Origin of the sequence: Neobacillus niacini (assembly GCF_000759675.1) — a bacterium.
Taxonomy (GTDB): Bacteria; Bacillota; Bacilli; order Bacillales; family Cytobacillaceae; genus Neobacillus; species Neobacillus niacini_A.
On sequence record NZ_BAWM01000152.1, the window covers coordinates 230,685 to 288,355 of the forward strand.

The 57,671-nt window shown below is 37.8% G+C and carries 58 protein-coding genes, 1 riboswitch and 1 other annotated feature (1 of these 60 only partly in view); of the genes, 20 read left to right on the forward strand and 38 right to left on the reverse strand.

Annotation, left to right across the window (positions count from 1 at the left end):
* A protein-coding gene (locus tag TR08_RS27495; RefSeq protein ID WP_045523721.1) for a PepSY domain-containing protein crosses the window boundary here: on the forward strand, window positions 1-213 show its 3' portion. It extends 114 nt beyond the left edge of the window; 213 of the gene's 327 nt are visible here — the last part of the coding sequence; its start codon lies beyond the left edge, outside the window; its stop codon occupies window positions 211-213.
* A 53-nt stretch (window positions 214-266) separates the two neighbouring features.
* Here TR08_RS27495 and TR08_RS27500 read toward each other — a convergent pair whose 3' ends face one another.
* Both TR08_RS27500 and trmB read right to left on the reverse strand, forming a co-directional pair.
* Window positions 267-1,106, reverse strand: a complete 840-nt coding sequence (locus TR08_RS27500; protein WP_045523723.1) for a YtnP family quorum-quenching lactonase — start codon at window positions 1,104-1,106, stop codon at window positions 267-269.
* A gap of 77 nt (window positions 1,107-1,183) precedes the next feature.
* On the reverse strand, window positions 1,184-1,825 hold the full coding sequence (trmB, locus tag TR08_RS27505) for a tRNA (guanosine(46)-N7)-methyltransferase TrmB (protein ID WP_045523725.1): 642 nt from the start codon (window positions 1,823-1,825) through the stop codon (window positions 1,184-1,186).
* A 133-nt stretch (window positions 1,826-1,958) separates the two neighbouring features.
* Between trmB and TR08_RS27510 the strand changes: the two genes are divergently transcribed.
* Window positions 1,959-2,237, forward strand: coding sequence for a YtzH-like family protein (locus TR08_RS27510; RefSeq protein WP_045523727.1), 279 nt, complete (start codon window positions 1,959-1,961; stop codon window positions 2,235-2,237).
* On the opposite strand, the gene TR08_RS27515 is transcribed toward TR08_RS27510, so the two are convergent.
* The 6 genes from TR08_RS27515 to pepV all read right to left on the reverse strand — a co-directional run bounded on the left by TR08_RS27515 (window position 2,238) and on the right by pepV (window position 9,777).
* Complete coding sequence (locus TR08_RS27515) at window positions 2,238-3,011, reverse strand: phosphotransferase family protein (RefSeq protein ID WP_045523729.1); 774 nt, start codon at window positions 3,009-3,011, stop codon at window positions 2,238-2,240.
* A 184-nt stretch (window positions 3,012-3,195) separates the two neighbouring features.
* Window positions 3,196-5,343 carry a type I pullulanase gene (gene pulA / locus TR08_RS27520; RefSeq protein ID WP_045523731.1) on the reverse strand — a complete coding sequence of 716 codons (2,148 nt, stop codon included), beginning with the start codon at window positions 5,341-5,343 and terminating at the stop codon, window positions 3,196-3,198.
* Window positions 5,344-5,380: 37 nt separating this feature from the next.
* Entirely contained in the window at window positions 5,381-6,313 is a 933-nt protein-coding gene (locus TR08_RS27525) for a diacylglycerol/lipid kinase family protein (protein WP_045524274.1), read from the reverse strand.
* Window positions 6,314-6,732: 419 nt separating this feature from the next.
* Window positions 6,733-7,299, reverse strand: coding sequence for an RNA 2',3'-cyclic phosphodiesterase (gene thpR, locus TR08_RS27530; RefSeq protein WP_045524282.1), 567 nt, complete (start codon window positions 7,297-7,299; stop codon window positions 6,733-6,735).
* Window positions 7,300-7,413: 114 nt separating this feature from the next.
* Window positions 7,414-8,283, reverse strand: coding sequence for a D-amino-acid transaminase (gene dat / locus TR08_RS27535; RefSeq protein ID WP_045523733.1), 870 nt, complete (start codon window positions 8,281-8,283; stop codon window positions 7,414-7,416).
* Window positions 8,284-8,361: 78 nt separating this feature from the next.
* Entirely contained in the window at window positions 8,362-9,777 is a 1,416-nt protein-coding gene (gene pepV / locus TR08_RS27540) for a dipeptidase PepV (RefSeq protein ID WP_152597542.1), read from the reverse strand.
* A gap of 431 nt (window positions 9,778-10,208) precedes the next feature.
* Between pepV and TR08_RS31580 the strand changes: the two genes are divergently transcribed.
* Window positions 10,209-10,430, forward strand: coding sequence for a DeoR family transcriptional regulator (locus TR08_RS31580; protein WP_081954676.1), 222 nt, complete (start codon window positions 10,209-10,211; stop codon window positions 10,428-10,430).
* Window positions 10,431-10,606: 176 nt separating this feature from the next.
* Window positions 10,607-11,941 (forward strand): amino acid permease, encoded by a 1,335-nt coding sequence (locus tag TR08_RS27545; RefSeq protein WP_045523737.1) that lies wholly within the window; start codon window positions 10,607-10,609, stop codon window positions 11,939-11,941.
* 44 nt (window positions 11,942-11,985) lie between these two features.
* Here the strand turns inward: TR08_RS27545 and TR08_RS27550 are convergent, their stop codons facing one another.
* Both TR08_RS27550 and speD read right to left on the reverse strand, forming a co-directional pair.
* On the reverse strand, window positions 11,986-12,711 hold the full coding sequence (locus tag TR08_RS27550; protein ID WP_045523739.1) for an AAA family ATPase: 726 nt from the start codon (window positions 12,709-12,711) through the stop codon (window positions 11,986-11,988).
* A gap of 147 nt (window positions 12,712-12,858) precedes the next feature.
* Window positions 12,859-13,668: an adenosylmethionine decarboxylase gene (speD, locus tag TR08_RS27555; RefSeq protein WP_045523741.1), complete on the reverse strand. Its 810-nt coding sequence runs from the start codon at window positions 13,666-13,668 to the stop codon at window positions 12,859-12,861.
* Window positions 13,669-13,813: 145 nt separating this feature from the next.
* Here speD and TR08_RS27560 point away from each other — a divergent pair, with 145 nt between their 5' ends.
* The 3 genes from TR08_RS27560 (at window position 13,814) to TR08_RS27570 (ending at window position 17,559) form a co-directional block, all read left to right on the forward strand.
* On the forward strand, window positions 13,814-15,064 hold the full coding sequence (locus TR08_RS27560; protein ID WP_045523743.1) for a TolB family protein: 1,251 nt from the start codon (window positions 13,814-13,816) through the stop codon (window positions 15,062-15,064).
* Window positions 15,065-15,173: 109 nt separating this feature from the next.
* On the forward strand, window positions 15,174-15,620 hold the full coding sequence (locus TR08_RS27565) for a Dps family protein (RefSeq protein WP_238579263.1): 447 nt from the start codon (window positions 15,174-15,176) through the stop codon (window positions 15,618-15,620).
* Between the two features lie 151 nt (window positions 15,621-15,771).
* A complete protein-coding gene (locus TR08_RS27570) occupies window positions 15,772-17,559 on the forward strand; it encodes a S9 family peptidase (RefSeq protein WP_045523745.1) in 1,788 nt (595 codons plus the stop codon).
* A 46-nt stretch (window positions 17,560-17,605) separates the two neighbouring features.
* Here TR08_RS27570 and TR08_RS27575 read toward each other — a convergent pair whose 3' ends face one another.
* Both TR08_RS27575 and TR08_RS27580 read right to left on the reverse strand, forming a co-directional pair.
* Window positions 17,606-18,325 (reverse strand): pseudouridine synthase, encoded by a 720-nt coding sequence (locus TR08_RS27575; protein ID WP_045523747.1) that lies wholly within the window; start codon window positions 18,323-18,325, stop codon window positions 17,606-17,608.
* 26 nt (window positions 18,326-18,351) lie between these two features.
* A complete protein-coding gene (locus TR08_RS27580) occupies window positions 18,352-19,974 on the reverse strand; it encodes a putative polysaccharide biosynthesis protein (RefSeq protein ID WP_045523749.1) in 1,623 nt (540 codons plus the stop codon).
* Between the two features lie 249 nt (window positions 19,975-20,223).
* Between TR08_RS27580 and TR08_RS27585 the strand changes: the two genes are divergently transcribed.
* Window positions 20,224-21,501, forward strand: a complete 1,278-nt coding sequence (locus TR08_RS27585; RefSeq protein WP_045523751.1) for an NAD(P)/FAD-dependent oxidoreductase — start codon at window positions 20,224-20,226, stop codon at window positions 21,499-21,501.
* Window positions 21,502-21,632: 131 nt separating this feature from the next.
* Here the strand turns inward: TR08_RS27585 and TR08_RS27590 are convergent, their stop codons facing one another.
* The 10 genes from TR08_RS27590 to TR08_RS27635 form a co-directional block, all read right to left on the reverse strand.
* Window positions 21,633-21,818: a sporulation protein Cse60 gene (locus TR08_RS27590; protein WP_045523752.1), complete on the reverse strand. Its 186-nt coding sequence runs from the start codon at window positions 21,816-21,818 to the stop codon at window positions 21,633-21,635.
* Window positions 21,819-21,915: 97 nt separating this feature from the next.
* Window positions 21,916-22,221 (reverse strand): rhodanese-like domain-containing protein, encoded by a 306-nt coding sequence (locus tag TR08_RS27595; protein WP_045523753.1) that lies wholly within the window; start codon window positions 22,219-22,221, stop codon window positions 21,916-21,918.
* A gap of 54 nt (window positions 22,222-22,275) precedes the next feature.
* Entirely contained in the window at window positions 22,276-24,693 is a 2,418-nt protein-coding gene (leuS, locus tag TR08_RS27600) for a leucine--tRNA ligase (RefSeq protein ID WP_045523756.1), read from the reverse strand.
* A gap of 43 nt (window positions 24,694-24,736) precedes the next feature.
* Window positions 24,737-24,962 (reverse strand) — a binding site (T-box leader).
* Window positions 24,963-25,094: 132 nt separating this feature from the next.
* On the reverse strand, window positions 25,095-26,288 hold the full coding sequence (locus tag TR08_RS27605) for an MDR family MFS transporter (RefSeq protein WP_045523758.1): 1,194 nt from the start codon (window positions 26,286-26,288) through the stop codon (window positions 25,095-25,097).
* 279 nt (window positions 26,289-26,567) lie between these two features.
* Window positions 26,568-26,789: a hypothetical protein gene (locus tag TR08_RS27610; protein ID WP_045523760.1), complete on the reverse strand. Its 222-nt coding sequence runs from the start codon at window positions 26,787-26,789 to the stop codon at window positions 26,568-26,570.
* Between the two features lie 231 nt (window positions 26,790-27,020).
* The gene (locus tag TR08_RS27615; protein ID WP_045523768.1) at window positions 27,021-28,481 is read right to left on the reverse strand and encodes an ammonia-forming cytochrome c nitrite reductase subunit c552; all 1,461 of its coding nucleotides are present in this window, start codon (window positions 28,479-28,481) and stop codon (window positions 27,021-27,023) included.
* A 2-nt stretch (window positions 28,482-28,483) separates the two neighbouring features.
* The gene (locus TR08_RS27620; RefSeq protein ID WP_045523774.1) at window positions 28,484-29,008 is read right to left on the reverse strand and encodes a cytochrome c3 family protein; all 525 of its coding nucleotides are present in this window, start codon (window positions 29,006-29,008) and stop codon (window positions 28,484-28,486) included.
* A 93-nt stretch (window positions 29,009-29,101) separates the two neighbouring features.
* Entirely contained in the window at window positions 29,102-29,932 is an 831-nt protein-coding gene (locus TR08_RS27625; RefSeq protein ID WP_045523775.1) for a hypothetical protein, read from the reverse strand.
* 257 nt (window positions 29,933-30,189) lie between these two features.
* Window positions 30,190-30,369 (reverse strand): hypothetical protein, encoded by a 180-nt coding sequence (locus TR08_RS27630; RefSeq protein ID WP_045523776.1) that lies wholly within the window; start codon window positions 30,367-30,369, stop codon window positions 30,190-30,192.
* A gap of 15 nt (window positions 30,370-30,384) precedes the next feature.
* Entirely contained in the window at window positions 30,385-30,648 is a 264-nt protein-coding gene (locus TR08_RS27635; RefSeq protein WP_045523778.1) for a YtzC family protein, read from the reverse strand.
* 467 nt (window positions 30,649-31,115) lie between these two features.
* Between TR08_RS27635 and TR08_RS27640 the strand changes: the two genes are divergently transcribed.
* Both TR08_RS27640 and TR08_RS27645 read left to right on the forward strand, forming a co-directional pair.
* Window positions 31,116-32,078, forward strand: a complete 963-nt coding sequence (locus TR08_RS27640) for a TIGR01212 family radical SAM protein (protein ID WP_045523779.1) — start codon at window positions 31,116-31,118, stop codon at window positions 32,076-32,078.
* A 2-nt stretch (window positions 32,079-32,080) separates the two neighbouring features.
* A complete protein-coding gene (locus tag TR08_RS27645; protein WP_045523781.1) occupies window positions 32,081-32,653 on the forward strand; it encodes a class I SAM-dependent methyltransferase in 573 nt (190 codons plus the stop codon).
* Between the two features lie 24 nt (window positions 32,654-32,677).
* Here the strand turns inward: TR08_RS27645 and TR08_RS27650 are convergent, their stop codons facing one another.
* Together TR08_RS27650 and TR08_RS27655 are read right to left on the reverse strand one after the other, a co-directional pair.
* Window positions 32,678-33,760 (reverse strand): tetraprenyl-beta-curcumene synthase family protein, encoded by a 1,083-nt coding sequence (locus TR08_RS27650; protein ID WP_045523783.1) that lies wholly within the window; start codon window positions 33,758-33,760, stop codon window positions 32,678-32,680.
* 208 nt (window positions 33,761-33,968) lie between these two features.
* Complete coding sequence (locus tag TR08_RS27655) at window positions 33,969-34,772, reverse strand: alpha/beta hydrolase (RefSeq protein WP_045523786.1); 804 nt, start codon at window positions 34,770-34,772, stop codon at window positions 33,969-33,971.
* A gap of 80 nt (window positions 34,773-34,852) precedes the next feature.
* Between TR08_RS27655 and TR08_RS27660 the strand changes: the two genes are divergently transcribed.
* Window positions 34,853-35,365 (forward strand): gamma carbonic anhydrase, encoded by a 513-nt coding sequence (locus TR08_RS27660; RefSeq protein WP_045523788.1) that lies wholly within the window; start codon window positions 34,853-34,855, stop codon window positions 35,363-35,365.
* A 160-nt stretch (window positions 35,366-35,525) separates the two neighbouring features.
* Here the strand turns inward: TR08_RS27660 and asnB are convergent, their stop codons facing one another.
* Window positions 35,526-37,415 (reverse strand): asparagine synthase (glutamine-hydrolyzing), encoded by a 1,890-nt coding sequence (gene asnB, locus TR08_RS27665; RefSeq protein WP_045523790.1) that lies wholly within the window; start codon window positions 37,413-37,415, stop codon window positions 35,526-35,528.
* Window positions 37,416-37,623: 208 nt separating this feature from the next.
* A complete protein-coding gene (gene metK / locus TR08_RS27670; protein WP_045523792.1) occupies window positions 37,624-38,823 on the reverse strand; it encodes a methionine adenosyltransferase in 1,200 nt (399 codons plus the stop codon).
* A gap of 204 nt (window positions 38,824-39,027) precedes the next feature.
* Window positions 39,028-39,168: riboswitch (SAM riboswitch) on the reverse strand.
* A gap of 217 nt (window positions 39,169-39,385) precedes the next feature.
* Here metK and pckA point away from each other — a divergent pair.
* On the forward strand, window positions 39,386-40,972 hold the full coding sequence (pckA, locus tag TR08_RS27675) for a phosphoenolpyruvate carboxykinase (ATP) (RefSeq protein WP_045523794.1): 1,587 nt from the start codon (window positions 39,386-39,388) through the stop codon (window positions 40,970-40,972).
* A gap of 130 nt (window positions 40,973-41,102) precedes the next feature.
* Here the strand turns inward: pckA and TR08_RS27680 are convergent, their stop codons facing one another.
* Window positions 41,103-41,345, reverse strand: coding sequence for a DUF2584 domain-containing protein (locus TR08_RS27680; RefSeq protein WP_045523795.1), 243 nt, complete (start codon window positions 41,343-41,345; stop codon window positions 41,103-41,105).
* A gap of 40 nt (window positions 41,346-41,385) precedes the next feature.
* Entirely contained in the window at window positions 41,386-42,177 is a 792-nt protein-coding gene (locus tag TR08_RS27685) for an alpha/beta hydrolase family protein (protein WP_045523797.1), read from the reverse strand.
* Window positions 42,178-42,307: 130 nt separating this feature from the next.
* Between TR08_RS27685 and TR08_RS27690 the strand changes: the two genes are divergently transcribed.
* Genes TR08_RS27690 through TR08_RS27700 form a run of 3 tightly spaced genes read left to right on the forward strand, consistent with a single transcriptional unit; the run spans window position 42,308 to window position 44,909 of the window.
* The gene (locus TR08_RS27690; RefSeq protein WP_045523799.1) at window positions 42,308-43,324 is read left to right on the forward strand and encodes an ABC transporter substrate-binding protein; all 1,017 of its coding nucleotides are present in this window, start codon (window positions 42,308-42,310) and stop codon (window positions 43,322-43,324) included.
* Between the two features lie 21 nt (window positions 43,325-43,345).
* Window positions 43,346-44,122, forward strand: coding sequence for an ABC transporter ATP-binding protein (locus TR08_RS27695; RefSeq protein WP_045523801.1), 777 nt, complete (start codon window positions 43,346-43,348; stop codon window positions 44,120-44,122).
* Window positions 44,103-44,909 carry an ABC transporter permease gene (locus TR08_RS27700; protein ID WP_045523803.1) on the forward strand — a complete coding sequence of 269 codons (807 nt, stop codon included), beginning with the start codon at window positions 44,103-44,105 and terminating at the stop codon, window positions 44,907-44,909. Before TR08_RS27695 ends, TR08_RS27700 begins: the two co-directional genes overlap by 20 nt.
* A gap of 20 nt (window positions 44,910-44,929) precedes the next feature.
* Here the strand turns inward: TR08_RS27700 and ytkD are convergent, their stop codons facing one another.
* Both ytkD and TR08_RS27710 read right to left on the reverse strand, forming a co-directional pair.
* Window positions 44,930-45,409, reverse strand: a complete 480-nt coding sequence (ytkD, locus tag TR08_RS27705) for an RNA deprotection pyrophosphohydrolase (RefSeq protein WP_045523805.1) — start codon at window positions 45,407-45,409, stop codon at window positions 44,930-44,932.
* A gap of 84 nt (window positions 45,410-45,493) precedes the next feature.
* The gene (locus tag TR08_RS27710) at window positions 45,494-45,817 is read right to left on the reverse strand and encodes a hypothetical protein (RefSeq protein WP_045523807.1); all 324 of its coding nucleotides are present in this window, start codon (window positions 45,815-45,817) and stop codon (window positions 45,494-45,496) included.
* Window positions 45,818-46,054: 237 nt separating this feature from the next.
* Between TR08_RS27710 and TR08_RS27715 the strand changes: the two genes are divergently transcribed.
* Window positions 46,055-46,312, forward strand: a complete 258-nt coding sequence (locus tag TR08_RS27715) for a DUF6154 family protein (RefSeq protein WP_045523809.1) — start codon at window positions 46,055-46,057, stop codon at window positions 46,310-46,312.
* 172 nt (window positions 46,313-46,484) lie between these two features.
* Window positions 46,485-46,649 (forward strand): YtzI protein, encoded by a 165-nt coding sequence (gene ytzI / locus TR08_RS31585; RefSeq protein WP_081954678.1) that lies wholly within the window; start codon window positions 46,485-46,487, stop codon window positions 46,647-46,649.
* Between the two features lie 165 nt (window positions 46,650-46,814).
* Here ytzI and TR08_RS27720 read toward each other — a convergent pair whose 3' ends face one another.
* The gene (locus TR08_RS27720) at window positions 46,815-47,288 is read right to left on the reverse strand and encodes an S-ribosylhomocysteine lyase (protein WP_045523811.1); all 474 of its coding nucleotides are present in this window, start codon (window positions 47,286-47,288) and stop codon (window positions 46,815-46,817) included.
* 332 nt (window positions 47,289-47,620) lie between these two features.
* On the opposite strand from TR08_RS27720, the gene yidD reads away from it, so the two are divergent.
* A complete protein-coding gene (yidD, locus tag TR08_RS27725) occupies window positions 47,621-47,848 on the forward strand; it encodes a membrane protein insertion efficiency factor YidD (RefSeq protein WP_045523813.1) in 228 nt (75 codons plus the stop codon).
* Here yidD and TR08_RS27730 read toward each other — a convergent pair.
* Window positions 47,845-48,417 (reverse strand): beta-class carbonic anhydrase, encoded by a 573-nt coding sequence (locus TR08_RS27730; protein ID WP_045523815.1) that lies wholly within the window; start codon window positions 48,415-48,417, stop codon window positions 47,845-47,847. The genes yidD and TR08_RS27730 overlap by 4 nt on opposite strands.
* Before the next feature lie 213 nt (window positions 48,418-48,630).
* On the opposite strand from TR08_RS27730, the gene TR08_RS27735 reads away from it, so the two are divergent.
* Together TR08_RS27735 and TR08_RS31590 are read left to right on the forward strand one after the other, a co-directional pair.
* The gene (locus tag TR08_RS27735) at window positions 48,631-49,572 is read left to right on the forward strand and encodes a metal ABC transporter solute-binding protein, Zn/Mn family (protein ID WP_045523823.1); all 942 of its coding nucleotides are present in this window, start codon (window positions 48,631-48,633) and stop codon (window positions 49,570-49,572) included.
* 83 nt (window positions 49,573-49,655) lie between these two features.
* Window positions 49,656-49,814, forward strand: coding sequence for a DUF1540 domain-containing protein (locus tag TR08_RS31590; protein ID WP_081954679.1), 159 nt, complete (start codon window positions 49,656-49,658; stop codon window positions 49,812-49,814).
* Between the two features lie 33 nt (window positions 49,815-49,847).
* Here the strand turns inward: TR08_RS31590 and menC are convergent, their stop codons facing one another.
* From menC to TR08_RS27765, 6 genes are all read right to left on the reverse strand, one after another.
* Window positions 49,848-50,963 (reverse strand): o-succinylbenzoate synthase, encoded by a 1,116-nt coding sequence (gene menC / locus TR08_RS27740; RefSeq protein WP_045523825.1) that lies wholly within the window; start codon window positions 50,961-50,963, stop codon window positions 49,848-49,850.
* Window positions 50,960-52,444, reverse strand: a complete 1,485-nt coding sequence (locus TR08_RS27745; RefSeq protein WP_045523827.1) for an o-succinylbenzoate--CoA ligase — start codon at window positions 52,442-52,444, stop codon at window positions 50,960-50,962. The genes menC and TR08_RS27745 overlap by 4 nt, the downstream gene beginning before the upstream one ends.
* Before the next feature lie 90 nt (window positions 52,445-52,534).
* Window positions 52,535-53,353, reverse strand: a complete 819-nt coding sequence (gene menB, locus TR08_RS27750) for a 1,4-dihydroxy-2-naphthoyl-CoA synthase (RefSeq protein ID WP_045523828.1) — start codon at window positions 53,351-53,353, stop codon at window positions 52,535-52,537.
* A gap of 13 nt (window positions 53,354-53,366) precedes the next feature.
* Window positions 53,367-54,179 (reverse strand): 2-succinyl-6-hydroxy-2,4-cyclohexadiene-1-carboxylate synthase, encoded by an 813-nt coding sequence (gene menH / locus TR08_RS27755; protein WP_045523830.1) that lies wholly within the window; start codon window positions 54,177-54,179, stop codon window positions 53,367-53,369.
* Window positions 54,163-55,926, reverse strand: coding sequence for a 2-succinyl-5-enolpyruvyl-6-hydroxy-3-cyclohexene-1-carboxylic-acid synthase (menD, locus tag TR08_RS27760; RefSeq protein WP_045523831.1), 1,764 nt, complete (start codon window positions 55,924-55,926; stop codon window positions 54,163-54,165). The genes menH and menD overlap by 17 nt, the downstream gene beginning before the upstream one ends.
* A gap of 1 nt (window position 55,927) precedes the next feature.
* Complete coding sequence (locus TR08_RS27765; protein WP_045523833.1) at window positions 55,928-57,328, reverse strand: isochorismate synthase; 1,401 nt, start codon at window positions 57,326-57,328, stop codon at window positions 55,928-55,930.
* Window positions 57,329-57,671 lie beyond the last annotated feature (343 nt).

Consider the following 57,671-nt stretch of genomic DNA (forward strand, 5'->3'; position numbering starts at 1 on the left):
GTAAAAAAACAATTTAACCAAAATGGACCAATTAATGGCTCTTGGATACATATGGTAACGGAGCCTTTTGAGAAGCACCAAATCAAGTATCAGGTGTATAAGGGCGGAATCTCAAAAAGTAAGAATGGTGTAAACGAACAATTTGAATTCATTGCAGATGCATCGACCGGAACCCTTTTAGACGTTCAAGCTTCGACTAAGTTAGCCCTTTAAAAGACAGTAGCCGTATCCATAAGGGTACGGCTACTGTCTTTTATATCGTGTTCTTATTTTACCCTCTTTATACTGTCTGTCATTTGACCATCAATACCCCATTTGACGGCTCGATAAAATGCATCATGATAAAATGTAAACCATGGATTTTTATCTAATGCAAATGCGCCCCATTTCTCTTTCGCGGCAATCGAGTCCATTGGATAATCGTCATATGCCATGACCCATAATGGGTTTCTATGAGCATGTGTTGGCATTAAGTCAGCCATATGAATGGCCAACTCCCCCTCATCCTCAATGATAAGAATAGAATGTCCATTGCTGTGACCACCAGTATGAAACATACTAATGGCTCCTAAACTCCATTTTTCATCAAAAGGAATAACTTGAGATTGTATTGCCTCCCAATTTTCTTTCCAGTATGTACTTTTTGAACGTATATTCGGATTCCTCATTTCATCCCATTCAATGGTTGAGGTAATAATCTTTGCTTTAGGAAAGGTTGATTTATAAATCCCATCTTCCAACTTTGTCAGACCGCCAACATGATCATTGTGCATATGAGTCATTAAAACATAATCAATATCCTCTGGATTTAACCCTAGCTTTTGTAAAGAGCCATCCACGTCAGATTCCGCTGTAACACCAAAATTCCTAAGTTGTTTTTCCGATAATTTCCCTTTTCCAAGGCCTGCTTCCACTAAAATATTCTTTCCATCCATTTGGATTAAGATTGGATCTGTAGGTAGTTCAATTTGATTTTTGTCATTAGGCGGATACCTTTTCGCCCATAACGGTTTGGGAACCACACCAAACATTGCGCCGCCATCTAAATTTGTCACACCACCGGATAACCAAGTAAGCTGAACTCTGCCAATTATTAAAGTCTCCATATGCTGCCCCCTTTGACCTTTTATTTATATTTTACCATACACAAAAAGGACAGTCTTTTGATTAGACTGTCCTAAGATTAGTTTTGATATTTTACTTCAGAACGGTAAATACGGTTTCCCATTTCAGAGAACTTTTGTTCATATTCTGTCATGATGTTACCTTCAAAATCACTTTTATGAAGGTCAAGGCTTAGGAAGGTTAATAATAATCCATATTCGGAAAAACTCTTCAATGAATATTCAAACAAGCCTTGATTATCGGTTTTAAAATGGATTTCACCGTTATCAACCAATATGTTTTCATAAAGCTTCAAGTAGTCTTTATAAGTTAGCCTTCTTTTTTCATGACGGGTCTTTGGCCATGGATCTGAAAAATTCAAGTAGACTCTGTCGACATCATTTTTTTCAAAATATTTATTTAAATCACTGGCATTGACATTAAGTAGTCTTAAGTTTGGTAAATCTGCTTCAATTAAGCGATCTAAAGCAGCAACGATAACTGAATCATAAATTTCTATCCCTATATAATTAATGTCAGGATGTGCCTTTGCCATTTCTGTAATAAAGCGGCCTTTTCCAGTCCCTACTTCGATATGAAGTGGCTGTTCATTATGAAAAACCTCATGCCACTTTCCTTTATATATTTCTGGATTAGCGACAATATATTGCGGATGGTTCTCTATCATTTCCTTTGCCCAAGGTTTATTCCTAAGTCTCATTTTGCCACTCCTATTAAAAATATTGTTTTTATTATTGGTAATAATGGGGGTTCCCATTAATGTATAAACAAAAAAAGAATTCACAACCTAACTGTGAATTCTTTTTTATTTTCACTTGAAAGGGTGTACCAACATGCCATTAAGTCATCAGGACCAAGTTTCATTACTAAAAGATATTTTAAATAATCATCAAACCGATTGCTGTGGGTCTGTTTCCGAATGTGAACAATTGGAACGATTAGTGAAATCTCTGATGGTTAACACACAGATTGATCAAAATGTTAAAAGCATTTTACAGGAAGTATATAATTACAGTCAGAATGGTGCCCAAACAGCAGACCTAGACGAGCATATTCTTTCTAATCAAGGAAATCTTTCCCAATGGGTGTCAAATATTGACTCCTATTCTTGATTACAAAAGTTCATCTAAAAAAGTAATCCATTTGCCCATTTCCTGAAGCCGGTCTTTGTTTTTGTAAAATTGAATTGAAGATAAGGTTTGAAGTGCCACATACCATTTCATTCTGAGCTTTAGATTTTCTGTTAACGGTTTTCCATACATGGCTAACCAGCTAATCCAATTATCTTCAGGAATATACCAATAAAGCAGCATACCGAGATCAATTGCCGGGTCTGCTATCATTGCACCATCCCAGTCAATTAAATACAACTGGTTGTCTTCCGTTAGCAGCCAGTTGTTGTGATTGACATCACCATGACAAACTACTTTCTCGTTACAGAAGACATTTGCTACCTCGTTTAATAGAAAACTCAGCGTTTTTTTTACAACAGGTAATGATAACACTTCTTCATCCAAATCCACGACAACTAACTGAAAAATCGTGTTCGGCTGTAAAGGCTGCTTTTCAAGCCTGCTTAACATGCCTACCATCGGTTCAGAGCGGTGAATCTTCCTTAGCATCCTAGCAACACGTTCATGATTCATGTCATGAGGCTTTAATTCACGTCCAGGCAGCCATTGCTGTGCTGTAATCACATCTCCGTTTTCCAATCGTTTTGTCCAAACAAGCTTTGGGACGATTCCTTCTGCAGATAGTACTGCTAGAAATGGAGAGGAATTGCGTTTTAGAAAAAGCCTTTGATCTTTATAGCTAGCATAAAAGGCTTCTCCCGTTGCGCCCCCCGCAGGGACAATCTCCCATTCTTGTCCTAATATATGTTCCAAAATTGTTCACCTTCAATGTATGCCGTTCTCAAATGGGTCAAAAACACCATTTAGTAGTTAAATAAGAAAAAATAGTACAATCTATTTAGAAAAATAAAAAAAGCTATTGGACAATAACACACAATAGCTATCTTACTAAATTTTATCTCCAATTAGCTTAGGTCGTCAAGTAAATCTGAACAAACTATTTTTTTGCTAATATGGTTAAACATACCGGATCCAGCACTAATTCTTTTCCAAAAATACTTTGTATGGAAGAAATTCCCGCTTTTTTATCATTGGCAAGTACCGTCCATTTGCCATCTGGAATGGAGACAGGTTGTTTACCCCTTAGTGGATTAATCAGTAAAAGCACCTCACTGTATTCATTCGTTTGACCCTGAAAGGACAAACCAATGAGTGGAACTGGAAGTGGTAAAATATGAGTATGGGCTCGTATCTCATCCTCACTTTTCATTCGGAAACAAGGTAACTCTTTTCGGATTTTAATCAAGCCTTTTATATAATTAACATTGTCTGCATAAAGGTGCTTTCGATCCCAATCGAGCTGGTTAATATGATTTGGTGATTTATAACTATTCCCGTCGCCTCGTTTTGTTCGGAAGAACTCCTGACCGCTGTGAAGAAAAGGAATCCCCTGTGATAATAAAACAAGCCCAGTTGCAAGCCGGTGATATTTACTATGAAGATCATGATCTAAATCCGGGAGGCAAGAAACCAGTTTATCCCACATGGTATGATTATCATGGCATTCAACATAATTCACCGATTGAGAAGGTTCAGTTAAAAGCCCGTCAGCTTCTTGATTTAATCCAATGCTGCCAGCAAGCACATCGATTGCTCCTTCAATATAATGCTCATTACCAAATACATAACCTTTATCATACAAATAAAAAGTATTACCCTTAATCGTATCGCGAAATTTATCATTAAATTGACCGATGTCAGGAAGCTTTGATTGATTCCGTATGATTGCTTTTTTATCAATGGGAAGTGGGGTATTCAGGTTCCAGCCCTCGCCAATAATCAGGGTTCCCTTTTGAATGCTGTCACAAGTCTTCCTAACTTCCCTCATGGTTTCAATATCTAAAATCCCCATTAAATCAAAACGAAAACCATCAATATGATATTCTTCCATCCAAAAACGTATGGAATCTAGAATGAATTTTTTCACCATTTTCCTCTCGGAGGCAATGTCATTTCCAACTCCCGTTCCATTCGATGGAAAACCAAGCTCATTATGGCGAAAGTAATAACCCGGAACGACTTTTTCAAACGAAGAAGTTTCCCGAATATATACATGATTGTAAACTACATCCATGATGACTCTTATTCCTTGACGTTGAATCGTATCAATTAATTGCTTCAATTCAATGATTCTTGCATAAGGATCAGATGGATTTGTCGAATAGGAGCCCTCAGGAACATTAAAGTGAATGGGGTTATATCCCCAGTTATAATCTTTACTCGGCTCTAATTCATCTACTCCTGCGAAATCATTGAACGGCAGGAATTCAATATGTGTAATACCTAAATCTTTTACATAGGATAGTCCCGTGGGTTCACCGTCTTTGCCTATTGTATTTAGCTCACCAGCACCTAAATAGAGTCCCTTATGTTTCACACCACTATTAGGATGGATGGTGAAATCCCTCATATGTGTTTCATAAATGATCGCGTCCACTGGATTTTCAATAGGAGGTAATAAAGATTTTTCCATCCGCGTTTTCTCAAGCTTTACAATTACACCCAGCTCTCCATTCGCAGTGACTGCAACGGCATAAGGATCAACCGATTCTCTCCATTCCTGGTTTACAAGCACTAAGAAAGTATATTGATAAAGTTCCAAATCAGAATTAACAACAATTGACCAAACACCTTTTTCCTCGCGTCTCATCTTGATAATTTCAGAAAAAGAACTGTTTGAGTTCCGTAATTTTACTTTTACTTGTGCAGCTGTTGGTGCCCAGAGTTTAAAGTGCGTTTGGTTGTCCTTACATCTTACTCCCAGGTCATTTCCATCATAGAAAAAACGTTCATCAAATGTATCTGTTCGAATAACTGCACCAATTTGAAGATCTGTTCTTCCACCATGGTCATCCATAATCCAATAGGGATGACCAAAAGAAATTCCCTCAGAAAGCCGACAAATATATTTATTATAATTTTCAATTTGCTGCTTTTTGATAATTTTTAGTGGTTTAACTCTGTGAGATTCATCAGTAATCGAGAAAGTGGAAGACAATCCGTGATGATAGGAAAGTGGAAGAAGAATCGTAATGATATCCATCTCATCTAAATAGGCTTGGAAAATACGTTCATTGGAGTTCATTCGAGTCCCTCTCTTTCAGAACAGTTTCTCGCATACTTCACACCCTCGTTAATACGTTTAGTGCTTTTGTTTGAACATGGATATTTAAAGGAGTAAATCCTATATCCTCGCCATCTGCATGGACATATAAGGAGGATGAGGATTGAATGGAAATCATTCGTCCTTTAAAGGTCTTTACCTCTTTAAAACGGACATGCTTACCCCAAAATACGCTAATAAAAACCAATAATAGCTTTAACCTTGATAATCTATGAACCACTGTAATATCTAAGAGACCATCATCTGGCACGGCATCAGGCGCAATCATCATTCCTCCCCCGTAATAGGGTTGATTGGAAACAGTTACAAACCATGTTTGTTCAAGTATATGCCTTCTGTCGTCAATTGATAAATCAATTGTTGAGCATTTATAAGAAAACAGTTTATTCAGTAAAAAATACACATAAACCAACCGGCCTAAAGATAGTTTATTTAGCCAAGCTTTCACTTTTGAATGGTTCACTTCATAGGAAATTAATGCATCGAACCCTGCACCCATATTATTAATAAAGTAATGCTCCGAATCATCCTTCATGGTGACCTTTCCAATATCAATTAAAGGTGCTTCCTCTTTTATCAGACGAAGGATGACCTTTAATGCTTCTTCTGGATTTGCAGGGATTTGGAAGCCTCTCGAAAAGTCATTTCCAGAACCTCCAGGCACGAAACCAAGAGTTATATTGTTATATTCTACAATTCCATTCACGACTTCACTTATTGTTCCGTCACCGCCAACAGCAATAATGACTTTTTGTTCATTATTCCTTTCAGCAATTTGTTCTGCTAGTTTGATTGCATGACCATGGTATTTTGTAAAGAATGCCAAGTAAGGGATCTTATCATCCATTAGTTTTGCTTCAACCTTTTTCCAGACGTTTAAACAGTAGCCATTTCTCGCTTTTAGATTGATAATAAAATAGATTTGTTTCATACAACCAACCTTTGCCACGTTAAATTTCATTAGAGATTTGTCTTTAAGGTCCGTTCTTAAGGACAAATCTCCTAGTTCTCTTTAGAGATTTGTCCTTCATACCCCTTCTTAAGGACAAATCTTCTAGTTCTCTTTAGAGATTTGTCCTTCATACCCCTTCTTAAGGACAAATCTTCTAGTTCTCTTTGGAGATTCGTCTTTCATACCCCATCTTAAGGACAAATCTTCTAGTTCTCTTTGGAGATTTGTCTTTCATACCCCTTCTTAAGGACAAATCTTCTAGTTCTCATTAGAGATTTGTCCTTCATACCCCTTCTTAAGGACAAATCTTCTAGTTCTCTTTGGAGATTTGTCCTTCATACCCCTTCTTAAGGACAAATCTTCTTTTCCTCTTTAGAGATTTGTCCTTAATCCCCTTTTTATTTTAATTGGTATATTTTTTTTACCTCGTATTTCGGTGTTTTATCTAAATGTGTTTGGTATAAAGCTACCTCGTTCACTTTAAATATTAGTGGATCTGGCTGTAGGTCATTCCAAACCTCAAGGAGTTTTTTATCAAAATGTTGATCTCCTGCCCACTTTCGGGCAAGGGTAATATGAGATTTAAAAGGTCTAGTTTCAAGTTGAAAACCAGCTTCTACGCATGCTGTGAATACTTTATTCCTGACGGCCTCTAACTCCATACTTTCCTTCGTATCCACCCAAAATATACGGGGTGATTCCACTTTTCCGAAGATTCCAAGCTTGTTCAATTCTAATAGAAATCCCTTTGTTTCGCGTAATGCCTCGTGAACATTGTCCACAGCATTGGATAGATTTTCATAAGGTGCATTGCCAAGAAAAGCTAGTGTAATATGCAAATCTTCATGGTGAATCCAGCGGTTAAATGGAAGAATTTCTTTTAACCTCTCACAATTCTTTTTCATCATGAGCTTTGTTTCTTCTGGAATTTTGATAGCAAAGAAAAAATGTGTTTGCTGATTCATTTTTATCATTCCTTTTTTCATTTTAGACTATTTTTTACCACTTGTATGTATTTTAAAGCTTAATACAAAAGAAAACGTGCACCAGATATTATTATCTGCTGCACGCTCCCTTTACTAAATGACTTTATCTACAAGTAAACCACATTGTTTTTCAACTTCTTTTTCAAATAAATTTTGCAGTTTTTGAGTGATCGGTCCAGAGACTCCTGCACTGATCTTCTTTCCGTTAATTTCAATTACTGGCATAACTTCAGCTGTGGTACTAGATAAGAATACTTCTTCTGCTTCATCAAGTTCTGCCAAAGAAAAAGTCCGTTCCTGCACTGGGATATCATTATTGTTACAAAGATCCAAAATAACATCTTTGGTAATCCCTTTTAATATTAAGTGGTTTGATTCATGGGTTATTACCGTCCCATTTTTCACAATAAAGATATTAGAAGAACTTCCTTCTGTGACATCCTGTCCGCGATGCTGAATGGCTTCGAAGCAGCCCTGCTCACTGGCTTTTTGTTTAGCTAATAGATTACCAAGTAAATTTAAGCTTTTAATATCACAACGAAGCCAGCGAATATCCTCCGTCAGGATTGCCTTTACTCCTGATTTCAGGTTTTCAAGCGGCCTTACTACCTTTATCGTATAGGCTACAAGTGTTGGTGCGACATCACCAGTTGGAAATACATGATTTCGAGGTGCAGTACCTCTAGTAACCTGCATATAAATATTGCCGGTTTGCAAATTGTTTTTTATTCGTAGTTCTTCTAACATTTCTGTAAGTTGTAGTGTCGTAAATGGTAATGTAATTCCTATACCTTCAGCACTTTTAACGAATCTTTTTAAATGTTCAGCTACCGTAAACATTTTTCCATTATATATACGAATAACTTCATAAACACCATCACCAAACTGATAACCACGGTCTTCCACATCCACCTTGGCTTCCGAACGCTTAATAATGGATCCATTAAGTAAAGCAAATTCCATGCTCTCATTCCCCTTTTTCATTTGGCTATTATGTTAAAGCGTCTGTTGATTTGCGCTCCAATCATCATAGTTTATTTTTTACTGAGCCAATTCATAAATTGCCTGTGCATAAATAGCGGTTGCTTTCAATAAGTCATCGATTTCAATATATTCATCTTTTTGGTGGGCAATGTCTGGTCTTCCTGGAAATAAAGGACCAAACGCCACTCCTGATTTTAATGAACGTGCGTACGTTCCTCCACCAATCGCTATTAAATATGCCTTGTCTCCTGTTTGTTCTTCATATACTTTTTTTAAGGTTTGAATTAAAAATTCATTTTCATCCACATGATGTGGCTTAGTATCTTTGAACTTTTCAATTGCGAAGCCTTTTTCCTCTAATAGTTCATCTAGCTTTTCTTTTGTCGCATCCATTTTATTTGTAACTGGGTATCTGCAGGTCAGTCCAATACTGCCACCTGTTTGACCGGAGTATGAAAGTTTCCCCGGATTGATTGTTAATTCACCTGAAATATCATCTGAATAAGCTACTCCAAGATTCACGCCTCTGGAATCATTAAAGAAATAGCGGGAAACGAATTTGAAATAATCTGAAGCCGTACGATTTAAAGCTAGCTTTGAAAGAAATTCTGCTAGAAATAACCCTGCATTAATTCCCTTTTTAGGCTCCATTCCATGTGCCGATACGCCTTTAACTTCAAGAATTAACTCTCCGTTTTCAACATGTGAATAATGTTCCATTTGATGTTGTTTCATGAAATCTGTGAACCTTTGCACCACATCCATTTGATTCTCGATGATGTTTAATGTCACCGTTGCATGATCAGGAACCATGTTGTACCGTTTTCCAGAAGTAAAGCTCTGAACCTCAATTTTTACACTTCCAGATTCTTCGACAGATAGTTTCTGAACCATATCAATATCGGCAATCCCTTTTTCAGCATTTATGATAGGAAAGTCTGCATCAGGTGCAAAGCCTAAGGAAGGCATTTCTTCATGTTCAAAGTAATGTTCTACACAGCGCCAGTCGCTTTCTTCATCGGTCCCGATAATCATCCTGACACGCTTCTTTAGAGGCAGCCCTAGTTCCTTTACGATTTTCATTGCGTAGTAGGCAGCCATTGTTGGTCCCTTATCATCAATAGCACCACGAGCAAATATTTTACCTTGGCGAATTTCAGCAGCAAAGGGATCGCTTGTCCAGCCATCACCTTCTGGGACTACATCAACATGACAGAGGATACCAAGCAGCTCCTCCCCTTCTCCAAATTCTAGGTGTCCCGCTAAATTTCCCACATTCTTTGGTACAAACCCATCCTTTTCACCGAGATTGAGCATGAAATCTAATGCTTCTTTCACACCTTTCCCAAGCGGTGCGTCTGGTAAAGGATTTTCTTCGTCTAACAGACTCTTAATATGTAATAAATTTTGTGTGTCTTTTAACAGAACATCTTTTCTCTTTTCTACTTCATCCATCCAATTAATCTTCGTCAATTGTCTATGCCTCCTATTTTCTAGCATTTGATATTTACTTCTCTGCAATTATCTTATCAATATTCCGTTTAAAACGAAATATTTTCCATTAGGTGATATACTCTTTGTACAATATAAATTTACAAAAAATTCAATTATTTTGTCATAAACTTAACATTTACACCCATAGACTATAGTAAGAATCAAGAAAGCGAGGAGAAAAAACCGAACAATTAATGTTAAGAAGAGATGATTTTTATGTAAAAATTTCGCTAATGGTGGAAATTTTCAGAAATTGTGGGTACAATATATGTAAGTCATCAGAGGTATCCACTGCAACTATCTATTTATAAAAGGAGTTGTCTGCGGAAAAGAAAATTACATACTAATCAAAGAGGCTGTCGGTAGCAGGATATTGCCATAGGTTTGAAAAAAGGATAGGGAGTGGTTCTTTGAAACCTTCGACTAACCGGATGTTAAACCGCATCAAATGCATCTACATGTTTATTCGTAATAAAGGCACAGTCACGACGCAAGAACTTGTAGAGGAATTTGGTATCACTCCTCGCACCATACAACGAGATTTAAATGTCTTAGCCTATAATGACTTGGTAATAAGCCCAAGCCGCGGAAAATGGACAATAACACAAAAGAAAGTAAAAATGTCTTCTTAAAATATGAATAAACAGCTTTAGCAAACAAGCACGCGATTATCTCGCGTGCTTGTTTGCTTTTATTTTTAAAATAAGGTTGAATATCTATTATATTATGATATATCAACATAACACTTTAGCACTCAAAAGCGTTTAAGCAAGAGAGTGATAACTTCATAAAAAAAGGTAGGAGCAACATGGAAAATAATCATCATGATTTAAAAAAAGGATTACTGCCAAGACATGTCCAGTTTATTGCATTAGCTGGCATGATTGGTACTGGAATTTTTAAAGGAAGTTCCGATGTGTTAAATATAGCTGGACCAAGTGTTATCTTTACCTATTTAATTGGCGGGCTATTATTATTCATCGTGATGGCAGCTTTAGGTGAGATGGCGATTGCTTTTCCTAATCACAATGTACAGTTGCTATTATATAAAGCATTTGGCTTTAAGCTGTCGTTTATTACTGGCTGGCTATATTGGATTAACTGGACCATTGTTATCACCGTTGAATTATTAGCTGCGGGAAGTTTTCTTCAATTTTGGTTTCCTTCGATTCCTTTATGGCTTCTTAGCCTGTTATGTGCAGCACTGATTATTGCGATTAATTTATTCCCAGTAAAATATTATGGAGAACTTGAGTTTTGGTTTGCAGGGATAAAAATTGTCGCACTAGTTGCTTTTATCGTATTGGGTGCCCTCATAATATTTGGTGTATTTCCAAGTAATATTGAGGAACCACTTGCAAATTATACCGCACATGGAGGTTTTTTCCCCCAAGGAGTGAGCGGTATGCTTAGTGCATTTTTAGTTGTTATGTTTTCATACGGTGGAGCTGAGTTAATTGGGGTTGCTGTCACAGAGACTAAAGATGCAGAGCGTGTTATGCCAAGTATCATTAAAGGTGCAGTATGGCGGGTTATTATTTTTTATATCTTCCCTATCTTAATTATTTGCGGTATTATGCCTTGGAATCAAGTAACTGGAAAAGACAGTCCATTCGTTCAAGTTTTTAACATCACAGGACTGCCAGGCGCAGCACATGTAATGAATTTCATCCTATTAACTGCTGTACTTTCAGCTGCAAATTCGGGAATATATGCAACATCTAGAACTCTATTTTCAATGGCAAAAAGCGGAGTGGCTCCTAAAGGATTAATGAAAACCTCAAAAAACGGAATTCCAATTATTGGGCTTATGATTACAACTCTCTTTCTATTAGTTGGTGTATTCCTAGCTTATATTAGTCCTAGTAATATTATTAGTTACCTAATGACCATCCCTGGTTTCACCATTATGTTAGTTTGGATAGGGATTTGTGCCGCCCAATTAAAGCTAAGATCACACTATAAGGTTAAACCTTCTTTTCAGGTTAAATGGTTTCCATTCACGACAATCATTGCGATTGTAGCGTTAAGTCTAATCTTTATTGGGTTTATTTTAAGTCCAAACAATTTAATTGGTTCAACCGTTTCTATTGTCATCGTGGGAATGCTCGTCATCCTATCATTTATAGCAAAAAAGAAGTGATATCCTTAGGGATATCGCTTCTTTTTTGCTATAAATGATACTATCTATTCATCTTCTTTAAAAAGTTCATAAAGAAATCTTTTTCTATTCTCCAAAAAATATTTTGTAATCGTGTAATGATCTGTATCTTCATAGTGAATCTTTGATATTTGTCCCTGATCGAAGCTATAGATGTCTGCTTCTGGGTAGCCCAATAGAATAGGGGAATGAGTGGCAATGATGAACTGCGCATCACCTGTTGTTTCAAGGTCATGGATGATTTTCAATAGGGTTAACTGTCTAGCAGGAGATAATGCAGCCTCGGGTTCATCTAGCAGATAAATAGCATGCCCATTAAATCGATTTAAAAATAAAGACAAAAAGGATTCTCCATGAGATTGTTTTAACAATGATTTCCCACCATAATCTCTATATCCATTCTCATCCACTTCATCAATATGAGTGGCAAAATGATAAAAAGATTCTGCACGTAAAAAGAAACCGTTCGTTATTTTTGGCATCCAGCTGAGTCTAATGTACTCACTGAGTTCTGATTCTGTTTCATAAACATTATAAGAATTATTTCTTCCGCCGCCTGCTGTATTAAAATCACATTTGTCCGCTATCGCTTCTAATAAAGTAGATTTTCCGGATCCATTTTCTCCTACAAAAAAGGTCACATTCCTTTCTAATTTAATCTCATCGAGACTCGCAATTGATGGGATGAAGAAGGGATAATGGATGAAGGTTGGAATCTTTTCTTTTAATAATGTAACTTTTTTTAAAAACATAATTTTCTCCTATTAAAATAGTATCATTTTCCTTTGAATTCCATTTTACACTATCGACGCAAAAAAGCAGCCTTACTTTTTAGTAAAGCTGCGATCTTTCTTTTTGGCTAACATTCGACATATGAAAGCGATAAGTAAAATAGTCATTTATTGCACAATGTTTTTGCCATAAAAAATTTCATCCATTTCAAGCTTTATTCTCTCGGTAATTTCAATTAACTCTTCTGGATGTAATGTCTCTTTTTTATAGCCAAATAAATAGTTGTTTAAATCAAACTCCCGAAGTTTACATTTTGTGTGGAAAATATTTTCTTGATACACATTAACATCAATCATGTCGAATAAGTCGCCAACATCTTCGGGAATATAATTTTGGATTGAGCTGATCTCATGATCAATAAATAATTTATATCCATCCTTGTCTCTTGTAAAACCACGGACACGATAATCAATTGTCATAACGTCTGTTTCAAACGAACGAATGAGGTAATGCAGTGCTTTAAGCGGTGATATTTCTCCGCAGGTCGATACATCGATGTCAGCCCTGAAGGTACTGATTCCTTCATCAGGATGATATTCAGGGTATGTATGAACAGTAATATGGCTCTTATCTAACTGTATGACTACTGATTCAGGAAGCGGTCCTGGTGACTCCTCAAAATGTTCTGACGGAGCATTTTCGACTGGTCCCTCTGAAACAAGCAGAGTTACACTTGCACCCGCTGGTTCAAAATCCTGACTCGCTACGTTTAAAACATGGGCACCAATAATTTCAGATACATGCGTTAATATCTTTTGTAATCTTTCGGCACTATATTGTTCATCAATATACTTTAAGTACGCCTCACGCTCTTCTCTTGATCGTGTATAGCAAATATCATACATATTAAAGCTTAATGATTTGGTCAAGTTATTAAAGCCATGTAATTCAATCGTCTCTTTGTGTGAAAGTTTCATGCTGCTTCCCCCTTTGGATTTTCACGGAACGCGGGACAGTGTAGTAAATATTTTTAGATTACCCATTTTTATAAATTGTTACTTACATATATAAATCTTCCCTATTAGGTGTAAATTAATTGAAGGATTTTAACGAGGTGAAGAGATGAAAAAACATGTAATACTGTTAATTATTTTTGTCATCATGTTACCAAATATTATGAAGGCTGAAACAACTAGTAGAAAGGTGAATATTGCCTTTATTAGAGATGGGTTTTTGTGGACGAAAATCAATGAAAAGGAAGAAAAGATTACAAAAGAAGCTCTAAAATTCAATTATGCACCACAATGGTCTTATGATGGGGAATGGATCCTCTATCAATTTGAGCCAAAGAAGAAAATAAATCCCAATTTAGATTTTCAGAATGAAATCTGGGTTTATCACTTGAAAACAAAGCAGCATAAGCGAATTACATACGAAGGAAGAAATCCAAAATGGTCCCCTGTTGAGAATATTATCGCCTTTCAAAGTGGTGGTGTACTGAATGTTTCGAACCTTGAAAAATTCTATAACATTGCACTCAGTGTTGACGATTATCAATGGTTCCCTGATGGGCAAGCATTTATTGCTTCTTCAAGTGCAACGCTTCAACCTACTGGTTGGACAAATCCGAAGCTTTATAAGATTACATTAGAAAAGGATTTAGAAAAAATAAGCAGCTTAACGGAAAATGTTAAGGAATTTTATGTTATTCCTAATGAATTAAAAAAGGGGGATGTTAGTGTAACCGCCATTACAGCAACAGATTTTCGTTTTTCTCCGGATGGGAAGTGGATTTCCTTTATCGTAAGTCCAACCGCTTCCTGGTCGATGGACAGTAATTTGGTAAGTGTTATTTCATCCGATGGACAAAGGTTTGAGGTAATTGACGAAATTATTCTCCATTTAGACAAACCTAAGTGGGCACCACAAAAGAACTTGTTAGGATATATCGCTGGAGGTGGCAGGATTGTATTAGGCTTTAAGAATAAGGATATGAAAATAACGGAGATTCCCGCTTTCAAATCAATGAACCTAACACCTGCCAATTTTGCAGAATTAGGGTTTACTTGGATTGATGACCAAACACTTATGGTTTCAAGAGTAAAAGAAAGTGATTGGTCCAATGATCCAAAAGATCGGCCAAATCCTTCACTTTTTATGATTAAGGTACAAGGACAAGAACAAATACAGATTACTCATCCACCAAAGGGCTATGGAGATTATCACCCTAATGCCTCTGCTAACAAACTGACTTGGATTAGAAAAAAAGATATTGCTGATTCAAAGGACGATTTATGGATAGCTGACAAAAATGGAAAAAATGCAAAAGTATGGATTAAAAATATCGACGGTTATGATTTATTTGAAAAATAGTCTTTCATATATTCTATTATTCCTTTTTTATAATAATTATAATTTAATATTTACTTTTAAATAGTATATGTTATAATAATAATAGTTAAGAAATTAGGAGGAATGGAAAATGACACAAACAATGACACTCGAACAAGTAATGAACCAACAAATCGCAAACTGGAATGTACTATACACAAAACTGCATCGTTTCCACTGGTATGTAAAAGGACCACATTTTTTTACCTTACATGCAAAATTTGAAGAGTTATATGAAGAGGCTGCGGGAACAATCGATGAATTGGCTGAACGATTACTAATTGCGGGTGGGAAGCCAATTTCAACATTAAAGGAATACATCCAATATGCGTCTATTGTAGAAACATCTGAAAATTTAACAGCTGAAGAAATGGTGCAAAACGTTGTTTGTGATTTCTCCCAGCTAATCTCGGAATTAATAGAAGGAAAGATTGCTGCAGAGCAAGTAAATGATGAGGTAACAAGTGATATCTTTACTGAATTAATTGAAAAACTAAGCAAGCATAATTGGATGTTAACCTCCTTCCTTCAAGCGTAGAACAAAACAGGACAAGGCCCTCTGCCTTGTCCTTTCCTTTTTATAAGGCACATACGAACTATAAAAAGTATTATTCAAGATTATTTAGCAGGAATTCAACTCTTTTTTCAGAATATACATTAGAGATACATAAAGAAATGGAGTTGGAATCATGCTTTCATTTAAAAAACCAGATGTCGAGCAATTTTTTCGTTCATATAATATTCACGATTTTGCCGTCAGTGACGATGAATCACAGCTTATTTTTAGTACAAATTTAAGTGGGAAATTTAACTTATGGGCAATGGATTTACCAAATGTTTTTCCTTATCCGCTTACCTTTATTGATCAAAGCAGCTATGGAATTGTAATTGATAAGCAAGGGCGTTTTGTTATTGCTGGCTTCGATAAAGACGGGGATGAGAATTCCCAGCTTTATGCCATCCCTCCCAAAGGAGGTGAATTAAAGCCCATTAGAGTGACAGAAGGACATCGTCATATGAATCCGTTTCTTTCCGAAGATGGGGCACGACTCTATTACACTTCTACAAAAGATGATCAGACCTTTTTAAAAAGCTATTGTTACAACCTGCAAACGGAAGAAGAAACCGTAGTAATCGAAGGGGAAGCTGCCGCTACGTACCTCTATGATACCAGCCCAGAAGAAAAGAGCTATCTTTACCTAAAACATTTTTCTAATACCTATACTCTTGCTTACGTAAAAAGGAATGGTGAGGAGATCTTATTAACTCCTGAATCTGATGAGCAGTATACAGTTTCTACAGCTGTTTTTGTTTCCGAAGATGAGCTTTATTTAATCACGAACTATAACGAAGATCTATCTTACTTAGCTAAATTTAATGTTATTACCAAGGAATTTACAAAGGTGCTTGCGAAAAAGGATGAAGATTTTAGTGAACTTAAATATGATAAGGATCGAAATGCCCTCTACATTGTCACTTCAAAGGGTGTTGAAGACCTTGTTTATCGTTACGACCTGAATCAAAACTGTTTAACTAAGATGGAAATACCCGCAAGCATTGTTGAAAAACTACACATTTCCAAAACAGGTAACCTATATCTTTTAACACGTTCCGCTACACGTCCAGCTAATATTTTTAAAAAGTCACACTCCGAATCTGATTGGATAGCTTTAACCAACTATGGTGTCCCTGGAGTTGCCCAGGAAGAACTAGTAGAACCTGAAGTATTAAAATATCCTTCCTTTGATGGACTTGAAATTGAGGCGTTATTTTTCAGAGCTAAAGAAAACGCCAATAACGGTCATGTCATCCTTTGGCCTCACGGGGGACCCCAAGCGGCTGAACGGAAACAATTCCGCTCTTTATTCCAATTTTTAGTAAATAGAGGCTATAGTATTTTCGCTCCAAACTTCCGTGGATCTTCAGGCTATGGTTTGAAGTTCATGAAGTTGGTAGAAGGTGATTGGGGACATGGTCCACGTTTAGATAATGTAGAAGGATTAGAATTTTTGATTAACAATGGTTATGCTGAGCGTGACAAACTTCTTCTAATGGGAGGCAGTTACGGCGGATACATGGCATTACTCCTTCATGGCCGCCATGCCGATTATTTCAAAGCTGTTGTTGATATTTTTGGACCATGTAATCTTTTCTCATTTATTGAATCTGTTCCAGAGCATTGGAAGCCGGTTATGAATCAGTGGGTAGGAGATCCGATAAAGGACCGTGAGAAACTAATTGAATACTCACCTATTACCTACCTTAAAGATATGGTTAAACCGATGCTTGTGATTCAAGGAGCAATGGACCCTCGTGTCATTAAGGCTGAATCAGATCAAATCGTTGAAGCTTTACAAAAAAATGGTGTCAAGGTTGAATACATGGTTTTCGAGGATGAAGGCCACGGATTCTCGAAAAAAGAAAACGAAATGAAAGTCTATCGAGCTGTCCTCGAATTCTTCGATCGATTTATTTAATAAAAAAATCGCCTGCGGTCATTAATCCGCAAGCGATTTTTCATTTTTATCCTACTTGGTACTCCTTGAGTAACTCTACTTCTTCATCCGTTAGTTCTCGATATTCTCCAAGCTCAAGGGTTTCATCTAATGGTAAGGGCCCCATGGAAATTCTCTTTAGGTAAACTACTCGTTTTCCAACGGCCTCGAACATTCTTTTCACTTGATGGAATTTTCCTTCCGTAATGGTCAGCTCAATGTCAGATCGAATGCCAGACTTTAAAATTTTCAACGCACCTGGTTTTGTTTCGTACCCGTCATCGAGGGTAACTCCCTCATCAAAAGCCTTTATGTCTTCATCGGTTACTTCCCCGTCTATTACGGCAAAATACGTCTTAGGCACATGCTTTTTTGGTGATAGCAGACGATGAGCTAATTGACCATCATTGGTAATCAGTAATAAACCTTCTGTATCCTTGTCCAATCTTCCCACCGGAAACGGTTCATAGACCTGGTCTCCGAGTTCCAATAAGTCGATTACCGTTTCACCCACGCTGTCCTCTGTTGCAGACAAGACTCCTTGTGGTTTGTTCATCATTAAATAGATAAATTCTCTGTATTCAATGACTTCCCCATTTAGCGTTACAATTTGTTTATTTGTGTCAACGTGCTGTTTCGCATCCTTCACGACAACATCATCAATTTTGACAGCACCATTTTTTAGAAGCTGTTTAACTTCTTTCCGGCTGCCGTAGCCAAGATTGGCTAGCATTTTATCAATTCTCAAGGTAATCCTCCTTCTTTTTTAGGAGTTTAATTCGTTAATCTTAATTTCCGCTTTATGCGGTCTACCCTATCACCAAATAGTCTGTTTACAAGTCCGGATTTTAATCCTAAGTAAAAATAGATAACAGCTCCTATGACTGCACAAATGAAAATAATTAAAAGCGACTGAAACTTAGACGCTGGAGTCAGAAATAACAGGAGCAGCTGATAAACGATTTCCGTTCCTGCCCACATAATTCCAGCAAAGATGACGATTAACAAGCTCCTTCTCCAAACAAATAAGAAAGGGTATTTTGCATAACTTTTAATAACAAGTAATTGAATCAATATAGCTCCGATATATCCAAGTGCCGTTGCGTAAACCGCACCTTTTGTTTCAAACATATTAATTAGAGAAATATTCAGCGTCAATTTAATCAGTAATCCAACTAACAAGCTTAACACTGTCCATCGTTGTTCATTGATTCCCTGTAGAATTGAACTAGTTACTAAAAATAAAGAAAAAAGTATTCCAACTGGTGCATAGACTCTCAGTACTTCGAATCCAAGCTCCTTATGCTCATAAAAAACAGTATAGATAGGCTCTGCTAGTAGTGAAAGCCCGATTGCAGCCGGCAGTGTTAAGAACAATAAGACTTGAAAGGTTTGGTTTAATTGCTGTTTTAAACCTTTTCGGTCATTTTCCACAAAAGCTTTCGTGACACTTGGAACAAGAGCCAACGAAAAACCTGTCGCAAGAGAAACAGGGATGATAACGATTTTATGTGACTCAAAATTAAGGACAGAGAATGCAGCTTCGGCCGCCTTATAACTGTGACCAATTTCCTCCATTGTCCGTGTAAAGGTAACTTGATCGATTGCTTGGAATAATGGGTTAGCAATCCCAACAAATACAAAGGGAGCAGCATATATGATGATTTCTTTATAAATTTCCGTTAACGATACCTGTGCTGTTCCTTTATCTTGCTCGAGAAGCTGGTCTAGATGTGGTTTCCGTTTATACCAGTACCAAAATAAAACCACCAGACTCCCAATTGCCCCAACAAACGCGGCAAAGGTAGCCACACTTACAGCTGTTACAATACTTCCATTTAAAAAGTTTATGACAATAAATGCCCCTCCAAGTGTGAAGGCAATCCGAACAATCTGTTCTACCACTTGGGAAACAGCGGAAGGTCCCATCGATTGATGTCCTTGAAAGAACCCTCTAATTAAACTCATAAACGGTATAACAATCAGTGCAAAACTTACTGCGCGGATAACGGTTGTGATATCCTTTACCCTTGATCCGACATCCTCTTTTTCTGTTATAATCATTTCAGCTATAAGCGGTGCTGACAAATATAGTATTAAAAATGCAGCAATACCGGTCAATAGCATCATGACTAGTCCAGTTTTAAACAATTTACGGCCAACAGCATATTCTTCGAGTGCATTATATTTTGAAATGAATTTTGAAACTGCAAGCGGCACCCCTGCTGTGGCAATACTAATAAAGATGGTGTAGGGTATGTAAGAATATTGATACAACGCTGTCCCTTCTGAACCTACGATTTGATAAAAGGGTATAACATAAAGTAAGCCAAGAACCTTGGATATAATGGTACCCAATGTTAAAATAAATGTTCCTCTTATGAGCTTAGACGACATAAAATTAAGATCCCTTCCCAGTGAAGAAAAGTTTGTGTGCATGTGAGCAAAGTTATTTTAAGCATTTTTTGCACACTATTAGTAGTTTACCTCTCTTTTAGCTGCGATGCTACTAACAGCTCAGCTAAATTTCGTAAAAATAGGTGGCTTTCCGTTTTCATTTTTATCAGAGTGTTTATAATGGAATAATGCGCAGGATTATAATATAGGTTATCCATTTAGACGAATATACATAAAGTTGGTGGAAGTATGAATTACGATGTTATTGTTATTGGAGGCGGTCCTTCGGGCTTAATGGCTGCGATTGCCGCGGGAGAAAAGGGAGCAAAAGTTTTGTTAATTGATAAAGGTGATAAACTGGGCAGGAAGCTGGCTATTTCAGGAGGGGGGCGCTGTAATGTCACCAATCGCCTCCCCGTCGAGGAAATCATAAAGCACTTACCTGGTAACGGGAAATTTTTATACAGTGCCTTTTCTATCTTTAGTAATGAGGATATTATTAAATTCTTTGAAAAGTTAGGTATTGCCTTAAAGGAGGAGGACCACGGTCGGATGTTCCCTGTATCCAATAAAGCACAATCTGTTGTGGAGGCTCTTTTAGACCAATTAGAGAAACTAAAAGTAAAAGTCTACACCAATAGTCCTGTTGCGGATATTGTTTATACGGACGATCATGTTTCTTCCGTGTTATTAAAAAATGGTACTGAAATTGAGGCAAAATCTGTTGTTATAGCGGTCGGAGGGAAATCTGTTCCCCATACTGGCTCTACGGGTGACGGCTACGCTTGGGCAGAAAAAGCTGGGCACACGATTACAGAACTGTTTCCAACTGAGGTGCCTGTCACCTCCAACGAACCCTTTATCAAAAATAAAGCGCTGCAAGGTTTGTCATTAAGGGATATTGAGCTAAGTGTATTGAATCCGAAAGGAAAACCGATTATTTCTCATCGAATGGATATGATATTTACTCATTTTGGTCTTAGTGGTCCAGCAGTCCTTCGCTGTAGTCAATTTGTGGTTAAAGCGATGAAAAAATGGAAGTTAAATGAGGTTACCATGAGTTTAGATGTGATTCCAGATAAAAAGGAAGAAGAGTTTTTCCAAGAAATTGTGAAGCTCGTAAAAAGCGAGCCGAAAAAAAGCATAAAAAACACATTAAAAGGACTAGTACCTGAACGATATCTTTTGTTTTTACTAGAACAGAATGAAATAGACCCCTTAGAACAGGGGGCGACGATTTCAAATGAAAAAATTCGTACCTTTGTGAAAAGCTGCAAACAATTCTTGATTAAAGTAAATGGTACTTTACCGCTGGAAAAAGCTTTCGTAACGGGCGGCGGCGTTTCTGTTAAAGAAATTGAACCGCAGACAATGGCATCGAAAATGGTGGGGGGCCTCTACTTTTGTGGTGAGATTCTTGATGTCCATGGCTATACCGGTGGGTATAATATCACTTCAGCTTTAGTAACAGGGCGACTCGCGGGTACCAATGCCGCACTGAGTGCTAAAAAACAATATCAGGCCTGATTATTGTCTAGCTCCAGCGCCTAGTGGCTCGGGGTCATAAGCCAATCCGTCAATAAGGTTAAAGAACAACCTTCTTGCCGGCTCGTCTTATGCCTGTCGCCCCTGGGCAAGGCGCTTCCGCTTTTCCTTTATCAGGCCCTGTAAATAATCATCGCTGAGAAACAATAGATTTGTTCTTCCTCTTCATCCTCTGTTATTGCAGCTACGTTATACTTTATATCCATTAATTTCTTTTCATCGAGCCCTTTTAGAAACCGGTTCATTTCCTTTTCTAAATCCTTTTCATGCTCACGATCAAACAACTTTACCTGAATCATATGGATCACCCTTCTTATTTTTACTTTCATTATTTCCACTTTTTCTGAAAATTAAAAATAAAGCGCATAAAAAAAACGATTCCACTACTGGAATCGTTTATTCTACATCTCCTGGCCATGCAAGCATTCCGCCAATCATATTACGAACTTTATAGCCTTGTTCTTGCAGGTAGTAGCATACATTCCCACTACGATGGCTCGAGCGGCAAATGAAGATGTATTCTTTTTCTTTATCAAAATAATCAAGGTTAGCAGGAATCTCGCCCATGCGGATATGCTTTGCACCAGGTATCATTCCTTGCTCTACTTCTTCGTATTCCCTAACATCAACCAGCTCAAGTTTTTCCCCCTGCTTAAGCTTTTTCTTTAATTCTTCCGGTGTAATAATCTGAATTTCTTCCATCTTTCCCACCCCTAAGAAAGGATACCCCCTTAGATAAAGGGGGCTCACTCATTATTAATTGGCCACGATGTTAACAAGCTTCCCAGGAACTGTGATGACTTTGCGAATCGTTTTACCTTCGATTTGTTCCTTCACTCGATCATCGTCCATCGCAATTCCTTCTAATGCTTCTTTGCTTGCGTCCGTTGGAACCATTAGCTTCGTCTTAACTTTCCCGTTAACCTGAATAACAATTTCAACTTCATCATCAACCAATTTAGCTTCATCATATGCAGGCCAGGTTTCGTATGAAATAGTACCGCTAAACCCGAGTTTTTCCCAAAGTTCTTCAGCAACATGCGGGGCAACTGGGGCAAGCATCTTTACGAAGCCTTCCATGAAGTGCTTTGGAAGAACAGTTGCTTTGTAGGCTTCATTAATAAACACCATCATTTGCGAAATCGCGGTATTAAATCTCAAGCCCTCATAATCTTCTGTTACTTTTTTCACTGTTTGGTGATAAACCTTTTCTAAGTTAGAAGCTTCTTCATTGTCTTGAATCTTTGGATTTAATTCTCCATTTTCCTCTACCATCAAACGCCAGATACGATCTAGGAAACGACGAGATCCATCAAGACCATTTGTTGACCAGGCAATAGAAGCATCAAGTGGTCCCATGAACATTTCATACAAGCGAAGTGTATCGGCTCCATGGCTGTCAACAATATCATCAGGATTAACAACGTTGCCTTTTGATTTACTCATTTTTTCATTGTTTTCACCTAAAATCATTCCTTGGTTAAAAAGCTTTTGGAATGGTTCTTTAGTTGACACAACCCCGATATCATAAAGGACTTTGTGCCAGAAACGAGCGTACAATAAGTGAAGTACAGCATGCTCTGCGCCACCAATATATACGTCAACTGGAAGCCAATGATCTAATTTTTCTTTTGAAGCAAGTGCTTGACCATTATTCGGATCAATATAACGTAAATAATACCAGCAGCTGCCTGCCCATTGTGGCATTGTATTTGTTTCACGACGACCCTTCTTACCTGTTTCTGGGTCAACTACATTTACCCAATCCTCAATCACAGCAAGTGGTGATTCTCCAGTTCCAGAAGGCTTGATATTGGTTGTTTTCGGTAAGGTTAATGGCAGCTGATCTTCAGGTACAGCAGTCATCGTGCCATCTTCCCAATGGATAATTGGAATCGGTTCACCCCAATAACGCTGACGGCTGAACAACCAATCACGTAAACGGAAGGTTACTTTTTTCGTACCAATTCCTTTCTCTTCCAGCCAAGAAATCATCTTAGTGATCGCTTCTTCTTTATTTAGGCCATTTAAGAAATCAGAATTGATATGTTCACCGTCACCTGTATAAGGCTCGATTTCAATGTCACCGCCTGCAACCACTGCTTTAATTGAAAGATTAAACTGTTTCGCAAACTCATAGTCGCGCTCATCATGTGCAGGTACAGCCATGATTGCACCAGTGCCGTAGCTCACTAATACATAATCGGCAATCCAAATTGGCATTTTCTCACCATTGGTTGGATTGATTGCATATGCTCCAGTAAAGACACCTGTTTTTTCTTTTGCAAGGTCGGTACGTTCAAGATCACTCTTTGTTTTAACTTTATCTAAATAAGCCTCAACAGCTGCTTGTTGGTCTGCCGTTGTAATCTTATTAACAAAAGAATGCTCAGGAGCAAGCACCGCGTACGTAGCACCAAATAATGTATCAGGACGAGTAGTAAATACGGTAAATGTTTCATCATGTCCTTCGATGTTAAAGGTTACTTCAGCACCTTCAGAACGTCCAATCCAGTTACGCTGCATTTCTTTTAAACTTTCAGGCCAATCTAATTCTTCAAGATCTTCTAACAAACGGTCACCGTAAGCCGTAATTTTTAACATCCATTGCTTCATTGGTCGACGTTCAACCGGATGCCCTCCGCGCTCACTCTTACCATCAATAACTTCCTCATTTGCTAACACGGTACCAAGTGCAGGGCACCAGTTTACAGCTACTTCATCAATATAAGCAAGACCCTTTTCCCATAGCTTTAAGAAAATCCATTGCGTCCATTTATAGTACTCTGGATCAGTTGTATTCACTTCGCGATCCCAGTCGTATGAAAAACCTAGTGACTTAATTTGTCTGCGGAAAGTGTTAATATTCTGCTCTGTGAACTCTGCAGGGTCGTTTCCAGTATCCAATGCATATTGCTCAGCAGGTAAACCGAATGCATCCCAGCCGATTGGATGTAAAACATTGTATCCCTGCATTCTCTTTAAGCGTGCAAGAATATCAGTAGCCGTATAACCTTCAGGGTGTCCAACATGCAATCCTGCCCCCGATGGATAAGGGAACATATCTAAAGCGTAGAATTTTCGTTTATCAAATTCTTCACTCGTTTTAAATGTCTTTTCTTCTTCCCATTTCTTTTGCCACTTTTTCTCGATATGCTGATGATTGAAACTCATTGTCAGTTCCTCCTATAAAAAAAATAAAAAACCCCTCATCCCAAAAAGGGACGAGAGGATTGTATATGTATCTTCCCGCGGTACCACCCACATTAGTGTTGTAAACACTCGCTTCATTCATCCTTAACGCGGAATACGGCAAACATTACTGTACGCTTTCATGTTTGCAACTCATAGGCGAGTTCATGATGTACCCGGTCAACTTCCACCAGCCGTCAACTCTCTTATTACGGGTATGAATCACTACTACTCCTAATCACTGTCATTAATTTTAAAAGTATTACGGTTATTGTATTAAATTTCTTAGCAGTATGCAAGTAACATTCTCGTAAAACAGTTTGACCTTAAAAATTATTTATTAAACATAAAAAAAACCGGCCTTATAGTAGTAAGCCGGTAAATTAGTGCTGCGAAATTTTTACTGTTAGTTTCTTTTCTGTTTTCAATATACGTTCATACGCTAAAGTCGTTATGACCGCAATTACGAATAAGGCAATTAAGACATAAAATAACGCGGACATACTATATAGGTCAACGAGGATTCCACCTAGTAATGGACCAATCATTCTTCCTCCGGTAGCGGTACTATTCACAATCCCTTGATAAAACCCTTCGCGCCCTTTTGGTGCTAAGTTAAAGGCTATCGTTGGCACTGCAGGCCAAATAAACATTTCACCTATTGTTAAAATTATCATCGCTACTAGAAATCCTGAAAATGCACTTGCATTTCCTGCTATAAGGAAAGAAACAATAAAAATAGCAATTCCGATGAGGATTTGTACCTTAAGTGTGGCAGCAAGACGCTTAAGCAAGCCATTTAATAATGGCTGACCAAGAACAATTAATGCACCGTTTATCGTCCATAATAGACTGTATTGGGATAATGATATATTAATTTCCTGAGTATAAGAAGCAATCGTTGTCATCCATTGAACGTAGCCAACCCAGCATAGCAAATAACCTGAACATAAAATCAATAAAGCATGGAGATTTTTTCGACCTTTTACAAGTGCTGCATCCTGAAGGCTATTAGCTTGTTTATCCGAACCAGTTGAAATCCCTTTATAGCCAAAAACAGCGATTAGTAAAAAGATAATATACATAACGGTGTTAGCAAGGAAGATTAATTCAAATGAGTAATCGGCTAGAATGCCGCCAAGTGCAGCTCCGACCGCTACCCCAAGATTTTGCGCAATATAAACGGCATTAAAGGCTTTACGTCCGCCTTCCTTCCAAACCATTCCAGCCATCGCATACATGGCTGGGAAAGTGACTCCACTACCAAATCCAATAATGGTAAGGAAAACAATATATTCCGGCCAGCCATGCCAAAACGTTAACCCAACTAGGGCTGAAAGAGATATACATATTCCTAGAAGAATAGATTTGTAGCCGCCGATTTTATCAAAAAGACTGCCGCCATAAAGATTTCCAATGACACTCGCTGCGGAGTTCAACATTAAAACAACCCCGGCCATCGATAAAGACTTACCTAAATGATCGTGAATATAGATTGTATTTAAAGGCCATAAAAAAGAATTGCCTGTTACATTCACTGCCATCCCAATAATTAAAAGCCATAAGGCACGTGGCATGAAAAACGCTCCTTTACAATAACGATAACAAGTTCCAAAAATCCATTTTAGACCTATTCAAGATTCCTGGCAATCTTTTTTCATAATGCGGTTTAAATATTAATCTTGTATTATTGGAAAATATTACATAAAACAAAAATTTAGTTTTTTTAAATAATATTAAGGTTCCTCATTCCCGGGCACCAGCCGCCTTTTCTGATTACCGCTAAACCTTTTTTCCTCCTTCTTGGGAATCAGATACAAATTTAAAAAGCCCTTTTTGAAAAAGGACTTTTGCTCTTATCTTTTTTTCTTTTTCGCTGGATCGGGTATAAGCTTATTTTTAACTACTACTTTTTGTATCGTAATCTGGACATGGACATGTTTATCATCAACATTATTAACACTCGTGACTGTCCCTTTACGACCTTTAATGGTAATCGTTTCACCGACGGCTGGAACACTTCCAAGAAGCTGAATTAATAGTTCTATTTTGTTTTCAAAAAAATGAACCACATACATTAGCTCTCACCTATTTCATATTGGATTTCCTTATAAAATATTTGGTTTCCTCCAATTTTAGACCAATACCAACTAAGTTTTATTGACAGCTAGACAGAAATTGCTCACAATAAAATTGGAAAACACTGTTCCTCAGATAGAAACAGTGTTTTTTCATCAATTATTTATGGACTCTTTCTTGAAATGACTTAATCCTTCTTGGCGGGACGGTTAAGTTTTATTCGAAAGGGTCTATTTTTTTACTGCTGGTACTACTGGCTGTTGCGCAGGGAAATAACTGTTAACGGCATGATCCTTCTTCTTCTCATTGACAGCTTCAGCTTGTACAGCTGTTTTTACTTTTTCAATTTCAGAATTAAGTTCTTCGATGCTGACGCCTTTTTTCACTAACTCTTCTGTTGCAAGAAGAATAGCATTGTTAGATTGTACAACTGACTCTCTTAATGAATCCATTGAACCTTGTGGATTGTGGAAGCCTGAAGAGTTTTCAGCGGCAACAATATCCCAGAACCATTGACCTTTACGTACAAATTCTTGAGCCTGCTTGATCTTGTCTTGGCTGACTCCAGAAGTAATCATCTTATTAATATAATAGTGAGCGGTGGTTGAAATATCCTGTGCTTCATGTAATGCACCTACGTTTGCATCTTGGATTTCAAGAACTCGGTCTTTTAATTTGTCTAAATCTCTATCACCATGGCACTGTCCGCAAGAAGTATCCATCGTTTTGAGCGGTGAAGTCCAATAGTGTGAAGTGATTTTTCTCTTTCCATCTACACGCTCATATGGCATATGACAGTCCGCACAGGATACATTAGCCTTACCATGTGTACCGCTAGCATGTGTTTCATATTCAGGGTGCTGTGATTTTAACATTGGAGCAGCTGAAATGTTATGAACCCAGTCTTTTTCAAAGCCATTTTCTTTTGCGATGGTATTATAGTATTCATACATCTCTTCAGGTTTAAAACCATTATCCCATGGGAAGGTTACTTCGCTGTTATCTGCCGCGAAGTGGTACTCCACATGGCACTGACCGCAAACATAGCTGCGCATATCGTTTTTCGTTGGATTGGAAGTATCAATTCCTTGGGCTTCTAAACCTTTGTAGAAGCTTGGACGTGTAACGCGTAAATCCATTGTTTCAGGATCATGGCAGTCAGAACATCCAATTGGCGAGTGTCCCATTGCTTCCCCTTTTGGCCAAATTTCTTGTCTGAAATTGGCACCCCAATAATCGTCGCCCATTTCTTCAATCATTTGAGGTACTGCTGTTGATTTACAAGTATAACAAGAACCAACTGATTTATCGTTAATCCTCTTTACATCCCGAATATCCTCAAGTGCATAAATGTGCCCACGGTCTTCGTTATATTCAAGAGCAAATCCATAGCCGTTAAAGAGAACTGGAAGTAAAGGTTCCTTATCAGGATCGTATTTACTGCGTTTTACAGAACCATTGTATTTTGTATCTTCCATTTTTTCATTCTTCTGATAGCTATTATATTGTAGTGGAAATAATTCTTTAAAGGCTTCATTGCTTATTTCGTCTTTAGAAAGGCCTGTTGTACCCTTCGCTTCCTTAGCACTTGCCGTTTTTTCACTTGCACCGTCACTGGAATTGCTGCAGCCAGTAATGATGAGAACAAATACTAGTAGAAGGAGGTATGCCCCATAACGGAACCTATTCATTCTTAAAATCCTCCCTTATTTTTTATTAGCTCACCAGACTTAGGCGGCTGATCGTAACTATCATCTTTAAAATCGCTTCCATGTGGTACAGTTTGGTGACATGACATACAGTTTTCTTTTGCGTCATGTGAGACATTATCAACTGTGCTCTTATGACACTCTGCACAATTTTTATTAATTACTCTTAATGTTCGCGTTGTCGCATAAATTCTATCTGGTATATCTTCAGTACCCAGGGTGTTGTAAAAAATATGTGTCATCCCAGCGCGACCTTTAAAAAATAATTTTCCTGCTTCACTCTCATGTGGTAAATGGCAGTCGTTACACTGCAATTCTGCATGAGTGGAATCCACAAATGAGGTATAAACAGATTTCATTGTATGACAATTTTGACAAAAACCAGGTGAATCAAGGTAAGCCATTGTTTTAACAGTGCCAAAGGAAAAGAGTACGCCAGCTAAAAGAGCACCTAATATTAATACTCTTTTATCAATTGCCAGTAATTTTTTTAACGATTTTTTTAACATCCTTTCACCTCCCATAATATTGATCTTTCTCTCTCTAATTTATTGAATAAAGTACTTTTGTACTTTATTACCACAAGGAATGGTCTTACTAAGCTATCTCTTTTCTCGTTTTCTTTTCATTAAGAAGGTAACTGCACCTGCTGCAATTAAACCAACTCCACTAACTGCTGCGATTGAAAAGATACCAGGATTTTTTTTATTAACCACAGTGTCAACCGGTTGTTTTTCTTGTTTCTCCATCAGCTCGATAGTAGGCGTCGTTTCATTTCGTTCATACGTAAGCGTGAAACTTTTCTCCTCTCCAGCCTTCATTCCTTGAAAGAAATAGGAGTATATTCCTTCTTCATCGGCATGGGTCTTTTTCTCTTCAGGTGCCGGATTAATCACTACCTTTTTTGCTTGTAGGGGCTGTATAAATGATACATTGAATAAGCCAATATCCGTAAAGCTCTTAAATTGATATGACATTGATTTCTTTTCTTTTTCAACAATTATGTTATCTGTATAAAATTCAACAACGAATTTATAAACATCATTTGGTTGAATTTCTTCACTTGTTGTCCAGGAAATGGTCCCTTTTTCTTGGTCGATTATGTACTCAATTTCATACACCTTAGATAAATCACTTGAATAATCAGCAACATAGCCAATTCGAAAGTTCTTTTCTTCCATAGGCAGCGGCAGTTCGATTTGCCCTTTTTGTGGAAGCCCTGAATGATTACGCATGGTTCCTTGATAGCCAATCAATAAAGGCGGTTGTTCTTTCTTTACATCATTAGGATGGTAAGCAAATTCTGGCATTACCTTTATTGAAAGTTCCTCCATAGTCAGGATGTTTTGATTTTCTTCTCCGGCAGTATTAGACGGGTTTAATAGAAGCAGTAAACAGATCAGAATATTTATATTCATCAGGAATTTTTTCATTGTTCTTACTTCCTTTCAAGTTGTGAATTTTTTGTGATTACATTCACAAGATTGATTATTTTTTTGCTAAAGAAGAGGAAATTCATACCTTATTTATCCCATGATGGCCTAACTCATTCTGTGACCAAAATCACAAAAACATATTGAGTTATTTCTATTTTGTGAACTGCAATTTTACTTTATTTTCACAGTGTTTTTAGGTTTTTTTGAAAAAGAAAGGCCTTCAACATTGTGTTGAAGGCCTTTAACACGCTTTATTAGGAAGATTGATCCTTTTCTTGATGAAACTTCGATTTTACCGGCTGACCACCTGATTTTTCATATTTCTTTTTTGATTGTTTAACAAGATCAAAATCCTGACCAAGCTCAAGATCTTGATTGTTAACACCATTTCGAGTTTTTTGTTCAGGATTTTGTTGTTTCGAGCGGTTTTTCAAACAGTATTCCTCCTCTTAGTGCCCTTGTAGAATCATGGTATTTTGAAGCTGCTGAATTTGCAGTCGCATCCGATGAAGCTGTTCCCGCTGCTGCGAGTTTGCACTATGGGCCATTTTTGCTATATCCTGATACGTTTGTTCTAACTCCATTAATGCTTTTGTGTAATCATCATTGTTATAATGCTCTTGTAGGCTGCTTTCTGCATATTGATCACTAGCATATCGAATAGCATCCTCACACTGCTGCATTAAAGAATCCATTGAATCACGAGTAGCCATTTATTGCCCCCCTTTATTTGGGCTTACCTCTTAATGTCTAGCGCAAGCAGCCTATGGGCTCGGGGTCATAAGCTTGTCTAGTTTCGGCTCCTTGGGACTCGAGTCATAAGCCACCCCCTGAAGAAGGCAAAGAGCGCCTTCTTGCAGGGTTCGTCTTATGCCTTCGTCCCAGGGCAGTCGTCTCCACATTTCATACAATCCGTCAAGAAGGTTAAAGAGCGACCTTCTCGTCGGCTCGTCTTATGCCTGTCGCCCCTGGGAAAAAATGAACTGCTTTTTTCCTTGAACAAGGCGCTTCCGCTTTTCTATGAAGCAAATTGCTTCATTTGTTATTTTGTTCTCTCTACCTTTTCCTATTACAACTGTTGATTGATAATTACTGCCAATACAATTATTACAAATGGATAAGACCCTTTTTTCATGTTAAAATAGAATTTATGTTTAAAAATAAAAAGGAGGTATCTGAATTGACTCAGACCAACCCTTTTCCATATGCAACTGATGATAAACGTTACCATACTTGGAATTACCATCTTCGTCAGCAATTTGGCCATAAAGTTTTTAAGGTTGCTTTAGATGGCGGCTTCGACTGTCCTAATCGTGATGGTACGGTCGCACACGGAGGATGTACTTTTTGCAGCGCTGCTGGTTCTGGTGATTTTGCTGGTGATCGAACAGATGATTTAGAGACACAATTCCTTGAAATTAAGGAAAAAATGCATACCAAATGGAAAGATGGCAAATACATGGCCTACTTTCAAGCCTATACAAATACACATGCACCTGTTGAGGTTCTACGCGAAAAATTCGAAAAGGTTCTAAACCAGGAGGGGGTAGTCGGATTATCAATTGCAACTCGTCCGGACTGCCTGCCAGACGATGTGGTTGAATATTTAGCTGAATTAAACAAGAGAACCTATCTATGGGTTGAGCTTGGATTACAAACTGTACATGAACGTACTGCATTATTAATCAATCGTGCCCATGATTTTCAATGTTATGTCGAAGGTGTAAATAAGCTTAGAAAACATGGAATCAGAATTTGCTCCCACATTATCAATGGATTACCACTTGAATCTTATGAAATGATGATGGAAACTGCAAGAGAAGTGGCTAAGCTCGATGTCCAAGGAATAAAAATTCATTTGCTTCACTTACTAAAAGGAACACCTATGGTTAAACAGTATGAAAAAGGAATGCTTGAATTTCTTTCTCAAGAGGATTATGTAAATTTAGTATGTGATCAATTAGAAATTTTACCGCCGGAAATGATTGTTCATCGGATTACGGGGGACGGACCGATTGACTTAATGGTAGGACCTATGTGGAGTGTAAACAAGTGGGAAGTGCTAAATTCCATTGACGCTGAGCTAAAAAGAAGAGATAGCTATCAGGGGAACTTTTATCAAGAGAGCACAGTGAGGAACTAACCGTGAAGTTGGATCGAATACTTCCCTATGCAAAGAAATTACTGGAAATGACTATTACCAGTGGTGATGTGGTTGTTGATGCAACATTAGGAAATGGTCATGATACTCTTTTTATCGCAAATCTTGTAGGTGAAAGTGGCAGAGTGTATGGATTTGATGTACAAGAGGACGCGATTCGAACAAGTATAGAAAGACTCAACCAACATGGTATGACTGACCGAGTAACCATCTTTCATTCAGGTCATGAACAGCTTTCCAAACTACTACCTGCGGAACATCATGGAAAGGTAAAAGCAGCGATTTTTAACTTAGGTTATTTGCCTGGTAGTGATAAATCCATTGTAACAAAGCCGGAGACCACCATTTCAGCAATCGAACAATTGCTAGAAATCATGATTCCAGAAGGAATTATCATCCTAGTCATATACCATGGGCATGCTGAGGGAGCTATTGAAAGGGATGCTTTATTAACATATTGTCAAGAAATTGACCAGAAGAAGGCTCATGTCCTCCAGTATCGATTTCTCAACCAACAAAATAATCCCCCTTTTATCGTTGCAATTGAGAAAAGATAAACCAGGCTGCTGCCTGGTTTTTCTTTATTTTAAGATAAGTTTAGTTACAAATGAGGGAATCCACTTTTGCACAGAGCGATAGGCGAGACCATTAATATAAAAGAAATAACTGATTGAACCACCAGTCTTAATGATTCCTTTTGCCAATTTCCGGACTTTTTTCTGCTTTCGTACCTTTCCATCTGATAAATAAATTCCTAACAAGCCCCGGTTAATGAGCTGGTGAAACTTTTTATGTGGCAGAAATTCTGTATGTCTGTCCGCTTCATGGACAAAGTGTTTTAAACGTTTGAAAAGCGTTTCTTGATTTTCATAATAAAAACAAAAATTCAAGTCGCCGCCTTCTCGATCTTCTTCTTGGTCGATAAAATAATCTAATAGTATATGAAGCCCTTGTATGTATGGGAAATATCCCTTACGAATATTATCTGCATCCTCCGCATGAAAATCTTCTCTCATCGCATATGAAATAAGACAAAATATCCCCAAGGTTGAGCCAGAGCAAGCCGAAAACTCGTACCATTTCATGTCTGGAAGTTTGTTTTGATGGACTTCAAACCATTTTTCCAATCGTGGTACTCGTTCTTCATGAATAACATGCTTGTGTATTTGCAAGTCACAGTAGTATTCGCAGAGCTCCAACAGGTAGTCCTTTATTAAAGGATAATGCTCCACTTCTTTTAAAACTGATCTGCATGTTTCGGCTAGATCATTTAAATAACCACCATCGTTCTGATCCTCACGGAACCGGTAATAATTTTTAGACTCGCTTTCTAGTGTCAGAGCATCATGCATGGATTCATGAAGGGCAGCAAAATCCTTGGGATCAAGTGAGGTACTCCTGTCACAGAGATTATCTAAGTAATCACTAATTGTTTGATAAGCTACAATAAATTTTACTGCTTTTTTATACTCATCAATCGCGGAAAGAGCAAGAATAGCTCCACCTTCACAGTGAAACGTTTTATGTTCAATACTAGCAAGAGCTTGCGTTCTAAGTTCCTGATTAGGGATACTTTCTGCTCGGGATCTCCAAAACCTTAGTTCTTGATGAACAGCTGGAATAATCCGACGATATACTTTCGACATGAGTCTGATTGGCATCATGGAGAATTTCTTCCCTTTCTTAGAGGCTCTTTTCTTATACTTTGTTACTTTTTGAAACAAAATTTATGATTATGCTAAAGTTTTAGCAGAAAATAGCATATTTTTTATAAGAAAAGAGCCTGCAAACTAAATTCAAAAGTGCAAAATAACTATTTCCACGTTAAAATCGGCTTTAAGATTTTAACAACAATCTTTGAAAACAGCCTACTTAAACAATATAACCTATTGCTTTTAATTGGCTGATGACAAAATCCTTTGCGTACTCAAATATATCTTCCCGTTCTGTTTCATTAAAAATTTCATGATAGAGCTTTGGCCATTCCTTAAATCTTTTTTCTGAAAGTGGTGCATGGTTAAACCAATCCTTAACGGGTATCTTATTAACAATCTTATCATCACCGGCTTGCATAACTAGCATTGGGACATCCTTTGTACCTTCGATATTAAGGAATGCCTCTTTCATCTCCTCTGCTAATTCACGGTACCACCTAACAGAGACTTTAGTGATGTAAAGGGTATCATCTCTATCTGCCTCAATTACATCTTGATTTCTAGTAGCCATATCAACAGTTATGCCAGAATTCATTCGTAAGGAAGGGAAAACAACATTAATGCCGTGTGATAGCAAATCTAAAATTTTTGAAGGTTTATGAATTAAACCAAGGCATGGTGATGAGAGAATAACCCCTGCCAAGTCAAATTTTTCTTCCTGCAGTAAACGAATAGCAATTAAGCCCCCCATACTATGCCCGAATAAAAAAACAGGCATTTCATAACGAAAGGCAGCTTTAATCCAGTCTTTTACTTCACTTAGGTACTCTTCAAAGGAATCTATATGCCCCCGTCGGGATCTCGTTGTCATGCCTTGACCAGGAAGATCACCCATGATCACATGAAATCCAGACCTGCGCCACATTTCAATGAGCCAGCCGTAACGCCGGTGATGTTCCATTGCACCATGAACCATCACGATAACAGCTTTCGCTTCCCCTTCTGCTTCCCACTTCCACATAGTTTTTCCCCCTAGAAAAATATTCTATTTAGTATAATATTAGAATGAATATGTATTCCAGTCAAAAAGGAGCGACCCAAATGATTTATCCATACAAAGGTAAGGTCCCAAAAATTGCGGAAACTGCATTCATTGCAGATTTTACCACCATTACAGGTGATGTTGAAATAGGTGAGAAATCAAGTGTTTGGTTTAATTCCGTCATTAGAGGAGATGTCGCGCCAACAGTCATCGGAAAAAGAGTGAATATTCAAGACAACTCCGTTCTGCACCAAAGTCCGAACAATCCATTGATTTTGGAGGATGAAGTAACTATTGGTCATCAGGTGATTCTCCACAGCTGTATTATTCGTAAAAAGGCATTAATCGGTATGGGCTCGATTATTCTCGATCAGGCTGAAATTGGAGAAGGTGCTTTTATCGGTGCAGGCAGCCTTGTACCGCAAGGCAAAAAAATTCCTCCTAATACATTAGCATTTGGCAGACCTGCTAAAGTTATTAGAGAATTAAATGAACATGACATAAAAGAAATGGACAGGATTTATACAGAATATGCTGAGAAAGCCCAGTATTATAAGTCCTTACAGAAATAAATCTGTTAAATTTATAGCGAATTTTATTTTTACTCGCGGAATTTGATGATTTACTTGCGAGTTTTAGCGATTTACTCGCCGAATATAGCATTTTACTCGCTAACTCCTCATTTAGGATACAAAAAGCACCCATAAATACTGTATGGGTGCTAAAAATTTATTATTTCATTGGCTGTAGTTCTTTTTGTCCTGAAAAGGAATATTTGCCCTCTACATACACCTGGTGCCAAACCATGAACATTAGTACGGTCCAGATTTTACGGCTGTTATCGGCCTTACCTTGACAATGGTCTTCAAGAAGGTTTAATACATAGGATTTATTGATTAAATGGTCACAGTTGCTTTCACGAATAATCGTTTTTGCCCATTCATTCATTTCATTCTTCAACCAGTGACGAATTGGAACAGGGAAGCCCAATTTCTTGCGGTTAAGCACATGTTCTGGAACAATTCCTTCAGCTGCTTTACGCAAAATATATTTGGTTGTACCATTAGCCGTTTTCAAACTGGTTGGTATTTTTGAGGCTGTTTCAAAAACTATTTTATCCAAAAATGGAACACGGAGCTCTAATGAATGAGCCATGGTCATTTTGTCAGCCTTCAATAGGATATCCCCGCGCATCCATGTATGAATATCAATGTATTGCATACGATCAACAGGGTCATAGCCTCTTGATTCTGCATAGAGCGTTTTTGTAATATCTGTATAATCTAGGCCTTCACGATACACTGTAAGAAGTTCTCGTTTTTCCGCTTCTGTAAACATTTTGGCATTACCGATATAACGTTCCTCCATAGGAGTAATTCCACGTTCAATAAAGCTCTTACCTTTCATACCCTCTGGCATGATATTAGCAATTCCTTTTAAAAGCACTTTACCGACTCTTGGAATTTTATTAAAAACTTCTAAGTCTTGAGGTTCCCGGTAAATGTTATAGCCACCAAATAATTCGTCTGCTCCTTCGCCAGAAAGAACGACTGTTACATGCTTTCTTGCTTCACGTGCAACAAAATAAAGCGGAACACATGCTGGATCTGCTAGTGGATCATCCATATGCCACATGATTTTCGGAATTTCATTCATATATTCCTGTGGAGTAATCACATAGCTGATGTTTTCTACACCTAGCTTATCTGCCGTTTCTTTTGCAACATCTATTTCACTGAAACCATTATGCTCAAAACCAACAGAAAACGTCTTAATAGCAGGATGAAATTGTTTTGCAATCGATGCAATAATGGAAGAATCAATCCCGCCTGAAAGGAAAGAACCAACGGGCACATCACTTCTCATATGCATTTTTACCGAATCAATTAAAACTTCTTGTATTTCTTTAATAAAATCAGATTCTGATTTAGCAACCGGATTAAAATGCGCCTTCCAATACCTTTTGATTTCCATTGGAAAACCAATCTTCTTTGTAAAATAATGACCTGGCTCTAACTTATGAATCCCTTTAGACAAGGTACTTGGCTCCGGAACAAATTGATACGTTAAATAATGCTGCAGGGAATCATAGTCAAGAACATCGTTTTCTAATGCCAGCAGGATACTTTTCTTCTCAGATGCCAAAAATGTTCTTTCGCCATCTTCAAAATAGAAATACGGCTTAATCCCAAAAGGGTCCCTAGCACCGAATAGAGTTTGTTCTTGTTTATCCCAAATGGTAAAGGCAAACATCCCGCGTAGTTTTTCAACAGCCTTTTCTTTCAAATGGCTGTAAAGAGCAATAATGACTTCTGTATCAGAGTTTGTCGCAAACTGTAAGCCATCTTTAAGCAATTCTTCACGAAGTTCTACGTAGTTATAAACCTCGCCGTTAAATATAATCCAATAACGCTCATTTTCGTACGTCAAAGGCTGATGACCACTTTCAATATCAATAATACTTAAGCGGCGAAAACCGAATTGAATATGTTCATCATAATAAAAGCCATCATCATCTGGTCCACGATGGGTTATTATATCGTTCATGTTTTTGAATTGTTGTTTTTGTTCATCACGATAGTTTTGTTCCTTGTCGTGTACACAACCAATAAAACCACACATTATGTACGTCACCTACTCCAATCTAAATATCCAAACTTAAAAACATACTCTCTTATCCTACCACTATTCATTCAAAAATGTCAGTGTGAAAGGTAGGAAAATTCAGGTACAAACAGTTTTTACATAATCACATTGCCCTAAACTTAGACGTCTAAATGAAAAAGAGAGTTACATGTAAAATGCAACTCCCTGTTTTTTTTCGTTCTGATTAAATATTCGCTTGCTGACGTAATGCGTCAGCTTTATCTGTACGCTCCCAAGGAAGGTCAACATCTGTCCGGCCAAAATGACCATATGCAGCTGTTTGTTTGTAAATTGGGCGACGAAGATTTAGCATGTTAATGATTCCAGCTGGACGAAGATCAAAGTTTGCACCAACAAGGTCAACTAATACATCTTCGCTCACTTTGCCAGTACCAAAAGTATCAACAGAAATTGAAACAGGCTTTGCTACCCCGATTGCATATGCAAGCTGAACTTCAACCTTATCAGCAAGTCCTGCTGCTACAATATTCTTGGCAACATAACGAGCTGCATATGCTGCAGAACGGTCAACTTTAGTAGGATCTTTACCAGAGAAAGCCCCACCGCCATGACGAGCATAACCGCCATACGTATCTACAATAATTTTACGTCCAGTTAAACCAGCATCCCCTTGTGGTCCACCGATAACGAAACGACCTGTTGGATTAATGAAATACTTTGTATTTTCGTCAATTAGTTCTTTTGGAACAACTGGATTAATGACATACTCTTTTACGTTACGTTGGATTTGCTCTAACGTAATTTCAGGATGGTGCTGTGTCGAAATGACAATTGTATCGATACGAACAGGTTTGTCATTCTCATCGTATTCTACCGTTACTTGTGTCTTTCCATCTGGACGCAGGTACGGAAGAATTTCCTCTTTACGAACCTCTGTTAAACGACGTGCAAGCTTGTGTGCTAAAGAAATTGGAAGAGGCATTAGTTCTTTTGTTTCATTACATGCAAAACCAAACATTAAACCTTGGTCACCAGCACCAATTGCTTCGATTTCTTCATCAGACATTTGACCTTCACGTGCTTCAAGTGCCTGATCGACCCCCATCGCAATGTCCGGAGACTGCTCACCAATAGAGGTGATAACACCACATGTCTCGGAGTCAAAGCCATATTTTGCACGATTGTAGCCAATACCTTTAATTGTTTCACGGACAATTTTTGGAATGTCTACATAAGTAGATGTGGTGATTTCGCCAGCAACTAACACGAGTCCAGTTGTTACTGATGTTTCAGCGGCAACTCGGGCATTAGCATCCTTCGCTAGAATAGCATCTAAAATCGAATCAGAAATTTGGTCACACATCTTATCAGGATGACCTTCCGTTACTGATTCAGAAGTGAACAAACGACGTTTTGTTGACATCTGATTTCCTCCTATATATTATGAGATAAATCAAGGTTCATATGAAGGTTACAGGAATACTTCTCGAACCACTGACATTGATACGGTACTCATTCCCTTAGTATGAAATAAACAAAGGATTTTTATTAGCAACTCTTTTGATAAAAGGTCTTATACAAAACAAAAAACCTTACCACATGAGGAAAGGTTGTTCCGGGCCTTTCACTCTTATCGTTCAAGGTCAAAGCCTTGCGTCAGATTAGCACCTTCGCACTTGAGAAAACGACAAAATATGTTGTCAATCTTCTCATAAAGCAGGTTGCTGGGTTTCATAGGGCCTGTCCCTCCACCAGCTCAGGATAAGAGAGTATCCGTTCAAATTAAAATCATACTTGAACATGTCGAACATTGTCAATGAAATTTTTAGTAATTTAAGGTTAAAAATATGAATTTTTCCCATTTCTAATTTACAGTAAATAATACAACCTAAATTCACTAATTAGTATAGACTATTTAGTTGAATGTGTTATACTTTTTGTAAATATATCGAATATAAAAACTTGAAAAGGAAGGGTTCCCTCTGATGAATTCACTTCATGTCTCAAATGAATTAAGCCAATTGCTGGAAGAAAGTAATGTGCACATTCAATTGTCTGTACCCCAGTTAGTGGAAAAAATCTTATCTAGGAACGAAGGAAAATTAACTTCTACTGGTGCCGTTAGTGTATCAACAGGAAAATATACCGGAAGATCTCCACAAGACAAATTTATTGTTATGGAAGAATCCATCAAGGATAAAATCGATTGGAGTAATTTAAATCAGCCAATTTCAGAAGATGTTTTTAATAACCTTTATCATAAAGTATTAGATTACTTAAAACAAAAAAATGAAATCTTTGTTTTTAAAGGTTTTGCAGGAGCAGATAAAAAGACTCAATTGCCGATTCAAATTGTGAACGAATTTGCCTGGCATAATTTATTTGCCCACCAATTGTTTATTCGTCCTAGTGAAGAAGAATTGCTGACACATAAAGCTGGTTTCACCGTGATTTCAGCTCCAAACTTCAAAGCAAATCCTAGTGTCGACGGTACAAAGTCTGAAACCTTTATTATCATCTCATTTGAACAACGAACCATATTAATTGGTGGAACAGAATACGCAGGTGAAATGAAAAAGTCTATCTTTTCGATCATGAACTACCTATTACCTGAGAATAATATTTTTTCCATGCATTGTTCTGCTAATATCGGTGTTGAAGGTGATGTTGCTCTATTCTTTGGTCTTTCAGGTACAGGTAAAACTACTCTATCTGCTGACCCAAATCGACGCTTAATTGGTGATGATGAACACGGTTGGTCATCAAATGGTGTTTTCAATATTGAAGGCGGCTGCTATGCAAAAACCATTAACCTATCTCGAGAAAAAGAGCCACAAATCTTTGATGCAATTCGTTTTGGTTCTGTACTTGAAAATGTAATGCTTAATCCTGAAACAAGAATTGCCGACTATGACGATGCTATTTTAACAGAAAATACTCGGGCTGCCTATCCGATTCAAGCCATTGAGAACATTGTTCAGCCGAGCATTGCTGGTCACCCGAATACTATCGTCTTTTTAACAGCTGATGCATTTGGTGTATTGCCTCCAATCTCAAAATTAACTAAAGAGCAAGCAATGTATCATTTCCTGAGTGGTTATACATCAAAGCTAGCAGGAACTGAACGGGGTGTTACCTCTCCAGAAGCAACCTTCTCAACCTGCTTTGGTGCACCATTCCTTCCGCTGCCTGCCACACGTTATGCGGATATGCTTGGAGAAAAAATTCTTGAACATAATGCTAAGGTCTTTTTAGTGAATACTGGCTGGACTGGCGGAGAATACGGAGTCGGCAGCCGCATGAAGTTATCCTATACAAGAGCGATGGTTCAGGCTGCACTTGAAGGGGAACTAAACAATGTTGAAACCGTTAAAGACGATATTTTTGGACTAAATATTCCGCTTCACATTGCAGGTGTTCCTGATGAGGTCCTCCAACCAGGCAAAACATGGTCAGACCCACAAGCTTATGAAAAGAAAGCGAAAGAATTAGCTGGAAAGTTCCGTGAAAACTTTAAGAAATTCACAAAAGTTAATTCAGAAATCGAAGAAAAAGGCGGACCTATTGCCTAAATTCCAGTAAAAAGGCCCTTATCAATTTGATAAGGGCTTTCTTACTTCAAATTCATTGGATTGGTTTAATATTGTGCAACAATCATTGCGAAAACAGCAAATAAAAAAAGCAGGTAAAAAATCAACCTGCTTAATTCGTAGAATTCAATGAAATTAATTGATACGTTATCGATGTACTGCTGTTTTGCCATTCTACTTTTTTAATAACTGCAGTTCCGCTTGTATCGCTTTCAATGGTTTTTCTAACATCAATTGGAATATCAATCGGATAAAGTCTATAGCCTTCTTTTTCTAATTGGAATAGATTTTCTTCCACTCTTTTTTCTCTGCCTTTTGTTACAATCATCGTATTTAGCTCAAAGGGCATACCCATCTGTACCCGCTCCTCTGTAATTGGACTTACTATTATTTTATCATCTTTTGATTTGACATTTCATCCACTTCGTTAAATCCTTCACTATTTTTCTATTTACAACAGGAGGAAAGTAATGGGTAAAATCATTAAAATACCAGAATTCCACCTGTTTATTTAGCATCTTAAGTCTTCTTTCCAGTCTATAGGCATGCTCGACCGATACATTCTGGTCATTTACTCCATGAATGATGAGAACAGGAGCTGCAAGCTTTTCAAGCTCATAAAGCGGCGTTCGCTCTTCATATCTTTCTGGATATTTTCCAGGTGTACCACCAATCACCCTTTTCATCATTTTACGCAAGTCTTTTCTTTCCTCATAGGTTAAAGACATGTCCGATACCCCGCCCCAGGTAACAATCGAGGCTGCCTCTGAAAATTGAAGTCCAGTCATCAATGCCATTACACCACCACGAGAAAAACCAAATACATGGATGAAACCTACCCTGGGTAATGATTTTAAAAGCTGAAATGCTGCAAAAGCGTCCTCCCTGTCCTCTCCCCCAAAATCCTCATTCCCCTCCCCACCTTGATTTCCTCGATAGTAGGGAGCAAATACGATGAATCCCTCAGAGGCAAACTGAGCAATTCTTGCTGGTCTAACCTTTCCAACGTTCTTAATGCCCCCGCGCAAATATAAAAAGCCGTCATAGTTTCCTTTTATTTTCGGTTCTGCAAGCATTCCTTTTACTCTCAATCCATTTGAAAAATAGGTAATCTCCCTTAATTCCACATTAGGATTGGGTGAAGGAAAACGATAAATCTCGATGATTTTTCCATTTTGTTTGTTCACTTACATTTCACCTTTCCGTTTTGAACAGTAAAAAATTTATGTGCACTAGGCATTCACACATTTATTTCTCTTTCATACGATATGTTAGGCCAACAGCCCAGATTTTTTATGGTAATAAGGAGGTTTTGGTATGAAAAAATGGTTGAAAATTAGTTTCTCTTCGCTTCTCATTGTGATGCTCATGATCTCAATAGCTGCATGTAACAATACTGACAAAATCGATTCAGAGAAAATAGAAAAGGTTCGATTGGTTGAAGTTACTCGTTCCATCTTCTATGCACCTGAATATGTCGCTATTGCTAAAGGCTTTTTCGAAGAAGAGGGCTTAGAAGTTGAACTGTCTACAGCCTTTGGCGGCGATAAAACTATGACTGCTCTGCTATCAGGTGGTGCCGACATTGCTCTTGTAGGCTCTGAGACATCTATTTATGTTTACGCCCAGGATTCGAATGATCCCGTTATTAACTTCGCACAATTAACTCAAACAGATGGTACCTTCCTTGTTTCAAGAGAAAAAATTGATAATTTCTCATGGGATCTATTAAAAGGGTCTACATTTTTAGGTCAACGCACTGGCGGAATGCCGCAGATGGTCGGAGAATTTGTTCTCAAGAAACACGGCATTGATCCTCATCAAGATTTAAATCTCATTCAAAATATTGATTTCGCTAATATCCCAAGTGCTTTTGCTTCTGGAACAGGTGATTTTGTTCAATTATTTGAACCACAGGCAAGTATCTTTGAACAAGAAGGGAAAGGACATATTATTGCTTCCTTTGGAAAAGAATCAGGGCATGTCCCTTATACAACCTTCATGACAAAAGATAGCTACATGAAAGAAAACCAAGATATCGTAGAAAAATTCACAAGAGCCGTTTACAAGGCACAGCAATGGGTTGAAACACATAGCTCTGACGAAGTTGCTGAGGCTATTCAATCCTATTTCCCTGATACAGACATTGAACTCATTAGCACGGTAGTAGACCGCTATAAAGAGCAAGGCTCCTTTGCGACTGACCCAATCCTCGATGAAGAAGAATGGAACAATCTCCAGAACATCATGGAGGAAGCTGGTGAACTTCCAGAAGAAGTTGATCACCAAACACTCGTGAATACAGAAATAGCCGAAAAGGTTAAAGAAGAATAAGAAGATAGGGAGGCCGCCCAAATGAGTTTCTTAGCCATTAAGGATGTTCATCACACTTATTTCACTAAAGTCTCTGCAACCACGGCCCTCTCTGAAATTACATTGCAAGTTGAGGAAGGAGAATTTGTTTCCTTCCTCGGCCCCAGCGGCTGTGGCAAATCAACATTACTTTCCATCATTGCCGGGCTTATAAAGCCTACACAAGGAAGCATTTTACTCGAAAACAAACCCCTATCTGGAGCAAAAAATCAAATCGGCTATATGCTTCAGCAGGACTACTTGTTCCCTTGGAAAACGATTGAAGAAAATATCCTCCTTGGGTTAAAACTATCTAAACAATTAAATGATGAAACCAAAAATGCAGCTTTAGACCTATTAAAGCAAATGGGTTTAAACGGTATTGAGAAGCAGCTGCCAAAGCAGCTATCAGGCGGCATGAGACAACGTGCAGCGCTTGTAAGGACTCTAGCAACCGAACCTAAGCTGCTTATGCTGGATGAACCTTTTTCAGCTTTAGATTATCAAACCAAGTTAAAATTAGAAGATTTAGTATCAAATACACTTGATGCATTTGGAAAAACAGCTATTCTTGTTACACATGATATTGGTGAAGCCATTGCAATGAGTGATCGAGTCATTCTCTTTTCTCCAAGTCCAGGCAGCATTCATAAAGTTTTTCCAATGCCAGATGAACTTAGAAGTTTGTCACCGTTTAAAGCTAGAAACCATGAGAGGTTCTCTAGTATCTTTCAAACGATATGGAAGGAGTTGGAGTCACTTGAGTCAGGGAAAGAATAACGTGAACCTTCTCCATAAATATTATTTACATTCACTAACGATTGAAAAAAGATGGGTTCGTTTTTATCAGGTGGTCATATTCTTAGTCTTTTTCACTGGTTGGGAATTTTCCAGCCAACAGCGATGGATAGACCCCCTTCTGTTTAGCTCCCCATCTAAGATTTGGAATTTATTTTTAGAAAAATTTCAAGATGGCTCTTTACTATCCAATCTCGGCGTCACCTTAACAGAAACGGTTTTTGGCTTTATATTAGGTACAGTGCTTGGAACAATTTTAGCTGCATTATTATGGTGGTCACCCATGCTTTCAAAAATTATTGACCCCTATCTCGTAATTTTAAATGCTATGCCAAAGGTTGCGTTAGGACCCATTCTAATAGTTGCTCTTGGACCTGGATATCCATCCATCATTGCAATGGGTGCGATTATCTCTGTTATCATTACCACCATTGTCGTCTATACTTCCTTTAAAGAAGTTGACCCAAATTATTTAAAAGTACTTCAAACCTTCGGCGCAAATCGATTTCAGTGTTTTAAAGAAGCAATTCTGCCTGCAAGCTTTCCTACGATTATTTCAACCTTGAAGGTGAATGTTGGATTATCATGGGTCGGCGTTATTGTTGGTGAATTCTTAGTTTCCTCTAGGGGACTGGGATACTTGATTATTTACGGCTTCCAAGTATTTAATTTTACACTCGTCTTTTTATCATTGCTGGTGATAGCCGTCGTTGCAACGATAATGTATCAGCTTGTGGAGCTATTGGAAAGAAAACTTATCAAGGAATAGCGGCTTATTTTAATTTGTCGCTATTCTTTTTCATTTTGAAGCTTATTAATATACTTCATACACTCTGGAATCACTTCATCCTGCATGATAAAACTGTACTCTTCGTCAAACCTTAATTGTAAAATATCTCCTTTTACTTCAACGGGTCCATTTGTTTCAAAATAGTTAGTGGTTTTATTAATAGTTTTTATTTTGCCCCAAAAAACAGCCTTCACAAATGAATCTTTTTCGTCAATTACTCTATATTCCGCTATCTGTAAAAGTTCGTCTAAAATGGCACCCGTTTCCTCATAAACCTCTCGGCAGGCGGCAGCTTGAAGTGACTCACCTTCTTCCACTTTTCCTCCTGGAAATTCTAGACCTCTAACTTTGTGATTTGTTAAATACCATGCATCTTCATACTGACAAATGACAAGCACATGCTTTGTAATTTGCTGAAATGCATTGGTCGAGAACGACAGCTCTACCTTATTCCCGAATTTATCTAAAAATTCTTTCATCCTTGCTCGCCCCTTGGTAGCATTGTTGCATTTATTATAATCGAAAAAAACGGAAAATCCCTATAAAAAGGATTTTCCGCTTTTTTAATCTTCTTTTGGTAAGATATTCATTGATTCTATATGACTTTTGGCTTCTTCATCACCCAGTTGATAAATCATCCCATAAACTTGCTGGGCGGTATTGTCATAGGCGTCGTTTTCACGGTCATAATGATATTGGACATATGGAACATGGGCCCTAAAGAAGTTTTGCCATTCAGTTGAATAGTTTTGATCAAATAGCTCTCTTAACTGCGTGATTTCCTCATCATTTGCTTGAATTTTAAAGCTCCAAGTAGAAGCTGTTGAACTTTGAGATATTTGTCCATGCCCAACGTCTATATAATAGGTCTTTTTTTGCTCATCCATTTTGTCATCCCCTTACTAATAGTATTTAAAATTTCCCACAATCAAATAAAATTTATTCTTTTTCAAATTTCGACTCATTTTTTAGAAATGAATAATGTATAATTGTCATAATATTAAGAAAATAGTTTTTCATCATTTTTTATTATCTTTTTCTTCAGCCATAGAGGATATTTTTCATCATTAAGGGAATTGAATAAGTAAGGAAAAAATTTTAAAAATTCTTTGGAGGTGAACAGAATGAGGTTAGTCGATGAATTATTTCAGATGTATCGAGACAAGCTGACAGGTGATGAAGAGGATATTGATATGTTAGCATTCGCCTTCTTAGAAGAAATGTCACATGAGGATCTTCTCCATTTAATTCAAGAGATGGATAAACAAGAATTATACGATTTAATGGGCCTTTATTTAATTGAGAGCTTAAAAGGAAAATTTGCGCAGGAAGAGTACGGACAGCAGCGAACCCATACTTATTATCCTAGGAATATCCACTAATCATTACATAGCAAAGACCAAAATGCGGAAGCGCCTTGACCAGTGGCTTATGCCCCCGAGCCCCTAGGCGCTGGAGCTGGATTCAGATGAAGGGACTGCAAAATGCAGTTTCTTTTTTTGTTAAAAAAGCATACAACCATGCTAAAATATAGGAAGAAAAGGGAGGAGAAAAATGTATACGATATTTGTGGTAAGCATTATTATCATTATCGTTGTTCTTTTGCTTGCAGTGATTACTACATCAAAAGCCTATTCATTTAAACATACAGTAGATCCACTCGACGATAATCCTTATTTAAATAACGAGAACAAAGAGGATGACGAAAAAAAGCTATAAAAAAATTCCTATTCATCACGAATAGGAATTTTGTTTTAATCTAGCTCCAGCGCCTAGGGGCTCGGGGTCATAAGCCAATCCGTCAAGAAGGTCAAAGAACAACCTTCTCGCCGGCTCGTCTTATGCCTGTCGCCCCTGTGCAAGGCGCTTCCGCTTTTTGGGTATTTATGCAAAAACTTGTTTTAGGTCTTCTTTACTTTGCTCAAGCCAAAAACGCATTAAGCGTTTTGCGCCTTCTAAGTCATGGAGCTTCGCTTGTCCGCATTGTCTTTCGTTTGCTGCTGGTATTTCAGCTATTTCAACTGCGTCCTTCATCGTATCTTCAAGAAGGTCAATGATTTCTTCAACGGTCGGCTCACCACTTACCACCAAATAGTATCCAGTTTGACAGCCCATAGGGGAGATATCGATAATATCGAAATGATCATATTTTTCTGCATGTGCCCGGAGATTAAAGGCAAGGAGATGTTCTAATGTATGAATGACATCAGGCTTCATCGCCTGTTTATTTGGCTGGCAAAAACGGATATCATATTTATTAACAATACCGTCACTTCCTACCTTATGGACACCGCAATGTCTAACATAAGGTGCTTTAACTGCATTATGATCTAAATCAAAGCTTTCTACTGAAGGCATTCTTCCCCACTCCTTTTTCACAACTGGGCTGTGTTAAACTTGTCTGTTGATCTCCGCTCCAGGCACTTCGCTTTCCGCGGGCGGTACGGGGAGCCTCCTCGGCGCTTAAGCGCCTGTGGGGTCTCCCCTGCCCCGTCCTCCCGCAGGAGTCTTCGTGCCTTCCGCTCCAATCAACAGGGTCAAGCAATAATTAGCTTTTTACACAGCCTTCATCTAAATAGTATCATACTATAAATTCCGAGTTTTTTCATCCACATTGTTACATTTAATAATTTAGACGTCTTTATCTATATATGATATCTTTTAAGTAACTTGTTGAAGGGAGTTTCCATATGTTTAAAAAAATTTTCATATCCATTATTCGATTTTACCAAGTGATGATTTCACCTATTAAACCGCCAAGCTGTCGTTTTTATCCCACCTGTTCACAATATGGGTTAGAAGCCGTTCAACGGTTTGGAGCCTTCAAGGGAGGCTGGCTTACGTTAAAGAGAATCCTTAAATGTCATCCCTTTCATCCAGGTGGAATAGATCCGGTGCCAGAAAAAAAGAAGTTTTAACTTTGATAGCCATCGACAACAAGGTCAAGTTTTCCTGTCTTTGGATCTATGACTAGTCCGTGTACCGGAACTCCTTTTGGCATTAATGGATGATTTCTAATAACATCCACACTGTGCTCCACGCTTTCTGTGACATTATCAAATCCACGAAGCCATTTTTTTATGTTAATACCTGAATAAGTAAGAGTATCAATGGTTTCAGCTGATACTCCGCGGCTCATCATACTTTCTATGACCGGTTCAGCCTTTAATCCACTCATCCCGCAATCGTAGTGAGCGATTACTAGGACTTCCTCTGCTTGCAGCTGGTGAACAGCGATAAGAATACTCCTCATAATACTTCCAAATGGATGAGATACCAATGCCCCAGCATTTTTAATCGTCTTGACATCCCCGTTACCTAAATTCATAGCCTTTGGCAATAATTCCAATAATCTTGTATCCATACAAGTTAGAATAACCATTCGTTTATTCGGAAATTTTGTTGTTTCATATTTCTCATATTCACGACTTTCAACAAATTTTTGATTATAATCCAGTATTTCATTTAATAATGTAGAGTCATTCACTTTTTATCCCACCTTATCTTTGTCTATACTAAGCATACTTAAATAATAACGGATGAATCAAATTTATGCTTGCAATTAACTCATATTTTTTGTAAGATACATAAGGAAATCGGAATCGTTCCGTATTATACATTTTTTATTAATTGAATTCTAAAAATTTTTCGAATATAAATCGTAATAACTCCGGTTTATAAACATATAAAGGAGCACCATATGAAAAAAATTATCTTTTTACCTTTTATTTTACTTATAATCTTAGTAATGACGGCTTGCAGTACGGAAAATGGTCAATCTCAAAAAAAGAAAGATCAGTTAACCATTTATTCCACCGTATTCCCTCTTCAATATTTTACGGAGCGCATTGGTGGAAAATTCGTTAATGTAAATACCATTTATCCCCCAGGAGCAGATGAGCATACATTTGAACCATCCCAAAAAGATATGATAAAACTGGCCGATTCAGACTTATTTTTCTATATTGGTTTAGGATTAGAAGGCTTTGTAGAAAAAGCAAATGAATCATTAAAAAATGAAAATGTCTCGCTGATTCCAACTGCAGAGAATCTGATTTTAGATCCAGTTGAGGAACATGAAGACCATGACCATGAACATGAGGATGATGGTCATGGAGATTTTAATCCTCATGTATGGCTCGACCCCATCTATTCGAAAGAAATGGCAGCTGTTATTCGAGATTCCTTAGTTGAAAAAATGCCCCAAAATAAAGAGACATTCGATCAAAATTATCAGCAGCTTGCGGATGAATTAGATCAATTAAATTCAGAATTTGAAAGTACCATTCAAAATGCAAAACATAAAAATATCCTCGTTACTCATGCTGCATTTAGTTATTGGGAGCAAAGATATGGCATTGAACAAATTAGTATTTCAGGTTTATCCACAACGAATGAGCCAACTCAAAGAGAATTGGAAGAGATTATCTCACTAGCTGATAAAGAAGGACTGCAATATATCCTTTTTGAACAAAACGTCCAATCCAAATTAGCAGAAATTGTTCAGAAAGAAATAGGGGCAAGGGCGTTACCAGTCCATAATTTAGGGACCTTAACAAAAGAAAATATCGAGGATAAGGAAACATATTTTACTCTAATGGAGCAGAACTTAGAATCATTAAAAACAGCATTAAACAATTAGTTCCCTTATACTTACAGGGATAAGTAGAGGTAAAAAATCAAAAGCTATTTTTGTATTACGAATGATCTAAAGGGGTGATACAAATGGCACAAGATGTATTATGTGAAGTTAATAACTGCTCTTTTTGGGCAAAAGGAAATAAATGCAGTGCTGAAAGCATTTATGTTGTCAGCCACAAAGGAAAAACAGCTGATAACAGTCAAGAAACCGATTGTAAAACATTTGAACCATCAGATATTTAGAAATAAAAATAAACCAGACATTTTTTGTCTGGTTTATTTGTTTTCGAATTTAAATAGCTTTTCTATCATTGTAGTTTCGTGCAGTCTTTTTTCATTGATACCGAACCCAATGCCTGGCGTATCAGGAACCGTTACAAATCCATTTTCAACACTTACCTCGGGTGTAATGATATCTTCCTCCCAAAATCGATTGGAAGCGGAAATATCACCTGGAATCGTAAAACCAGGAAGTGAAGCAAGCGCAATATTATGTGCACGGGATATCCCGAATTCAATCATTCCCCCACACCAAACTTCAATGTCCTTATCATGGCAATAATCATGAATTCTCTTGGCTTCATAAATTCCGCCAACTCTTCCTGCTTTAATATTAATAATCTTACAGCTTCCTAGTTCAATCGCGTTTCTGGCATCTTCAAAGCTCACAATACTTTCGTCTAAACATATAGGTGTATTTATTTCTTTTTGAAGCAGTGAGTGTTCAATTATATCGTCACAGGCAAGCGGTTGTTCAATCATTAATAGATTAAAGTCATCTAGTGCTTTCAATCTGTCAAGATCTCTTAAGGTATAAGATGAATTGGCATCTGCCATAATGGGAAGCTCTGGATAATAGCGACGTATTCCCTCTAGAAATGCATAATCCTGACTAGGATTAATCTTAATCTTAAATCTCCGATATCCTTCTTCCAAATATTTTTCAATTTGATTGAGAGAACTGATGAGTGAATCAGCTGCCACCACTACACCAGAAGCAATTTCCCCTCTAGTCCCACCTAAGACGGCAGACAGAGATTTAGAATTCCTTTTTGCATACAAATCCCAAACCGCCATCTCTAACCCAGCCTTGGCCATATGGTTTCTTCTAATTGACTGAAATAAAATAGCTGTGTCCTCAGGTTGATTAATCGGCTTCTTCTTGAGCAAAGGGATTAATACATCACTCATAATATGTAAGCTAGTCTTCACAGTCTCTTCTGTGTACCATGGAGTGGAAAAAGCTACACCCTCCCCATACCCGGAAATCCCATTAGAATCGATTACCTCTACAATGATCCCTTCCCTTTCTGTAACCGTACCTAAGTGTGTGTGAAAGGGGGACTTCAATGGCATGCTTATCACTTTAAGTTTAATTTGAGCAATTCTCATCTATGACTCCTGCCCTCATGAACCAATTCAGATAGCTTCCTTCGCATAAGCTTTTTAGCAGCGTTCCTCGGAAGTTTTTCCGTAAAATGGAACGTTTTTGGTACTTTGTATTTAGCTAAGTTTTCTAAACAAAACTGTTTAAGTTCTTCCGCCGTAACATTTGCATTTTTTTTTCTAACAATAAAGGCTGCTGGAACCTGTCCCCATGTTTCATCATTGAATCCAGTGACACCCACATCAGCCACATCAGGGTGGGCAAATAAAACTGATTCAATTTCAGCAGGATATATATTTTCTCCCCCTGAAATAATGAGATCGGAACGCCGTTCAAGCACATATAAAAATCCTTCTTCATCCAACAAGCCAATATCTCCTGTATGAAACCATCCATCGTTAAATGCGTCCTTTGTGGCATCTGGTCGATATAAATAACCCGTAGTGACGTTTGGACCCTTTACAACTATTTCACCTGCTTTTTTTGGCGGTGCTATTTGTCCATCCTCTAAAAGGATTTTAATTTGCGAGGAAAACAATGGTTTGCCTGCTGAACCAAGTTTTGAAATGCTATATTCAGGTGATAACGTTACAATTTGTGAAGAAGTCTCAGTCATCCCATATGTTTGAAAAACTGGGATCCCTTTTTCTAAACATGCCTCTAATAGTGGTAATGGTGCAGGACCACCTCCTAGAAGCATACAACGGAAATGATTAGGAAGTTCTGAATCCTTTAGAGTTTCAACAATTCTAGATAGCATGGTTCCTACCACTGACATAATGGTAACCCGTTTCGTTTTTATATCCTCGATTGTTTTGACAGCGTCAAATGAATCATGAAGAACGATGGGCATTCCATAAATAACACTGCGCATTAAAATTGAAAAGCCACTTATATGAAAAAGAGGGACACTGCATAACCAACAATCAGTTTCGCTATATCCTAAGTTTAAAGCAGATCCAACACCACTCCACCAATGGTTACCGTAAGTTTGAATTACACCTTTCGGATTTCCCGTCGTACCAGATGTATACATAACAGTGCAGACATCACCCAAATTAACTTCTTCCTGTATTTCCGGAACAACTGAGGGTGCTGCAAACAACTTGTCTTTTGTAATAATAGGTATTTCTAGTTCTTCCTTTATTTGCTGAAGATCATTTTCGAGAATTAACGAAGCAGCCCTCGAGTCAATTAACTGCCAAACTAATTCTTTCGTCGATAAACGTTTATTCAAAATGACTGCCTTTACCCCTAATAGCTGAAGGGCAAATAAAATCACAATTGTATCAAGATGATTACTTAGTAATACAGCAATATATTGATCTTTTTGGATTCCTAATCCTTGGAGCTTTCCAGCAGTTTGATAGGATTTGTCATATAATTCTTTAAAAGATATTGTCTTTTCATTGAAATGAACTGCCGTTCTTTCAGGCGTTAGAAATGCTCTTTTTTTCAGAAAGTTAGGCATGGTTTCATATTGCATTATTGGTCACCTGCTTTTTGTTAGTTACCCATTTCCTATATAAAAACAGCCTGATGGAGTCCATCAAGCTGCAGCATAATTACTTTTAAATCAAGGGAACCTTGGGAATTGACCAAAATCCGGCTTACGCTTTTCTTTAAATGCGTCACGGCCTTCTTTAGCTTCTTCTGTTGTATAGTAAAGAAGTGTTGCGTCACCAGCAAATTGTTGAAGACCTGCTAGACCATCAGTATCTGCATTCATTGCTGCCTTCAAGAAACGAAGTGCTGTTGGACTTTTCTCTAAGATTTCATTACACCATTGAATGGTTTCCTCTTCCACTCTTTCAAGCGGAACAACCGTATTAATTAAGCCCATATCAAGAGCTTCCTGTGCATTATACTGACGGCATAAGAACCAAATTTCGCGAGCCTTTTTATGACCCACAATTCTTGCTAGATAGCCTGAACCATAACCAGCATCGAAGCTTCCTACATTTGGACCTGTTTGACCAAAAACGGCATTATCCGCTGCGATCGTTAAATCACAAACAATGTGTAAAACATGCCCGCCGCCAATCGCATATCCCTTAACCATCGCAATAACTGGTTTTGGTATAACACGAATCAAGCGTTGTAGGTCTAGGACATTTAAACGTGGGATTTGATCTTCACCAACATAACCGCCATGTCCGCGTACCTTTTGGTCACCGCCCGAACAGAATGCCTTATCTCCTGCTCCTGTTAGTACGATTACTCCTACACTAGAATCATCACGTGCATAGGCAAAAGCATCAATTAACTCCATAACGGTTCTCGGTGTGAATGCATTATGTACATGTGGGCGATTAATCGTAATTTTCGCGATTCCGTTATATGTTTCATATAGAATTTCTTCATATTTACGTCCTGCAATCCATTCTACTGTCAAAACGATCTCCTCCTTAGTTTTTTATTGACAAAAAGTCACTTACTATTGTACCAAATTTTTCATTTTGTTCCACATGAATTGCATGACCACAATCAATAATTATAATCCATGACGCTTTTTTCATATCCTCCAGCATGCATTCGGCTATCTTACAGAACTTTTCATCCTTTTCTCCTGTTAACAATAACACTTCACAGCTAAGCTGATTCAACTTTCCCCACCAAGATGACTGTGAGCCTGTCCCCATACCTAATAAGCTATTCGTAAGACCCTTAGCATTATTGGCTAGCCTTTGTTCCCTAATTGATTTTTTAATTGCATTAGGTAGACTGCTCATTGTTGAAAAGAGTGGAATTGCTTCCCAATAGTCAACGAAGGATTTTATCCCCCGGTCATTTATAAAGTTTGCTAGTTCTCCGTCTTTCATACGGCGCAGCATTCTTTCTTCATCCGTTTTCAATCCAGGTGAGGCGCTTTCTAAAATAAGTTTTCTAACTCTTTCTGGATATAAAATTGCAATGGTTAGCGCCAATCTGCCCCCCATTGAATACCCGAGGAGGTCTATTTGTTCAATTTCGAGCTGATCTAATAGCATAATCAGGTCTTCAGCCGCTGATTCGATTTTATAACGAATTATATCTTCTGGTGATTCTGTTTCACCATGACCGATAATATCTGGGATGATTAATTTTGAATGCTTGCCCCAAACCGGACAAAAAGGTTTCCAAGTGGAATAATCTCCAGTAAAGCCGTGTAATAAAAGTAATGGATATCCTTCCCCACATACTTCCACATGGTAATAAAGATTGTTAATCTTTAGCTGCATTATGGACACCTTTGACAAAATTTGATATTTCCTGGGTAACAATACGCCAAAATTCGCGATGTTCAGTCAAATTACTCTCACGGTTTGTTACCACTTCATAAACATTTAATCCTTTGACCTCGGTTGATTGATTCATAAGTTCCCCTAAATGTTCCCAACCCTTTACTCTAGTAAAGTTTCCATTGAACATCTTTACAGCATGCTCAAATTCTAAATTTAACGGAGTGCCAAATAAAAGTTCAAAATTCTTTGGATGCTGCGATTGTGGCAGGAAGGAGAAAATTCCACCGCCATTATTATTAACAACAATAATCCGGATATCAATCCCATATAGCTTGGCGGCAACCAAACCATTTAAATCATGGAAAAAAGTTAAATCCCCTAACACCAGATATAAAGGTTGTGAGTATAATCCTGCTCCTAAGGCAGTTGATACAGTTCCATCAATGCCATTTGCACCTCTATTAGCGATGACTTTTATTGATTTATGGTTATTGAGAAAGAAGCTATCTAAGTCTCTAATAGGCATGCTATTTCCAACAAACAATGTTGCGCCCTCAGGAAGCATATCTGCTAATTGATAGAACAATCGACCTTCACTTAATATCTGACTATCTTTTATTAGTGCCATGTTTGCTTTTGTAAGATTATTAATTGCCTGCCATTTCTCTAAAAATTTTACTGACTTCCTTGTTTCACTAAAAGCTAACAGCTGCTCGCAAAAAATCGTTTCATTACAAAAAATCATTTCCGTTGATACTGATGCCGGATCGCGCCAGCCTCCTGCTCCATCTATTACAAATTGTTCAGCTTGATGATTTTCCTTTAAGAATATTGTAAGTGCCTTTGAAACAGGCATTGCCCCGAAGCGCAGGATTACATCTGGTTTCAAATATGCCTTGGCGTCTTCATTCCTTAAAAATGTATCATATGTTTCCACAATATTTTCCAGATGATGTTGTCCACTTCTAAGCTGTGATAAAGGATCTGCTAATATTGGAAACTTTAACATGTCTGATAAATCTGTGACAGCCTGAGCAAATCGTTCGTCAGCAATATTTCCACAAACAATAATTCCGTTTTTATAACCATTCAGTTTATTAGAAATTTCCTTAAGTCCATCCTCACGAATCGTCAAATCTCCATTTCGAACATTGACATAACCCATTGGACGTTCTTCTAGTTCAAAGATATCTTCCTCCAATTTTGGTATGAGCGGTTCTCTGAACGGGAAATTCAAATGGACTGGACCCGCGGGTGCCTGGCTTGCAATGGCTGCCGCCCGTGCACAAACAGTACGTGCATAGCGAATGATTTCAGTACTATTCTCTGGCAATGCCATGTCTGCAAACCATTTTACATGCTGCCCATATAAATGAATTTGGTCGATTGCTTGTGGTGCACCTACTTCTCTAAGCTCATGAGGTCGGTCAGCGGTTAGAACAAGTAACGGAACACGTGAATAGCGTGCCTCGACTATTGCAGGAAAATAATTCGCTGCTGCCGTTCCAGAAGTACATAAAATGGCAACTGGCTTATTCGTTACCTTTGCTATTCCCAATGCAAAGAAAGCAGCGGAACGTTCATCTACATGGATATGTATATTTATTGCTGGATGCTCTGCCATGACCATTGCCATAGGAGTTGATCTAGATCCGGGACTCACGACAACATCCTTTATCCCTGTTTGTACTAACTCTGCTACAAAGGCAGCTAAATAAGCTGTTATTGATACTTGATGATTCATATTAATTTCCTCCAAGGGCACGAAGCATCGGTCTAAATTTTAAGCTTGTTTCTAAATATTCACTTTCTGAGTCAGAATTCGCGACGACACCACATCCTGCAAATAATGAAGCCTCTTTACCTTGAATGAGACCAGAACGAATAGAAACCGAGAACTCACCGTTTCCTCGATAATCAACCCAACCAAGCGGTGCAGCGTAAAAACCACGATCTAGTTCCTCTACATGTCTAATTTTTTCAACAGCTTCTTGTTTAGGCAGTCCACCGAGGGCTGGGGTAGGATGCAGCCTTTCAACTAATAAAAGCAACGAGGCATCCTTCTGACATTTACCAATGACCGGTGTATAAAGGTGTTGAATATCCCTTATTTTCAATAATTGCGGCCTGTCTGGGAGGATTATTTCCTCACATGATTCTTCTAGTGCTTCTTTAATCATCTCCACCACAAATCCATGCTCATTAAGGTTTTTCTGATCATTAAGTAATGTTTGCCCTAAAATATTGTCCTCTTCTTCTGTTTTTCCACGTTTAATTGATCCTGCAAGGCAGGTTGAGAATACATCTTTCCCTTGTTTTTTCACAAGTCTTTCAGGGGTTGCCCCAAGAAAACAATCTCCGTTAGATTCAAAAACAAAGATAAAGCTGTTACGCTGTTGATTGTATAAATTCTCAAGGATAAGATCCGCTTTCACGTGATTATCAAAAAATAATCTTAATTCTCGGGCAAGAACAACCTTTTTCAATGAACCGGTTTTTAAATCCTCTACGACATCATCTACACTCTGTTTCCATTGCAGAGGTGAGATTTCTTTCATTTGAAGGAGTTTAGCAGGGTTTATGTCAAACTCATGTTCCAGAGATGTGAGTAATTGAACTCGCTCACTAATTACTTTTTCAAAAAGTGTATAATCATCATTTGGCGTACAAACAATATTCGTCGTTAAATACGTTTGACCCTCAACAATTGTTAACATATATTTTGGAACATGGAATAAAGAATCAGCGTATTTAGACCACAGTGGTGTTTTTACTTTAAGTGGATCAAAGGAAAACCCTCCAAACATAACGGGTCCTAAGCCATTTTCTATGTATGGGTTAAAGATTAGGCTATCCTTCAAAAATTTACTCCACTCTTCTTCAACATGAAAAAAGCGGTCAGTAGCCTGATCCGACTGAATTTGTTTTGATATGCCAAGGCCAATAAGCACAACTTCTTCCGATGGGTCTTTCCAATAGAAACGTTCCCCAAGATAGCGCTCTCTTCCACTATTGAAAAAGGATAAGGGGTTAATCGTGTCCATTTTATGAACTTCACTTATTAAAATGGGCTGCCCTAGTTTTTGAGCAGTACGAACTGCCAAAAGTCCTCTTTCCTTTAATTCCGTTTCCTGAATGGTAACCAAAAAAATCCCTCCAAAACAGTCAGATGACTGTTATCCATTCATTTTATGCCTATTTAAAGATACTCTTTTATTGTAAAGAAGTCAGTAATACTTGTCACTACCTATACTCATTCACTACCTTATTATATCTTAATTAACTCCGAGCAGGGTTGAATTTGATTTACATTCGTATATTTCATTTTCCCTCCAAATACCTATTAATAATCAGGCAGGAATTATCTACTAATTTGCCTAATTAAAAATAATTGACTATAGTCGTCAAATTCGCATAAACTTAGGGTTGGAAAGTTTCAAGCGCATATTGCAAATTAATTTATAGATAAATTTTTTAAAAAGGGAGAGA

Excerpts from the sequence above, each read along its gene's own strand:
- TR08_RS27500 (WP_045523723.1), bottom strand. The coding sequence starts at position 1,106 with ATGGAGACTTTAATAATTGGCAGAGTTCAGCTTACTTGGTTATCCGGT.
- trmB (WP_045523725.1), bottom strand. The coding sequence starts at position 1,825 with ATGAGACTTAGGAATAAACCTTGGGCAAAGGAAATGATAGAGAACCAT.
- TR08_RS27510 (WP_045523727.1), top strand. The coding sequence starts at position 1,959 with ATGCCATTAAGTCATCAGGACCAAGTTTCATTACTAAAAGATATTTTA.
- pulA (WP_045523731.1), bottom strand. The coding sequence starts at position 5,343 with ATGAACTCCAATGAACGTATTTTCCAAGCCTATTTAGATGAGATGGAT.
- TR08_RS27525 (WP_045524274.1), bottom strand. The coding sequence starts at position 6,313 with ATGAAACAAATCTATTTTATTATCAATCTAAAAGCGAGAAATGGCTAC.
- thpR (WP_045524282.1), bottom strand. The coding sequence starts at position 7,299 with ATGAATCAGCAAACACATTTTTTCTTTGCTATCAAAATTCCAGAAGAA.
- dat (WP_045523733.1), bottom strand. The coding sequence starts at position 8,283 with ATGGAATTTGCTTTACTTAATGGATCCATTATTAAGCGTTCGGAAGCC.
- TR08_RS27545 (WP_045523737.1), top strand. The coding sequence starts at position 10,607 with ATGGAAAATAATCATCATGATTTAAAAAAAGGATTACTGCCAAGACAT.
- TR08_RS27550 (WP_045523739.1), bottom strand. The coding sequence starts at position 12,711 with ATGTTTTTAAAAAAAGTTACATTATTAAAAGAAAAGATTCCAACCTTC.
- speD (WP_045523741.1), bottom strand. The coding sequence starts at position 13,668 with ATGAAACTTTCACACAAAGAGACGATTGAATTACATGGCTTTAATAAC.
- TR08_RS27560 (WP_045523743.1), top strand. The coding sequence starts at position 13,814 with ATGAAAAAACATGTAATACTGTTAATTATTTTTGTCATCATGTTACCA.
- TR08_RS27565 (WP_238579263.1), top strand. The coding sequence starts at position 15,174 with ATGACACAAACAATGACACTCGAACAAGTAATGAACCAACAAATCGCA.
- TR08_RS27570 (WP_045523745.1), top strand. The coding sequence starts at position 15,772 with ATGCTTTCATTTAAAAAACCAGATGTCGAGCAATTTTTTCGTTCATAT.
- TR08_RS27580 (WP_045523749.1), bottom strand. The coding sequence starts at position 19,974 with ATGTCGTCTAAGCTCATAAGAGGAACATTTATTTTAACATTGGGTACC.
- TR08_RS27585 (WP_045523751.1), top strand. The coding sequence starts at position 20,224 with ATGAATTACGATGTTATTGTTATTGGAGGCGGTCCTTCGGGCTTAATG.
- TR08_RS27590 (WP_045523752.1), bottom strand. The coding sequence starts at position 21,818 with ATGATTCAGGTAAAGTTGTTTGATCGTGAGCATGAAAAGGATTTAGAA.
- TR08_RS27595 (WP_045523753.1), bottom strand. The coding sequence starts at position 22,221 with ATGGAAGAAATTCAGATTATTACACCGGAAGAATTAAAGAAAAAGCTT.
- leuS (WP_045523756.1), bottom strand. The coding sequence starts at position 24,693 with ATGAGTTTCAATCATCAGCATATCGAGAAAAAGTGGCAAAAGAAATGG.
- TR08_RS27605 (WP_045523758.1), bottom strand. The coding sequence starts at position 26,288 with ATGCCACGTGCCTTATGGCTTTTAATTATTGGGATGGCAGTGAATGTA.
- TR08_RS27610 (WP_045523760.1), bottom strand. The coding sequence starts at position 26,789 with ATGTATGTGGTTCATTTTTTTGAAAACAAAATAGAACTATTAATTCAG.
- TR08_RS27615 (WP_045523768.1), bottom strand. The coding sequence starts at position 28,481 with ATGAATAGGTTCCGTTATGGGGCATACCTCCTTCTACTAGTATTTGTT.
- TR08_RS27620 (WP_045523774.1), bottom strand. The coding sequence starts at position 29,008 with ATGTTAAAAAAATCGTTAAAAAAATTACTGGCAATTGATAAAAGAGTA.
- TR08_RS27625 (WP_045523775.1), bottom strand. The coding sequence starts at position 29,932 with ATGAAAAAATTCCTGATGAATATAAATATTCTGATCTGTTTACTGCTT.
- TR08_RS27635 (WP_045523778.1), bottom strand. The coding sequence starts at position 30,648 with ATGGCTACTCGTGATTCAATGGATTCTTTAATGCAGCAGTGTGAGGAT.
- TR08_RS27650 (WP_045523783.1), bottom strand. The coding sequence starts at position 33,760 with ATGATGCCAATCAGACTCATGTCGAAAGTATATCGTCGGATTATTCCA.
- TR08_RS27655 (WP_045523786.1), bottom strand. The coding sequence starts at position 34,772 with ATGTGGAAGTGGGAAGCAGAAGGGGAAGCGAAAGCTGTTATCGTGATG.
- TR08_RS27660 (WP_045523788.1), top strand. The coding sequence starts at position 34,853 with ATGATTTATCCATACAAAGGTAAGGTCCCAAAAATTGCGGAAACTGCA.
- asnB (WP_045523790.1), bottom strand. The coding sequence starts at position 37,415 with ATGTGTGGTTTTATTGGTTGTGTACACGACAAGGAACAAAACTATCGT.
- metK (WP_045523792.1), bottom strand. The coding sequence starts at position 38,823 with ATGTCAACAAAACGTCGTTTGTTCACTTCTGAATCAGTAACGGAAGGT.
- pckA (WP_045523794.1), top strand. The coding sequence starts at position 39,386 with ATGAATTCACTTCATGTCTCAAATGAATTAAGCCAATTGCTGGAAGAA.
- TR08_RS27680 (WP_045523795.1), bottom strand. The coding sequence starts at position 41,345 with ATGGGTATGCCCTTTGAGCTAAATACGATGATTGTAACAAAAGGCAGA.
- TR08_RS27690 (WP_045523799.1), top strand. The coding sequence starts at position 42,308 with ATGAAAAAATGGTTGAAAATTAGTTTCTCTTCGCTTCTCATTGTGATG.
- TR08_RS27695 (WP_045523801.1), top strand. The coding sequence starts at position 43,346 with ATGAGTTTCTTAGCCATTAAGGATGTTCATCACACTTATTTCACTAAA.
- ytkD (WP_045523805.1), bottom strand. The coding sequence starts at position 45,409 with ATGAAAGAATTTTTAGATAAATTCGGGAATAAGGTAGAGCTGTCGTTC.
- TR08_RS27710 (WP_045523807.1), bottom strand. The coding sequence starts at position 45,817 with ATGGATGAGCAAAAAAAGACCTATTATATAGACGTTGGGCATGGACAA.
- TR08_RS27715 (WP_045523809.1), top strand. The coding sequence starts at position 46,055 with ATGAGGTTAGTCGATGAATTATTTCAGATGTATCGAGACAAGCTGACA.
- ytzI (WP_081954678.1), top strand. The coding sequence starts at position 46,485 with ATGTATACGATATTTGTGGTAAGCATTATTATCATTATCGTTGTTCTT.
- TR08_RS27720 (WP_045523811.1), bottom strand. The coding sequence starts at position 47,288 with ATGCCTTCAGTAGAAAGCTTTGATTTAGATCATAATGCAGTTAAAGCA.
- yidD (WP_045523813.1), top strand. The coding sequence starts at position 47,621 with ATGTTTAAAAAAATTTTCATATCCATTATTCGATTTTACCAAGTGATG.
- TR08_RS27735 (WP_045523823.1), top strand. The coding sequence starts at position 48,631 with ATGAAAAAAATTATCTTTTTACCTTTTATTTTACTTATAATCTTAGTA.
- TR08_RS31590 (WP_081954679.1), top strand. The coding sequence starts at position 49,656 with ATGGCACAAGATGTATTATGTGAAGTTAATAACTGCTCTTTTTGGGCA.
- menC (WP_045523825.1), bottom strand. The coding sequence starts at position 50,963 with ATGAGAATTGCTCAAATTAAACTTAAAGTGATAAGCATGCCATTGAAG.
- TR08_RS27745 (WP_045523827.1), bottom strand. The coding sequence starts at position 52,444 with ATGCAATATGAAACCATGCCTAACTTTCTGAAAAAAAGAGCATTTCTA.
- menH (WP_045523830.1), bottom strand. The coding sequence starts at position 54,179 with ATGCAGCTAAAGATTAACAATCTTTATTACCATGTGGAAGTATGTGGG.
- menD (WP_045523831.1), bottom strand. The coding sequence starts at position 55,926 with ATGAATCATCAAGTATCAATAACAGCTTATTTAGCTGCCTTTGTAGCA.